The organism is Akkermansia sp. RCC_12PD (assembly GCF_036417355.1).
Taxonomy (GTDB): Bacteria; Verrucomicrobiota; Verrucomicrobiia; order Verrucomicrobiales; family Akkermansiaceae; genus Akkermansia.
Window position 1 is genome coordinate 1095757 of sequence record NZ_CP143889.1, and the last position, 55812, is coordinate 1151568.

The 55812-nt window shown below is 54.0% G+C and carries 59 protein-coding genes and 1 tRNA gene (2 of these 60 cut by a window edge); 29 read left to right on the forward strand and 31 right to left on the reverse strand.

Going from position 1 to position 55812, the window contains the following annotated elements:
- From guaB to V3C20_RS04525, 6 genes are all read left to right on the forward strand, one after another.
- Window positions 1–471, forward strand: the 3' end of a protein-coding gene (gene guaB / locus V3C20_RS04500) for an IMP dehydrogenase (RefSeq protein WP_130084132.1). The gene continues 981 nt to the left of window position 1, outside the view; the window shows 471 of its 1452 coding nt (coding positions 982–1452); its start codon lies beyond the left edge, outside the window; it ends in the stop codon at window positions 469–471.
- Between the two features lie 10 nt (window positions 472–481).
- A complete protein-coding gene (gene guaA, locus V3C20_RS04505) occupies window positions 482–2005 on the forward strand; it encodes a glutamine-hydrolyzing GMP synthase (protein ID WP_130084131.1) in 1524 nt (507 codons plus the stop codon).
- 75 nt (window positions 2006–2080) lie between these two features.
- The gene (locus tag V3C20_RS04510; RefSeq protein ID WP_130084130.1) at window positions 2081–2686 is read left to right on the forward strand and encodes a sugar O-acetyltransferase; all 606 of its coding nucleotides are present in this window, start codon (window positions 2081–2083) and stop codon (window positions 2684–2686) included.
- Entirely contained in the window at window positions 2683–3312 is a 630-nt protein-coding gene (locus V3C20_RS04515) for an HAD hydrolase-like protein (protein WP_130084129.1), read from the forward strand. Before V3C20_RS04510 ends, V3C20_RS04515 begins: the two co-directional genes overlap by 4 nt.
- A gap of 73 nt (window positions 3313–3385) precedes the next feature.
- Entirely contained in the window at window positions 3386–4372 is a 987-nt protein-coding gene (locus tag V3C20_RS04520; RefSeq protein ID WP_130084128.1) for an AEC family transporter, read from the forward strand.
- A gap of 257 nt (window positions 4373–4629) precedes the next feature.
- Window positions 4630–5112, forward strand: coding sequence for a hypothetical protein (locus V3C20_RS04525; protein ID WP_130084127.1), 483 nt, complete (start codon window positions 4630–4632; stop codon window positions 5110–5112).
- Between the two features lie 134 nt (window positions 5113–5246).
- On the opposite strand, the gene V3C20_RS04530 is transcribed toward V3C20_RS04525, so the two are convergent.
- From V3C20_RS04530 to V3C20_RS04565, 8 genes are all read right to left on the reverse strand, one after another.
- Entirely contained in the window at window positions 5247–6314 is a 1068-nt protein-coding gene (locus tag V3C20_RS04530) for a 3-deoxy-7-phosphoheptulonate synthase (protein ID WP_067569344.1), read from the reverse strand.
- Window positions 6315–6472: 158 nt separating this feature from the next.
- Entirely contained in the window at window positions 6473–7114 is a 642-nt protein-coding gene (locus tag V3C20_RS04535; RefSeq protein ID WP_130084126.1) for a prepilin-type N-terminal cleavage/methylation domain-containing protein, read from the reverse strand.
- A 168-nt stretch (window positions 7115–7282) separates the two neighbouring features.
- The gene (gene secG / locus V3C20_RS04540) at window positions 7283–7759 is read right to left on the reverse strand and encodes a preprotein translocase subunit SecG (RefSeq protein WP_130084125.1); all 477 of its coding nucleotides are present in this window, start codon (window positions 7757–7759) and stop codon (window positions 7283–7285) included.
- Window positions 7760–7800: 41 nt separating this feature from the next.
- Window positions 7801–8139, reverse strand: coding sequence for an aspartate 1-decarboxylase (locus V3C20_RS04545; protein ID WP_067569353.1), 339 nt, complete (start codon window positions 8137–8139; stop codon window positions 7801–7803).
- A 73-nt stretch (window positions 8140–8212) separates the two neighbouring features.
- Window positions 8213–9148 carry a riboflavin biosynthesis protein RibF gene (gene ribF, locus V3C20_RS04550; RefSeq protein ID WP_130084124.1) on the reverse strand — a complete coding sequence of 312 codons (936 nt, stop codon included), beginning with the start codon at window positions 9146–9148 and terminating at the stop codon, window positions 8213–8215.
- Between the two features lie 4 nt (window positions 9149–9152).
- Window positions 9153–9887: a tRNA pseudouridine(55) synthase TruB gene (gene truB / locus V3C20_RS04555; RefSeq protein WP_130084123.1), complete on the reverse strand. Its 735-nt coding sequence runs from the start codon at window positions 9885–9887 to the stop codon at window positions 9153–9155.
- Complete coding sequence (locus tag V3C20_RS04560) at window positions 9884–10897, reverse strand: DHH family phosphoesterase (protein ID WP_130084122.1); 1014 nt, start codon at window positions 10895–10897, stop codon at window positions 9884–9886. The genes truB and V3C20_RS04560 overlap by 4 nt, the downstream gene beginning before the upstream one ends.
- Window positions 10898–10983: 86 nt before the next feature.
- Window positions 10984–11151, reverse strand: coding sequence for a hypothetical protein (locus tag V3C20_RS04565; protein WP_153812568.1), 168 nt, complete (start codon window positions 11149–11151; stop codon window positions 10984–10986).
- A gap of 208 nt (window positions 11152–11359) precedes the next feature.
- Here V3C20_RS04565 and V3C20_RS04570 point away from each other — a divergent pair, with 208 nt between their 5' ends.
- Window positions 11360–12211, forward strand: coding sequence for a metallophosphoesterase (locus V3C20_RS04570; protein WP_161981360.1), 852 nt, complete (start codon window positions 11360–11362; stop codon window positions 12209–12211).
- Window positions 12212–12563: 352 nt separating this feature from the next.
- Window positions 12564–13349 carry an SIR2 family protein gene (locus tag V3C20_RS04575; RefSeq protein ID WP_161981359.1) on the forward strand — a complete coding sequence of 262 codons (786 nt, stop codon included), beginning with the start codon at window positions 12564–12566 and terminating at the stop codon, window positions 13347–13349.
- 7 nt (window positions 13350–13356) lie between these two features.
- On the opposite strand, the gene V3C20_RS04580 is transcribed toward V3C20_RS04575, so the two are convergent.
- Genes V3C20_RS04580 through rfaD form a run of 4 tightly spaced genes read right to left on the reverse strand, consistent with a single transcriptional unit; the run spans window position 13357 to window position 17331 of the window.
- Window positions 13357–14334 carry a glycosyltransferase family 8 protein gene (locus tag V3C20_RS04580; RefSeq protein WP_130084119.1) on the reverse strand — a complete coding sequence of 326 codons (978 nt, stop codon included), beginning with the start codon at window positions 14332–14334 and terminating at the stop codon, window positions 13357–13359.
- 18 nt (window positions 14335–14352) lie between these two features.
- On the reverse strand, window positions 14353–15378 hold the full coding sequence (locus V3C20_RS04585) for a glycosyltransferase family 2 protein (RefSeq protein WP_161981358.1): 1026 nt from the start codon (window positions 15376–15378) through the stop codon (window positions 14353–14355).
- Entirely contained in the window at window positions 15362–16324 is a 963-nt protein-coding gene (locus tag V3C20_RS04590) for a glycosyltransferase family 9 protein (protein WP_130084117.1), read from the reverse strand. The genes V3C20_RS04585 and V3C20_RS04590 overlap by 17 nt, the downstream gene beginning before the upstream one ends.
- Before the next feature lie 20 nt (window positions 16325–16344).
- Window positions 16345–17331 (reverse strand): ADP-glyceromanno-heptose 6-epimerase, encoded by a 987-nt coding sequence (gene rfaD / locus V3C20_RS04595; protein WP_130084116.1) that lies wholly within the window; start codon window positions 17329–17331, stop codon window positions 16345–16347.
- Between the two features lie 302 nt (window positions 17332–17633).
- Between rfaD and V3C20_RS04600 the strand changes: the two genes are divergently transcribed.
- Both V3C20_RS04600 and V3C20_RS04605 read left to right on the forward strand, forming a co-directional pair.
- The gene (locus V3C20_RS04600) at window positions 17634–18764 is read left to right on the forward strand and encodes a glycosyltransferase (RefSeq protein ID WP_130084115.1); all 1131 of its coding nucleotides are present in this window, start codon (window positions 17634–17636) and stop codon (window positions 18762–18764) included.
- A gap of 48 nt (window positions 18765–18812) precedes the next feature.
- Window positions 18813–19595 carry a hypothetical protein gene (locus V3C20_RS04605; protein ID WP_149873350.1) on the forward strand — a complete coding sequence of 261 codons (783 nt, stop codon included), beginning with the start codon at window positions 18813–18815 and terminating at the stop codon, window positions 19593–19595.
- Here V3C20_RS04605 and V3C20_RS04610 read toward each other — a convergent pair.
- Complete coding sequence (locus V3C20_RS04610; protein ID WP_290511791.1) at window positions 19592–20689, reverse strand: glycosyltransferase; 1098 nt, start codon at window positions 20687–20689, stop codon at window positions 19592–19594. The two genes, V3C20_RS04605 and V3C20_RS04610, sit on opposite strands and share 4 nt — an antisense overlap.
- A 323-nt stretch (window positions 20690–21012) precedes the next feature.
- Here V3C20_RS04610 and V3C20_RS04615 point away from each other — a divergent pair, with 323 nt between their 5' ends.
- The 5 genes from V3C20_RS04615 to V3C20_RS04635 all read left to right on the forward strand — a co-directional run bounded on the left by V3C20_RS04615 (window position 21013) and on the right by V3C20_RS04635 (window position 27062).
- Entirely contained in the window at window positions 21013–21528 is a 516-nt protein-coding gene (locus tag V3C20_RS04615) for a hypothetical protein (protein ID WP_238623826.1), read from the forward strand.
- A gap of 60 nt (window positions 21529–21588) precedes the next feature.
- Complete coding sequence (locus V3C20_RS04620; RefSeq protein WP_238623825.1) at window positions 21589–22035, forward strand: hypothetical protein; 447 nt, start codon at window positions 21589–21591, stop codon at window positions 22033–22035.
- Between the two features lie 680 nt (window positions 22036–22715).
- The gene (locus tag V3C20_RS04625; protein ID WP_130084111.1) at window positions 22716–23714 is read left to right on the forward strand and encodes a glycosyltransferase family 10; all 999 of its coding nucleotides are present in this window, start codon (window positions 22716–22718) and stop codon (window positions 23712–23714) included.
- 89 nt (window positions 23715–23803) lie between these two features.
- A complete protein-coding gene (locus tag V3C20_RS04630; RefSeq protein WP_130084110.1) occupies window positions 23804–25879 on the forward strand; it encodes an acyltransferase family protein in 2076 nt (691 codons plus the stop codon).
- A gap of 97 nt (window positions 25880–25976) precedes the next feature.
- The gene (locus V3C20_RS04635) at window positions 25977–27062 is read left to right on the forward strand and encodes a glycosyltransferase family 10 (protein WP_130084109.1); all 1086 of its coding nucleotides are present in this window, start codon (window positions 25977–25979) and stop codon (window positions 27060–27062) included.
- A gap of 42 nt (window positions 27063–27104) precedes the next feature.
- Here V3C20_RS04635 and V3C20_RS04640 read toward each other — a convergent pair whose 3' ends face one another.
- From V3C20_RS04640 to V3C20_RS04650, 3 genes are all read right to left on the reverse strand, one after another.
- Window positions 27105–27617: a hypothetical protein gene (locus tag V3C20_RS04640; protein WP_130084108.1), complete on the reverse strand. Its 513-nt coding sequence runs from the start codon at window positions 27615–27617 to the stop codon at window positions 27105–27107.
- 87 nt (window positions 27618–27704) lie between these two features.
- Window positions 27705–27944, reverse strand: a complete 240-nt coding sequence (locus V3C20_RS04645; RefSeq protein ID WP_130084107.1) for a hypothetical protein — start codon at window positions 27942–27944, stop codon at window positions 27705–27707.
- A gap of 116 nt (window positions 27945–28060) precedes the next feature.
- Complete coding sequence (locus V3C20_RS04650; RefSeq protein ID WP_130084106.1) at window positions 28061–29926, reverse strand: SLC13 family permease; 1866 nt, start codon at window positions 29924–29926, stop codon at window positions 28061–28063.
- Window positions 29927–30075: 149 nt separating this feature from the next.
- On the opposite strand from V3C20_RS04650, the gene V3C20_RS04655 reads away from it, so the two are divergent.
- Window positions 30076–30444, forward strand: coding sequence for a hypothetical protein (locus V3C20_RS04655; RefSeq protein ID WP_130084105.1), 369 nt, complete (start codon window positions 30076–30078; stop codon window positions 30442–30444).
- A gap of 12 nt (window positions 30445–30456) precedes the next feature.
- Here the strand turns inward: V3C20_RS04655 and V3C20_RS04660 are convergent.
- The 5 genes from V3C20_RS04660 to V3C20_RS04680 all read right to left on the reverse strand — a co-directional run bounded on the left by V3C20_RS04660 (window position 30457) and on the right by V3C20_RS04680 (window position 34909).
- Window positions 30457–30542 (reverse strand) — tRNA-Tyr (locus V3C20_RS04660).
- A gap of 100 nt (window positions 30543–30642) precedes the next feature.
- Window positions 30643–31128 carry a bifunctional nuclease domain-containing protein gene (locus V3C20_RS04665; RefSeq protein WP_130084104.1) on the reverse strand — a complete coding sequence of 162 codons (486 nt, stop codon included), beginning with the start codon at window positions 31126–31128 and terminating at the stop codon, window positions 30643–30645.
- A 20-nt stretch (window positions 31129–31148) separates the two neighbouring features.
- Window positions 31149–31676, reverse strand: coding sequence for a gamma carbonic anhydrase family protein (locus V3C20_RS04670; RefSeq protein ID WP_231863845.1), 528 nt, complete (start codon window positions 31674–31676; stop codon window positions 31149–31151).
- Window positions 31677–31824: 148 nt separating this feature from the next.
- Window positions 31825–33459 carry a transglutaminase domain-containing protein gene (locus V3C20_RS04675; RefSeq protein WP_161981355.1) on the reverse strand — a complete coding sequence of 545 codons (1635 nt, stop codon included), beginning with the start codon at window positions 33457–33459 and terminating at the stop codon, window positions 31825–31827.
- 7 nt (window positions 33460–33466) lie between these two features.
- Window positions 33467–34909 carry a beta-galactosidase gene (locus V3C20_RS04680; RefSeq protein ID WP_130084102.1) on the reverse strand — a complete coding sequence of 481 codons (1443 nt, stop codon included), beginning with the start codon at window positions 34907–34909 and terminating at the stop codon, window positions 33467–33469.
- Window positions 34910–35050: 141 nt separating this feature from the next.
- Here V3C20_RS04680 and gpmA point away from each other — a divergent pair, with 141 nt between their 5' ends.
- From gpmA to V3C20_RS04700, 4 genes are all read left to right on the forward strand, one after another.
- Window positions 35051–35815 (forward strand): 2,3-diphosphoglycerate-dependent phosphoglycerate mutase, encoded by a 765-nt coding sequence (gene gpmA / locus V3C20_RS04685; RefSeq protein WP_130084101.1) that lies wholly within the window; start codon window positions 35051–35053, stop codon window positions 35813–35815.
- Window positions 35816–35827: 12 nt separating this feature from the next.
- Entirely contained in the window at window positions 35828–36847 is a 1020-nt protein-coding gene (locus V3C20_RS04690) for a 2-hydroxyacid dehydrogenase (protein WP_130084100.1), read from the forward strand.
- A gap of 114 nt (window positions 36848–36961) precedes the next feature.
- The gene (locus V3C20_RS04695) at window positions 36962–37894 is read left to right on the forward strand and encodes a hypothetical protein (RefSeq protein WP_130084099.1); all 933 of its coding nucleotides are present in this window, start codon (window positions 36962–36964) and stop codon (window positions 37892–37894) included.
- A gap of 162 nt (window positions 37895–38056) precedes the next feature.
- Window positions 38057–39466: a DHA2 family efflux MFS transporter permease subunit gene (locus V3C20_RS04700; protein ID WP_130084098.1), complete on the forward strand. Its 1410-nt coding sequence runs from the start codon at window positions 38057–38059 to the stop codon at window positions 39464–39466.
- Window positions 39467–39491: 25 nt separating this feature from the next.
- Here V3C20_RS04700 and V3C20_RS04705 read toward each other — a convergent pair whose 3' ends face one another.
- Entirely contained in the window at window positions 39492–39962 is a 471-nt protein-coding gene (locus tag V3C20_RS04705) for an acyl-CoA thioesterase (protein ID WP_130084097.1), read from the reverse strand.
- A 309-nt stretch (window positions 39963–40271) separates the two neighbouring features.
- Between V3C20_RS04705 and V3C20_RS04710 the strand changes: the two genes are divergently transcribed.
- The 5 genes from V3C20_RS04710 (at window position 40272) to V3C20_RS04730 (ending at window position 44955) form a co-directional block, all read left to right on the forward strand.
- Window positions 40272–40463 carry a hypothetical protein gene (locus V3C20_RS04710; RefSeq protein WP_330935428.1) on the forward strand — a complete coding sequence of 64 codons (192 nt, stop codon included), beginning with the start codon at window positions 40272–40274 and terminating at the stop codon, window positions 40461–40463.
- Between the two features lie 527 nt (window positions 40464–40990).
- The gene (locus V3C20_RS04715; RefSeq protein WP_130084095.1) at window positions 40991–41560 is read left to right on the forward strand and encodes a chromate transporter; all 570 of its coding nucleotides are present in this window, start codon (window positions 40991–40993) and stop codon (window positions 41558–41560) included.
- On the forward strand, window positions 41560–42123 hold the full coding sequence (locus tag V3C20_RS04720) for a chromate transporter (protein WP_130084094.1): 564 nt from the start codon (window positions 41560–41562) through the stop codon (window positions 42121–42123). Before V3C20_RS04715 ends, V3C20_RS04720 begins: the two co-directional genes overlap by 1 nt.
- Window positions 42124–42490: 367 nt before the next feature.
- Window positions 42491–43390, forward strand: a complete 900-nt coding sequence (locus V3C20_RS04725) for an SDR family oxidoreductase (protein ID WP_130084093.1) — start codon at window positions 42491–42493, stop codon at window positions 43388–43390.
- A 413-nt stretch (window positions 43391–43803) separates the two neighbouring features.
- The gene (locus tag V3C20_RS04730) at window positions 43804–44955 is read left to right on the forward strand and encodes an acyltransferase (RefSeq protein ID WP_130084092.1); all 1152 of its coding nucleotides are present in this window, start codon (window positions 43804–43806) and stop codon (window positions 44953–44955) included.
- A gap of 90 nt (window positions 44956–45045) precedes the next feature.
- On the opposite strand, the gene V3C20_RS04735 is transcribed toward V3C20_RS04730, so the two are convergent.
- Entirely contained in the window at window positions 45046–46020 is a 975-nt protein-coding gene (locus V3C20_RS04735) for a hypothetical protein (protein WP_130084091.1), read from the reverse strand.
- Window positions 46021–46427: 407 nt separating this feature from the next.
- On the opposite strand from V3C20_RS04735, the gene V3C20_RS04740 reads away from it, so the two are divergent.
- On the forward strand, window positions 46428–47714 hold the full coding sequence (locus tag V3C20_RS04740) for a tyrosine-type recombinase/integrase (protein WP_161981354.1): 1287 nt from the start codon (window positions 46428–46430) through the stop codon (window positions 47712–47714).
- Between the two features lie 27 nt (window positions 47715–47741).
- Here V3C20_RS04740 and V3C20_RS04745 read toward each other — a convergent pair whose 3' ends face one another.
- Window positions 47742–48611: a hypothetical protein gene (locus V3C20_RS04745; protein ID WP_130084089.1), complete on the reverse strand. Its 870-nt coding sequence runs from the start codon at window positions 48609–48611 to the stop codon at window positions 47742–47744.
- A gap of 537 nt (window positions 48612–49148) precedes the next feature.
- On the opposite strand from V3C20_RS04745, the gene V3C20_RS04750 reads away from it, so the two are divergent.
- The 3 genes from V3C20_RS04750 to V3C20_RS04760 all read left to right on the forward strand — a co-directional run bounded on the left by V3C20_RS04750 (window position 49149) and on the right by V3C20_RS04760 (window position 52038).
- Window positions 49149–49346, forward strand: a complete 198-nt coding sequence (locus tag V3C20_RS04750; RefSeq protein WP_130084088.1) for a hypothetical protein — start codon at window positions 49149–49151, stop codon at window positions 49344–49346.
- Window positions 49347–49447: 101 nt separating this feature from the next.
- Complete coding sequence (locus V3C20_RS04755; protein ID WP_130084087.1) at window positions 49448–50569, forward strand: toprim domain-containing protein; 1122 nt, start codon at window positions 49448–49450, stop codon at window positions 50567–50569.
- A gap of 2 nt (window positions 50570–50571) precedes the next feature.
- Window positions 50572–52038, forward strand: coding sequence for a DUF3987 domain-containing protein (locus tag V3C20_RS04760; protein ID WP_130084086.1), 1467 nt, complete (start codon window positions 50572–50574; stop codon window positions 52036–52038).
- A gap of 238 nt (window positions 52039–52276) precedes the next feature.
- Here the strand turns inward: V3C20_RS04760 and V3C20_RS04765 are convergent, their stop codons facing one another.
- The 7 genes from V3C20_RS04765 to V3C20_RS04795 form a co-directional block, all read right to left on the reverse strand.
- Window positions 52277–53053 (reverse strand): type IV toxin-antitoxin system AbiEi family antitoxin domain-containing protein, encoded by a 777-nt coding sequence (locus tag V3C20_RS04765; protein WP_130084085.1) that lies wholly within the window; start codon window positions 53051–53053, stop codon window positions 52277–52279.
- Window positions 53053–53976 carry a hypothetical protein gene (locus tag V3C20_RS04770; RefSeq protein WP_130084084.1) on the reverse strand — a complete coding sequence of 308 codons (924 nt, stop codon included), beginning with the start codon at window positions 53974–53976 and terminating at the stop codon, window positions 53053–53055. Before V3C20_RS04770 ends, V3C20_RS04765 begins: the two co-directional genes overlap by 1 nt.
- A 131-nt stretch (window positions 53977–54107) precedes the next feature.
- Window positions 54108–54239: a hypothetical protein gene (locus V3C20_RS04775; protein ID WP_256151000.1), complete on the reverse strand. Its 132-nt coding sequence runs from the start codon at window positions 54237–54239 to the stop codon at window positions 54108–54110.
- On the reverse strand, window positions 54226–54711 hold the full coding sequence (locus V3C20_RS04780; RefSeq protein ID WP_130084083.1) for a hypothetical protein: 486 nt from the start codon (window positions 54709–54711) through the stop codon (window positions 54226–54228). The genes V3C20_RS04775 and V3C20_RS04780 overlap by 14 nt, the downstream gene beginning before the upstream one ends.
- A 28-nt stretch (window positions 54712–54739) precedes the next feature.
- Window positions 54740–54898, reverse strand: a complete 159-nt coding sequence (locus V3C20_RS04785; protein ID WP_153812558.1) for a hypothetical protein — start codon at window positions 54896–54898, stop codon at window positions 54740–54742.
- A 9-nt stretch (window positions 54899–54907) separates the two neighbouring features.
- A complete protein-coding gene (locus V3C20_RS04790; protein ID WP_130084082.1) occupies window positions 54908–55207 on the reverse strand; it encodes a hypothetical protein in 300 nt (99 codons plus the stop codon).
- 45 nt (window positions 55208–55252) lie between these two features.
- Window positions 55253–55812: the 3' portion of a DUF932 domain-containing protein gene (locus tag V3C20_RS04795; protein WP_161981352.1), read on the reverse strand. The gene runs 292 nt beyond the window's last position; only the last 560 of its 852 coding nucleotides appear in the window; its start codon lies off the right edge, out of view; its stop codon occupies window positions 55253–55255.

Consider the following 55812-nt stretch of genomic DNA (forward strand, 5'->3'; position numbering starts at 1 on the left):
CGCCCCGCAGGCGTAACCGTCATTGCGGACGGCGGCATCCGCTATTCCGGAGACATCGTGAAGGCCCTGGCGGCCGGCGCCGACCTGGTGATGCTGGGCGGCCTGCTGGCAGGCACGGAGGAAAGCCCCGGCAAGGTAGTCCATTACCAGGGCCGCCACTTCAAGCAATACCGCGGCATGGGGTCCCTCGGAGCCATGCGCCGCGGCTCCGGCGACCGGTACGGGCAGAACAGCTCCGGCAAGCTCGTTGCGGAAGGTGTGGAAGCCCGCGTCCCGTACAAGGGCATGCTGGCGGACGTCGTCTTCCAGCTCATGGGCGGCCTGCGTTCCGGCATGGGCTACCTGGGCGCCCGCAACCTGCAGGAGCTCCGGGAAAAGGCCCGGTTCGTCCAAATCACTTCCGGCGGCCTGAAGGAAAGCCATCCCCACGACATCACCATCACGGAAGAACCCATCAACTATTCCTGCTAAAATCTCTCTCATGGACGACAAACATCTCGTAGCCGTCATCGACTTCGGCTCTCAATACACCCAGCTCATCGTGCGCCGCGTGCGCGAACTGGGCTACATGGCCAAACTGTACGCTCTGGAAGACCTGGACCAGATCCACGAACCCGGAGCCGTCATCCTTTCCGGCGGCCCCAAAAGCACGACGGACGCAGACGCGCCGGATATCGACTTCAACTGGCTCCAGGGCCTGAACGTTCCCGTTCTGGGCGTATGCTACGGCATGCAGCTTCTCAACATCAAGCATGGCGGGAGCGTCAAGGCCAGCAACAAGCGGGAATACGGCCCCGCCGCCCTCATTCCGGAATCCCTCACAGGGCTGTATCAAGACATGTCCCCTTCCTCCCAGGTATGGATGAGCCATTCGGACACGGTGGACCATCTGGCGGAAGGCTGCCGGATCATCGCCCGCAATGCGGAAGGAATTCCCGTCTCCCTGCAATGGGGGGAAACCACCTTCGGCATCCAGTTCCACCCGGAAGTGACCCACTCCCATGAAGGGCGGACCATTCTGCGCAATTTCCTCTCCTGCGCCGCCAATCTGAAAAAATTCGACATCGGCGACTTCAAGAGGGAACTCATCCGTGAAATCCGCGAACGCGTGGGCGACAAGCAGGTCGTCTGCGGCGTTTCCGGCGGCGTGGACAGCACCGTGCTGGCCGTTCTGCTGCATGAAGCCGGGGTAAACATGCGCGCCATCTTCGTGGACAATGGCCTTCTGCGGAAAAACGAGGCGGATGAAGTCCGCGCCAACTTCGCACGCATGGGTGTCAAGATTGAAACGGTGGACGCCTCCGAACGCTTCCTGACGGCCCTGGCCGGAGAGGGAGATCCGGAAAAGAAGCGCCGCATCATCGGCGGCCTGTTCATTGACGTATTCTGGGATGCCGTGGGCAATGCGGAAATGCTTGCCCAGGGGACCCTGTATCCGGACGTGATTGAAAGCGCCTCCAACGCCAAATCCAAGGCTTCCGTCATCAAAACGCACCACAACCGCGTGGAACGCGTTCTGGAGCTTCAGGCGCAGGGGAAGGTACTGGAACCCCTGGCGGAACTGTTCAAGGACGAGGTACGCGAACTGGGAGCCTCCATGGGCATCCCCCACGACATTCTGTGGCGCCACCCCTTCCCCGGTCCCGGCCTGGCCGTGCGCTGCCCCGGCGTGGTCACCAGGGACCGGCTGGACATCATCCGGGAATGCGACGCCATCTTCATCGGCAACCTGAAAAAATACGGCTGGTATGAAAAAGTCTGGCAGGCCTATGCCGGCCTCATTCCCGTCAAGACGGTGGGCGTCAAGGGGGATGAACGTTCCTACGAATGGGCCACCAATCTGCGCGCCATTGTGTCGGAAGACGCCATGACGGCGGACTGGGTGGAACTGCCTGCCGCCCTGCTGCGTGAAACCAGCAACCGCATCCTCAATGAAGTAAAGGGCATCAACCGCGTCCTTTATGATATTTCTACGAAGCCTCCGGCCTCCATCGAGTGGGAATAAAGGCTCTACTGCCCTGCCGCCGCCCGTGCGGCAGGGTGCAGCCCCTCTCTTCAACCAGACAATCATGAAACTGACATGAAGACCGAATTGGAAAAATGCATGGCGGGTGAATGGTATGATTGCCATGACAAGGTGTTTCTCGAATTCAAGAGCAAAACCCACCGCCTGTTGATGAAGTACAATTCCCTGCCTTATGACCGGAAGGAGGAAAAATACGAGGTGCTGAAGGAAATGTTCGGCAGCATCGGAACCAAAGTCTCCATCGGCCACTCGTTCATCTGCGACTACGGCTGCAACATCCACATCGGGAACAATGTCACGGTCAATACGGGATGCACCTTCGTGGACTGCAACAAAATCACCATCGGGAACAATGTCCTGATAGCCCCGAACGTCCAAATATATACGGCTACGCATCCCGTTGATCTGAATGAACGCCTCGCCCCTGTTGAAACGGATGACGGCGTTGACTACATACGCCGTACATTCGCCCTCCCGGTGATGATAGAAGACGGCTGCTGGATCGGGGGCGGTGTCATTATTCTGCCCGGAATCACGATTGGAAAAGGCAGCGTCATCGGCGCCGGCAGCGTGGTCACCAAAAACATTCCGCCCGACAGCCTGGCCGCCGGGAATCCCTGCAAAGTTATCCGTAAAATCAACGGGAACCCCGGACAATGATTAAATTGATAGCATTTGATCTGGACGGCACGATAGGGGAAACAATCCCCATGTGCATCAAGGCGTTCAAGCAGGCGGTTTCACCATACGCGGGCCATGTGCTGAGCGAACGGGAAATTGTGCAGACCTTCGGCTTGAATGAAGAGGGAATGATCAAAATGGTTGCCGGGGAAAAATGGCAGGAGGCGCTTCATGACTTTTATCCGATTTATGAAAGGATGCATGAGGAATGCCCCAAACCCTATGAGGACATTTGTGAATTGATAAAAACGCTGCGGGCCGCTGGAATACTGGTTGCCCTGATCACAGGCAAGGGAGAAAAAAGCTGCATGATCACGCTTGAAAAATTCGGCATGCAGAACCTGTTCTGTTCCATCAAGACAGGATCGGAAGACAAGCCGAACAAGGCGGAAGCCATCACGGAACTGCTGCACTTTTACCAACTCAACGAAGAGGAATTCTGTTATGTGGGAGACACGGTCTCCGATGTCGCCGCATGCAGAACCGCGGGCGTAACCTGCCTGTCCGCCGCCTGGAGCGCAGGCGCAGACGTTACCGCCTTGAAAGAGGCCAACCCTTCCAAGGTATTTTCCAGTGTCCAAGACCTGTTGCGTTTTTTGTGTTGAATGCCGGATGATGTGTCGTTAAACCATCCCCCGACGCCAGTTTCCGTCCATTTCCCCCACAAAAATCCCCGCCATGGACACCAGCTCCATCATCGTCGCCTCCTTTCTCTCCACTATTCCCGTTTACCTCTTCTTTGCCACGGGGTTTTACCTGCGGCACAAGCAGGTTATTCAGGCGGACCACGACGCCCCCATCATGCGGCTGGCCATGGACGTAGCCTATCCGTGCCTGGTCTTTCACAGCATCATGAAATACATGGTGCTCTCCGGCAATGAAACGCTCAGCAGCGTCGCCTTCTCCCTCCAGGCCATAGGCGCTGGCGCTTTGGAGCTCCTGCTCGGCATTGCGGCGGCATGGCTGGTAGCCAAAATGCTCCGCATGCGCATCGGCACCGGTCTGCGCACCTTCACCCTGACGGCAGGGGTGCAGAACTACGCTTTCTTCGTCATCCCCATCATCCAGATGCTGTTCACGGCCAGCAATGACCCCACGCTGGGCGTTCTCTTCGTCCACAACGTGGGGTGTGAACTGGTGGTTTGGAGCATTGGCGTCATCATCATTGCCGGAGGTCCCGGCAACCTGAACATGGGCGTCTTCTTCCGCGGTCCCCTGCTGGCTGTCATCGTAGGCCTGACACTCGCATGGTCCGGCCTAGGAGCCTACGTCGCCCAAGCGCCCCTGATGAAAGCCCTGGAAATGATCGGCAACTGCGCCACCCCCCTCTGCCTCATCCTGTTTGGCTGTTCCATGCGGGACCTGTGGCACAACATGAAATGGGAGCCCAAGCCTATCGTCTGCGGCCTTCTGACGCGCCTGGGACTGGCCCCGGCCCTGCTCCTGCTCATGGCGTACTTCCTTCCGGTTGACGACTACATCAAGCGGGTAATCGTCATCCAGGCGGCCATTCCCTCCGCTGTCATTCCGGTCATTCTGGCCAAACGGTTCGGCGGCCATCCGGACCTGGGCACGCAAATCCTGCTGACCACCACCGTAGCCTCCTTCCTGACACTGCCCTGCTGGCTCACCCTGGGGTCCATGCTGGTGGTTCCCTTATATTGATCCTGCCGGGGGTGGACGGTACTCACCATTCCCGTGCCGCCATCCTGGATATTGTTCGCCTTTCAACCTTCATTCCCCGCCCGGCTCTGTAAACCGCCTCCAGTCCGGCGCCACTGACCGCCTGTCACGTTCGGAACGGCAGCGGCACCCGGCGGAAGGGAAAAACCGCCCCAATTCCCTCTATCCGCAAACCATGGCCCGGAGGGAGCCCTACCTTTGTGTTGACTCTCCAGGCGGATATGTATTGAATGTGCTTCATGAGATTTCCTGCCACCTTTTCCATCGCGGCCATGGTTCCGCTTCTGTTTTCCTGTGCAGGGAAAATCACCAGGATTGAACACGTGAGGGAAGTGCCTTTGAAAACCACGTCACTCCCGTCGGAGGACGTAGGCATGCACCGTTCCCAGGCTACTTTCCTGCTGTACGGGGCTGTCTCGAACAAGGAACGCGTCCAGCGCCAGGGCCAGTACTACTTCGTCACCTGGTATGATGCGGATCCGGACCAGGCGGTCACGCTGATCATGATGTACCGCCAGGGAAAAACGGGATCCAGAATCCTGACCAAATCCATTTCCTACCCTGCCGGGCGGAAAGGCGGCACGCAATCCCCCGTCTTTGAATTCATTGGGGACGATGCCAAGGAAAACGGCCAGATACTGGCGTGGAAACTGCTTCTGAAGGATCAAAACGGCAAAACCCTGTCGGAACGCCATTCCTACCTTTGGAACGACAAAGTTTAACCCTCCGGCTTCTCGCCGAAGGGTTAATAATAAAACTGGAATCGGAACGGCCTCTCCGTCAAAAGACGAAAAACTGCCGGCTCTCTCCGGCTTTTGCCGTTCATCCGCCTCTTTTCATCCCCCCGCGGGAGGCATCAGGCTTCCTGACGCTTCGCGCGGCGCGTACGGACGGCGGCGGCGAGGTTTTCCAATACTTCTACCGTCGTGTCCCATCCGATGCACTGGTCCGTGATACTCTTGCCGTACACCAGATCGGAACTCAAAGGCTGCGCTCCTTCCACGAGATTGCTTTCAATCATCACGGCCGCTACCTGGTCGGAACCTTCGGCAATCTGCTTGGCGATGGCGGCGGCAACGCCCGGCTGGTTGCGGTAATCCTTGCAGCTGTTCCCGTGGGAGCAGTCAACCATGATGCGGTTGTTGATGCCGGCCTTCTGCAAAGCTTCCCCGGCATCCTTCACATGCATCTCATCGAAATTCGGGCCCAGAGAAGAACCGCGCAAAATAAGGTGGCAGGACTTGTTGCCCGTCGTGGAGACAATGGCGGAAACACCCTGCTTGGTCACGGAAAGGAAGCAATGCGGGCAGGAGGAGGAAATGATGGCGTCCACCGCAATTTGAAGGCTCCCGCTGGTGCCGTTCTTGAACCCCACGGGCATGGACAGGCCGGAGGCCAGCTCACGGTGCACCTGGCTTTCCGTCGTGCGTGCGCCGATGGCGCCCCACGTAATGAGGTCTGCAATGTACTGGGGCGTGATGGTGTCCAGGAACTCCGTCGCGGCAGGCACGCCCATGTCTCCCAGGCGGAGCAGAAGGCCGCGCGCCATGTGCAATCCACGGTTGATGTCGAACGTGTGGTTCATGAACGGATCATTAATCAGCCCCTTCCAGCCTACCGTAGTACGGGGCTTTTCAAAATACACGCGCATGATGATCACCAGATCCTTCTCAAAGCGCACCATCTGCTCCTTGAGACGGGCGGCATAATCCACCGCTGCCTGGGGATCGTGGATGGAGCACGGCCCCACCACCACCAGCAGGCGGTCGTCATGGCCGGAAATGATGTTCTCCGCATTCTTGCGTGTCGTAGCCACCATCTTCGCGATCTCCGTGGTCGCCGGATAATCCTTGATCAGGATGGCGGGGGAAATCAGGGGCTCGATGTCTTGAATGCGTACGTCGTCTGTTTTGAACCAGTTCATGTCTGGGACTTATTGAGGGGTTTTTGATAGGGGTTGAAAAGAAAAAAATACGGTTTGGAGCCAGTATGCCTGAATAATCGCAGGGCCTTCCGGCGGCATGCCGGAAAGCCCTTTTAAAAAGAATGAACCCATTCGGAAACGAACGGATCACGAATGCGTTACCAGGACGTTACATTGTCATCCGTAAATTCCTGATTGTTGATATGTCCGTCTTCCGTGCTGCCCTGCTTGTCCTTGCCCACGCTGTAAACGGCCACGTTCTTGGTAACCATGCGGGAACCCACCTGGACGCGGGGGGAACGGTCGTCCGGATTGGCATTCAGAACAATGTGGTAGGGAGATTCCCATGGGTCTATCAGGCTCACGCGTCCGCGGCTCTCAAAAAACAGGCCGGGAGCGCCTTCCACGTCCGTGGTGGTGGTGTTGAAGTAGGCAGTCTTCTTGGGATTGAGCTTCCTGTCTTCATCTCCACGGTCCATGTGATTCGTCAGAATGCTCATGATGCGGCTGTCGTCGTCCAGAGCGGTGGTCAGGTAATACTGGCCGTCCTTGCGGGCCTTCCTGCTCATTTCCCGACCGGTCCAGGCTACGGGGGGCCGGCCGTTGTCCATCATGTAATTTTCTATGGCTGTCTGCAATCCGTTGCAGTCGCTCCGCGCCGTGGTAACGCGGGATTTTTCCATCACGCCGTTCACCACGATCATGGAGATGCCGGCCAGCGTCAGGATAATGGCAATCACCACGAGCAATTCAATCAGCGTGAATCCCTTGGATTTACGGTTCAGAAAAGGTGCTTTCATACTTTGCCAAGAGTACCGCAATTACGATTGAGGGCAAGCGGAAAACTTGCCGGGCGCCCAATTTCAAAAGGCGCTTCCCGGCTATCCGGAAACACACGCCGTTGCCTTATGCAAAAACATCCCCGGCAGACAAAAAATCATGCCGGGGATATTTGGAAAAGCAAACTTCTATTGCTGAGGCGCCGGAGGCGTTTCGGGAGCCGGAGCCCCGGGAGTATCGGAAACGGGCGTTTCACTGGCGGCGGCCGCTTCAGCCTCTGCGGCGCGCCTGCGCAATTCCTCCTGCTGAAGCTCTTCAGGAGTCTTGACGGGGACGGAAGCTTCCTGTTTGGCGGCGGCTTCCTGCATTTCCGGACTCAGCAAACTTTCGGAACTCTTGACATGCTGGCGGTTGATCAGCATGGCCAGCACCAGGCAAAGAAGCATGAATGCGGAACCAAAATAAACCGTAGCCTTTTTCAGCACGTCCGTCGTGCGGGCCCCAAAAGCCTGGTCCGTAATGGCCGCGCCGAAGGCCGCGCCCAGCCCCTCCTGCTTGGGTCTTTGCATAAGTACCACGCCCAGAAGAAGAAGGGAGACAACAACCAAAACGGCAAAAAGCAACTGAATGCTGATATTGAGTGAATCTGCTAGAAAAAGGTTCATGAGCGCGGGGAGTATGTGTGAATTCGAATGGTTTGTAAAGTCTAGGAAATGATTTCGTTATGCTCGTTGCAGACGATTTTCTTAGGGACAATGGGCTTGTCGGACAGGGCAAAGCTCATAATCACCACGCGTTCCCCCGTCTTGATCAGGTGGGCGGCGCCTCCGTTCATGATAATATTCCCCGTTCCCGCCGGGCCCTGCAAGGCATATGTTTCCAAACGATTGCCGGACGTGACGGAGGCCACGAGCACTTTCTCCCCGGGCCACAAATCCACCGCCGCCATCAGATCGGCAGGAATCTCGATGCTGCCTTCATACTGAACATCGCCGCGGGTAATCATGGCACGATGGATTTTTGATTTTAACTGCTCAACCAACATGACGTGCGAACACAAAACCCCCGATCGCCCCCGCGGTCAAGCCGACATCCTTCATTTTACAGTTTTTTGTGTCTTACTCTGCCCGTTCCAGCACTTCCGCGGCCTGCCGGGCATCCAGCGCAAGCTGGCTTTTCAGGGCGTCCAGAGAAGGGAATTTGGCTTCCGGCCTCAGAAACCGTACGGGCGTCACCTCCATCTGCGCTCCGTAAATATTCCCCGGCTGGCCGAACAGATGGGTTTCCAGCAGAAGCTCACCCGCTTCTCCTTCCACGGTGGGGCGTATTCCCAGATTGGCCACGCCGCCGTAACCCATCCCGTTCACGCAGGCGCGGACGGCGTAAACTCCCTGGGGGGGCAGCAACTCGGTACCGGGCCTCATGTTGGCCGTGGGGTAATCCAGCAAACGCCCCAGCTGGCGGCCATGAATCACCGTTCCCTGCCAGCGGAAGGGACGCCCCAGCAGCCGCATTGCCAGAGGAAAGTCTCCGAGCCGCACGGCCTCCCGGATGCGGGTACTGCTGACCCGCTCCCCATCGCGCAAAATGGCGGGAATGGCCGTCACCTTGAACCCGTAATGTTCTCCCAGGCTGCGCAAAGTTCCCACATCGCCCGCACGGTCGCGTCCAAAATGCCAGTCCTCGCCCACGACAACCTCGGCCACCCGGCAGGACGAACACAATTCCCCGATGAACTCTTCCGGGCTCATGGACGCCAGCGCCGCGGAAAACTCCAGGCTCAACACCATCTCCACGCCCATTTCTTCCAACAGGGCGAACTTTTCACGGTCCGCGGCCATAATGGCTGCCGGCGCCTCCTCCGGCCGGACGTGTGCCAGCGGATGACGGCGAAACGTCAGCACAGCGGGAATTCCGCCGTTCCTGCGGGCGCCTTCCACCGCGGCGCCAATCACCGCCGCATGGCCGACATGCAGCCCGTCAAACATCCCCATGGCCCAGTGCACGGGGGAGGACACGTCCTTCAATTGCTTGAACTCCTGGTAAACAAACATGCTTTTACTTGGCAATCAGGATGGCCGCCAGTTCCGCCAGGGAAAGCATTGTCCGGAACAACTCCTCCCTGGGCGCGGTTTTCAGGGTTTCCACCGTAATGGCCCGGTCCAGCGTAAAGCGGCCGGACTGCGTGCGCCGCAAGGCGCTCAAATGGGCTCCGCAGCCCAGCGCCTTTCCTATATCATAGGCATAGGAACGCACGTAAAAACCCTTGGAGCACTGAACGGTGAAATCCACTTCCGGAATGGCCATGCGGGTAATCCGGTGGCCGAAAACCTCCACGGGCCGCGGTTCACGGACAACTTCCTGCCCTTTGCGCGCCAGCTTGTACAGCGGCACGCCGTCCTTCTTGATGGCGGACACCATGGGAGGAATCTGCTCAAACTGCCCGTCAAACCGGTCAAAGGCATCCCTCACCGCCTCATCGGTAACACCTTCCACGGAATACTCCGCCACCACTTCCCCCATGGCATCCTGGGAGGAAGTCTCCACGCCCAGCGTCAGCGTGCCGGCGTATTCCTTGTGTTCGCACATCAGCTTGTCCTGAAGCTTGGTGGCCTTTCCCACCACCAGCATCAGCAGCCCCGTAGCCATGGGGTCCAGCGTACCGCAGTGGCCGATCTTCTTGATCCCCAGGGACCGGCGCGCAATCGCCACAACATCGTGGGAAGTCATGTCCTGCGCCTTGTCGATCAACAGTACGCCTGACGGAGTTTGTATGGAATCGGAATTATTCATGAAATCTGCTGTTGGAGCACGCGTTCCACTTCCGCCTGCATGGCCTCCAGAATAACGAGGCGCACTTCCTCAACCGGTCCCCTGATGCGCACTCCGGCAGCCATCGCATGGCCGCCGCCTCCAAAGCGGGAAGCCAACTCGGCCACGGAAATTTCCGTTACCTTGGACCTCAGGGAAATGCGGATGCGCGGATCGTCCTCGGACTCCTCCAAATAAGCGGCCAGCCAGACGCCCTGAACGGAACGCAGCAAATCAATCAATCCTTCCGTATCTTCCGGGCGGCAGCCTATCCGGGCCTTGGCCTCATTCGTCAGGCAAAAAGTGCAAATCCTGCCGTCCGGCGTCAACTGCATGCCATTGAGCACTTCACGGAACAACTGCATCTTCACCCACGGTTTCTCCTGATAGAGCTGGCGGTTGATATCCTGCACATTGACTCCCATCCGGATCAGGTCCGCCGCCAATTCCATCACGGCGGCCGTCGTCATCTGGTACTGGAAAGACCCCGTGTCCGTGCTGACGGCCACATAAAGGGCATCGCGCATCACCGGAGTAAAGGGAATGCCCAGATACTTGAAAAAATAATAAAGCACCGCCCCCGTGGCGCATTCATCCGGCAGAACGCACTGCACGTCCCCAAACCTCTCATTGGTCTGGTGGTGGTCGATGTTCGCCCACACCTTGGCTCCGGCCAGGGCACGCAGGCTCCGTTCCCCCAGGCGTTTCAAGGCGCCGTTATCCACGGAAATGGCCACTTCCACATCCACCGGTTCGTCAGGCGTGGAAATAATGTCCTCCACGCCGGGAAGAAAGGCCAGGCTGGCAGGAACGCCGTCCTCATTCATCATGACCACGTGCTTGCCCATGTTCTTCAGGGCATCCCCCAGAGCCAGCGTGGAGCCGATGGCGTCCCCGTCCGGATGGATATGCGCCACTACCGCAAAGCTGTCATAATTGCGGATCAAGTCCGCCAAAGGCGCAAATTCGGGACAATGTTTCCAATCTTCCATATGGTCTGCCCCGTTTGTATAGAAAAAGCCGCACCTGGACAATCACCAAGTGCGGCTTGAAAAGTCGTGTCAATCCCTGAAGAGGATTACTTCTTGGACTTCATGACCACGGGGGCAATATCGGCGCCCGGCTGGTTCAGGTCGTTGAACTTGGGAAGGGGAGTCAGGGGCGGAGCGCCCTGATCCTGGCAGCAGCAGGAAGCCATGATGCTTGCCGCGAAAGCGGAAAGAGCCAGAATGGTAATCTTCTTCATATGCGTGGTTAAATGATGGGTGATAAAGGATATGGAAATATCTTGGAGCATAAAAGCACACCATCCGGGCGGCCGTCAATCAAATTTGATAAAATCTGTTCCCGGAATGCCTTCCGGCCGGAGACGGACGGTTCTGCAAGGGGCAAGACGCATAAATCGCTGGCCTCACGGCATGGGAAGGTATAATGTCCGCAAAGCTGTTTTTGCTATGCCTTTCTCCGTTAGAATCCTCCGGTTTTTCGGCATCCTGCTGCTGGGTGTTTGCGCGCTGGGGGTAGCCGCCATAAGCTGGGCTTATCTGATTGAGCCCAACCTGCTGTTCGTCCGGCAGGTGGACTACCGCATTCCCCAGTGGAATGGGCGGGGCAGCCCCCTGAAAGTCGTTGTCGCCGGAGACCTCCATCTCATGCCCACCGCATTTGACGAAGTGAGAGTCCTACGCTACGTTCAGAGGATCATGCAGCTCAAGCCGGACCTGATCCTTCTGGTGGGGGATTATGCCCGCGGCTCCAGTAAAAACGCCAGCATGAACCCGCAAAAGGCGGCACAGCTCCTCCAAGGGCTGGAAGCACCCTGCGGGGTATTCGCGATTCAGGGCAACCATGATTTCACATTCGGCTGGAACAACTGGAAGAAGGAACTGACCCATGCGGGCATCAGGATTCTTGCCGACAAAAGCGTTCTCATCACGCTTAACGACGGGCGCAGGCTCCAGCTTTCCGGGCTTCTGGATTCCTTCCGCCACTCAAAAAAACAATTCCCGGAACGGCAGTCCCCAAACATCCCTCACATCGTATTGTGCCACCGTCCGGAAATCGACCACATTCTTTCAGAAGGGGACGCGGACTTCATCATCAGCGGCCATACGCACGGCGGCCAAATCCGCCTCCCCTTCAATCTGCTATGGTTTGAAGCCAGCCCGGAGCATACCCAGCCCTATACCTACCCCTGGCATATTTCCGCCGGAAACAAATATCTGATTACCAAAGGCCTGGGCACCAGCACGCTCCCCCTGCGCTTCAACTGCCCGCCGGAAATCTACCTGCTAACCTTGCACTGATGGCGGCAATCTGTTTCCGCATGGCAACAAACAGCCGCAGGTCTGTTTTTCACTGCTTGATTTTCTTCGGGCATATGCCAGCATGGAAAGTTCACCTGCCTCTCCATTCATGCCTGTTTCCGCCAATAAAACACCCGCAATAAAAAATGCCATCCTGTTCGGCAACGGACTGATGCGCACTTTGGGAAGCCCCAGCAGCCCGGACCTCCTCAAAGAAACCATCTGCAGCCGGCCCTGCGGAGAATGTGCGGGATCCTATTGCCCCTTCACCGAGGAAAAAAATTGCCTCCCTTTTCCTCTGATCTATGAATACCTGATCTTGAAGGAGCAAAAACAACATCCGGAAAAGAACATGCGCAGCCTCTCTGCCATGATGCGTGAAAAGCTCAAAAAACAGTTGGAACAGTTCACCCCGCAGAACCATCCGGAATCCATTCTGCACGCCCTCGCGGACCTCCGGGCGGATGATTACCTGACCACCAACTATGATACCTTCCTGCGCCGGATTCTGGAATTGCGGGGTTATGAACAAAAATCCAGCCAGCATTCGGAAACCAAATACAGCATCCGGCGCCATGCCTGCATGGAAAACAAGGAACATTCACATTCATGCCGCATCTGGAACATCCACGGCACCTACAACGACAAGCCGGATTCCTTCACTATCCAATATGGATACGAGCATTATTGCGGATGCATCGGCAAGATCGACAATTATTTAAAAGGCACATACACCTATCAGTTGCACAAAAAGGAAGTCTCCGTTCCGCGTATGTATAAAAAATTACAGGATTACAAGCTTCGGAAAGGAGAATCATGGATTGATGCCTTCTTTTTCTCCAATATTCATATCCTGGGCCTGAACCTTTCTCCGGAAGAAATAGACCTATTGTATATCTTGAATCTCAGGTCACGATGGCTGCGTGACCCAAAAATCAAAAACCGCATTCGGAATCGCATCGTCTTTTACGGACAGCCGACCAATGCTGTAAAAGCCCTGCTGGAACAATTCAGCGTGGAAGTCCGTTCCTCTTCTCCCGAACCACCTTGCGAAAACGCGAAGAATGAGGCATATGAAGATTATTACAAACGTGTTCTAAAAGACATCAAATCCGAAATGGGGCAATCTGGGAATTGACTCTTCCTTATCCCCTGTCTTCTTCATCAAATCGTTCCCGCAGCCTCAGAATTTTATTTCCGGTCATTCTATAAACCGGCTTGTAAAGGTACTTTTTCAGCACGGCCAGCGGAGTCCTGCCGGGAAGAGGACCGCGCAGAAGTCCGGCGTCTCGCATGGCCCGTTCGTAACGCTTCCCTTCATAGCGCCAATTATACCTCCAAGGCTTGTGAACACCCTGATAATGGAGAATTCCGGGCTCCAGGGCCGCTTCCACCGCCTGCCGGGGCGTCACGCCGCGCCAGAACTTCTCTCCGGGATTATTTTTCAAAATGCGCCGCGTCAGCCCGTCATGCCAATTCCAGCGGGGATGCAGAGGAACCGTCAATTCGCACAAGGCGCCGTTCAGAGCGTCCTGGTCCGGGCAGGTAAGCCTGTCCCTGTGGCTGACGGCATAATCCAGCACGGCGCGCACCAGCCCCTTCTCCCGGAAAACGTCCACATTCATCAGCAGCACTCCGGAGTTGAAATACCCCGTGCAGTTCAGCGGCATGTCCAGCCGTTCGTTAAAATGGGAACCGGGCTTTGAAAAATTCTCAAACACCACTCCCACCGCCTTTCCGGTCAGGTCCGTGCGGAAAAGCTCCGTCAAATCCCGGCAAACCAGCACATCAATATCCAGATAAAGAATATTGCCCTTTTCCTCCTTCAGCAGCTCCGGAATAAACACGCGCCCCCAGGCGGGTACGGGCCACTGTTCGGTATGGGGGAAATCGTGCTCCTCCAGGATATTAGAAATCTCAATAAACTCCAGCCGGCAATCGAACGGAGCCGCCAGCTCTTCCAGCTTGCGGCGGTTGCCGGCATCAATGTCGTCGGAAAGCACGTAAACCTTGTAAAAAGTGTCCGGCCCCGCCGTGTTCAGCAAAGAAAAAACCGTGACGCTCAAGGGCAGTATTCCCCGGTTGTCACTGGCGAGGACGACGGCGAATTCATTCTTTTTCATGGGAGGAAACGGGTAGGGTCAATGGCGGAACAGTTGAGGCACTCTCTTGCGCATCTTCTTCCAATAATAGGAAAAGCCCAGGCCGGACTTCCCGGCCAGCCAGGATTTCAGCAATTTGGCTTCCGTGGCGGTCAGGCAGCTGTCATCTTCTTCCGGACGGTACAGGCCTTCTTCACGGAGTACGCGGCACACTGTCCGGGTAACATCTTCCTGCTCGGAATGAGGCGCATACTTGCGTACATTGCGCACGCACATCACCAACAACCTTAGAAAAGCCGTCCGGTACTCCTCCAGCAAACCTTTCTCTTTCCATTCCTTTAAAACTAATAACGCCACTTTCACATAATCCAAGGACTTCACGGAACAACCAGAAGCAAATTCGTCCGTAATGGAACCACTCCGCTTGCGATAGACGTACAACGGCTTGCGCACGACACAGGCACGTTTGCAGAATGGAAACGTGAGGTAATGAAAATAAATATCCTCACATAAAAATCCTTCCGGAAACTGTGTTCCGTATTGTTCCACAACGGAACGCCGCACCATCATGCCATTGGCGCCATGGTGAACCTTTCCAATGGTGGACGGAGTACAGGGGATCCAGCTCGCGTCCGGTTCCGCTACGTCTTTTGGCAAATAGAAATCTTTCTTCTCCGGCTCATCCTCATAAAAATAGCGGTAACCGCACACCACCCGGTCCGCAGAACAGGCGCACGCCGTTTCGTACATCTCTCTTAAAGCGTCCGGTTCCATCCAGTCGTCGGAATCCACCAGGAGAAGGAACTCACCCTCCGCATGCTTCATCGCCAAGTTGCGCGTACGGGAAAGCCCTCCGTTAGAAGGAGCGCTGACTACCTTGACGCGAGGGTCCCGTTCCTTCCATTCCTCAAGAATGGACAGGGACGCGTCCGTGGAAGCGTCATCCACACAGATAATTTCCAAATCCGTGAAAGACTGGCTGCAAAGACTCTGCAAACACGCAGACACATAGGAAGCCACATTGTAAACGGGCACGATAACGGAAATTTTAACAGGATGCGTCATGGCCATTCTTTCCGGAAAGATTCAGGGACAAATAGGGTACCAGCGTGGACCACACTTGGTCCACCGTGATTTCCTCAATGCTTCCCGGGGAAATCAGGTTCGTGATACGGCAGGCCGTGATGGCGGACTTGCGCGTCCGGTGGCAGAAAATGGCCGTTACGGGTACTCCGGAATAGGCGCACATATGCGTAGGGCCCGTATCATTGCCCACACAGGCCAGGGAGCGCAACGCCATCTGAGGAATATCCATCAGAGAGGACTTGCCCAGAAAACTGACAGCCAGTGGAGAACTGGAGGCGATGGCCTCCACTTCCTCGGCTTCCGCCCTGGTGCCAATCACTACGGACGCTATGCCCCGCTCCGCCAGACGCCGCGCCAGGGAGCAGAAATTCTCCACGGGCCAGCGTTTGTAGGGATGTGAGGGGGAACACCCCGGAATCATCAGCACATACCGTTCCGGAAGTTCGTCAAAATGCCGGCCCTCCCCGTGCATGAAGGATAAATCCGTCAGGACGCGCTCCAGCCGATATGGCTCCCTTTCCACCTTCCCCAGACGAAACCCTCCGTTTTTCAACAATCTGCGGCGTTCTCCGGAATTGCAGGCCACCCAATCCATATCGCGGTTGAGCAGAAAGCGGATGGCCGGATAATAGCGTTTCCTGGTTCGGGAGGATTCCTGGAGGTCATATACCACGTCAAAATTTCCCTTAACGATGGAACGGATGGCCGCCCAGGTGGCACCCAGCTTCCAGTACGGAACCCGGTCATCCACGATGAAATCGTCAAACACGCCCAGCTGCTTCGCCATCGGGACGAACATTCCCATCGTCATCAGGGTGATGCGGGCCTCCGGATGAAGCTCCCGGAGACGTTTCATCGTCCCCATGGCCAGCACCACGTCGCCCAGGGCCCCGTGCTTGATGATCAAAATGCGTTGCGCAGGCATGAATGAAAAACAATCCGGGGTTAAACGTAGCTGTCCTCCCGGTCCAGATACTTCTGCACGTACTGCCGCACGCCGTCTTCCAGAGAAGTCATGGGAGCCGAATATCCGGCGGTGCGCAGCCGGGAAAGGTCAGCCTGCGTGTAATACTGGTATTTGCCCTTGAGTTCCTCAGGCATTTCCCGGTAGCCGATTTTTTCCTGAAGGCCCAGGGCATTGAACACCGCCTTGGCCAGATCGTAAAACGAACGTGCCTCCCCGGAGCCCACATTGAACAGGCCGCTCACTTCCGGATGGTCCAGCAGCCAGAGAACCACATCCACGCAGTCCCCCACCCACACGAAGTCCCGGAGCTGCCAGCCGTCCCTGTAGTCGGGATGATAGGACTTGAACAGCTTGACCGTCTCATTTACTTTTACTTGGGGGAAAATGTGGGCCACCACACTCTTCTGGCCGCCCTTGTGGTACTCATTGGGACCGTACACGTTGAAAAACTTGAGGCCGGCATACTGGAGAGGGACCGTGCGCCCTTCCCGCACTTCCCTGGCCACCTTCCGGTCAAACAGGGCCTTGCTCCATCCGTAGGCGTTCAACGGCCGCAGCGCATTGACATGCTCCAAGGACGGATTGTCGTCAAACCCCATGGAGCCGTCCCCGTAAGTGGCCGCGGAGGAGGCGTAAATGAACTGCTTCCCGTACAGGGTGCAGAATTCCCACAAGTACCAGCTCAATGTAAAATTCGTCCGGATAATCAGATCCGCATCCGTTTCCGTCGTCGCGGAAATCGCGCCCATGTGAATGACGGCCTCAATTTCTTCCGCGTGCGTTTCCATGTAATCGAACATGTCTTCCGGGGGCACCACCGCGCACAACTCCCGTTTGGCTATGTTCTTCCATTTGTCGGAGGAGCCCAGCGTATCCACCACGACAATATCTTTTTTGCCGGCCTTCTCCAGGGCTGCGACAATATTTGAACCGATGAATCCGGCTCCGCCTGTGACAATAATCATAACAGAAAAATAGATAAAGAAGTTGTACCGCCTTCTTTTACCACAGCCTCCCTGTGCTAGGCAACTGCCATTTGAAATGTCCCAGAACGCGACTTTTCAACAAATTTACGGTTCGGGTACTCCAACTCCTATCCGGACAAGATGGAAATCCATGGGAATGAAACCGCCTCAGCATACTTATCATACTTTTGTCCCGGCCCCCGGACACGCTCCTCCTCGTTGGGAAATTCTTCAATGACCTGCTTTTCCAAAATTACCATTGACCACGGACTATAAATCCGTTACCCATAAGAAGCCTCTTTATGCCTCCTGACGTCTCCATTATCGTTCCCTGCTATAATGTAGCCGCTTACATAGATGTCTGCCTGGAAAGCCTGACCCGGCAAACTCTTCGCAGCATAGAAATTATCTGCATTAATGACGGTTCCACGGACAACACATGGAACTGCCTGCTCCGGTGGCAGGCGAAGGATGACAGAATCATCCTTCTGAACCAATCCAATGCAGGCGTTTCCACCGCACGGAATGCGGGGCTGGATGCGGCGCGGGGACTGTACGTAGGTTTTGCGGACCCGGACGACTATGCGGACCCTGAAATGTATGGGCGCCTTCTTTCCGGAGCGCTGGAACATGATGCCGACGTGGTGGAATGCGGAAATCATGTTTTTTCCGATACCACGGCTGAGCTGATCGTCTCCAGAAGAAGATCGCCCGCATGGAACTTTGAATCGGATGCGTCTCCCGCCAACTTCTTCCGGGATTCCGTCTGGGGAAAGATGGATATCTGCGTATGGAGCAAGTTGTTCCGGAGAAGCATGCTGGAAACGCACAGCCTCCGGTTCCACGCCGATCTGAAATGTGGAGGAGAAGATGAAACATTCCGCCTGACAGTCCTTCCCCATGCTTCACGCCTTCTGTTCATTCCGGACTGCCTGTATTATTACCGCCTGATGCGCCGGGACTCCCTTTCCAGACACTGCGACGACATTCCCCACTCCCAATGCGTCCAGGAATTCCGAAGGCTGCTGTACATCGTGGACTATTGGAAGGCACGCGGCTGGTTAAACGCCGGCCTGTTTGCCTACGGCGTGCGGAAACTCAAGCCCTTTTTCATCTCCAAGCATCCGCTCTTCAACCGCATGACTCCTCCGCAGAAGCGGATCATTCTGGCATGGTGGCATGAATTCTACCGGCAGGCCGGAGGCGATCTCTTTTTCTCCACCCTTTCCGGACGAGACAGGCAACTGGCCGATCTGCTCAATTCAGTACCTCCTCCTTCCAACGGCTTCAGCCGCATTTTGCTGCTGGCCGGGTCCTGCCTGCCGGGACAGAAGGGCAGGTATTATTCCTGCAAACGGGTCCTTTCCACCTACCTCTCTGATACCCGCTCCTTCTCCGGACTCCCGACAGCCTCTCCGCAAAGGCCTGATTGACACTGCTCCACCTTCCCTATATAACACAGCACATCAACTTCCCGCTTGATGAACCATTTTATTTCATTCGCAGACTCCCGCATGACGGACTCCCTGAACCGTCTGTGCCGGCAGGCGGAGGCCCTGGAGTTTTTCGATGAAACCACGTCGTTCACGGAACACGACCTTCTCCCGGAATTCACCAGCCGCATGGGCAAATACCTGACTCCCTCCTGCAAGGGATTCGGCTACTGGTCCTGGAAACCGTGGATCATCAGCCACGCCCTGCAGAAAATGAAGGATGGGGACCGTCTCCTGTATCTGGATGCCGGCTGCCACATCAATCCGGCAGGCATGAAACGCTTCCGGGAATATGTGGACATTCTGGACCGGGACAACAATGGCATGCTGGCATTTTACAATGGACAGCCTGAATACAAATGGACCAAGGGGGACATCTTCCGCCATTTCTCCATCTCTCCGGAAAATACCCGCATCACGCATAGCCAACAAATCGCGGCCGGACATGTCTTCATCAAAAAAAGCCCCAGGGCGGTAGAATTGATCCGGGACTGGCTCCATATCTTTTACAACCATCTGAATCTGGTGGACAACTCCCCCTCTGTCTCTCCCAATCTGGAGGAATTCGTAGAAAACCGGTACGACCAAAGCATTTTTTCCATTCTGTGCAAACTGCGCGGCGTTACTGCCCTTCCCTGTTCGGAGACTTATGCGGAAGACTGGGACCGACTGGCCTTGTTTCCATTCCAGGATAGGCGCGACATCAGCGTTTCCCCAACACAAAAAACCTGCGGGAACCTGTGGAGACGCCTCTTCCGCAAAACAGGTTAACGGATGTTTCCGGAACAGCCGGTCGCCAGTATCTCCCTATACAGACTCGCATAACGGGACGCAATCACAGGATAGGAAAACTCTCTCTCCGCATACTCCCTTCCGGCATGGCCCAGGCGTTTCAACAACTGGTTGTCGTTATATAAAAGCAGGCAATGGGCAGCCATCCGGTCAATATCAAACTGGTCTGCAATCAATCCGGTTTTCCCATCCAAACAGACCTCAGGCACTCCTCCCGTCCGGAAACTGACGGAAGGGACCCCGCAACTCATGGCTTCCAGACTCACGTAAGAAAGGCTGTCCTGCTTGGTTGGATTCAAAAACATATCAGCACCCTGATAAACCTGGGCCAGCTTTCCCATGTCCGCGAGAAATCCCATCCTTGTACATGGATAAGGCCATTCTGTACTGGAATCGTCATTTCCAAAAATCAATAAGTGAATATGGCGTGCCCCCTGCCTGTATAATTCCCGTAAAATCGGCATCACATACTCTCCGCCCTTGAAAGGGTCTTGCAGGTTGACAGCTCCAAAGGCAATGACAAAAGAATTTTCCGGCACGTCCAGACGCTTCTTCGCTTCCGCCTTATTCACGGGCGGAATAAAGACGGACGTATCCACCGGGTTAAAAATATGCACCAAGCGCCTGCCCTCAAACATTCGGCTCTCCCTGGCCATATCCAACAACCACTTGGATGGCGTGACAATGGTTAAATCAGGTATCCTGGCAAAATATTCCTTCTTCTTGCGGAATAACCACCCCGGCCAGCTCCCACAGCCTAAAATATGCCCGAGGCGAGGGCAATCTCCCCTGCAGCTATTCCGGTAAAGGAGGCATCCCATTTCCCCATGGCAGCCGCCTGTAACAGGCATGGTGTCGTGAAGCGTATACACGAGGGGCCTGCCAATCAAATGAAGACGGCTGAAATCCAGAGTGCGTCCGGCTATCCAATGAAGATTAACGATGTCAGCCTCCTCCATTTGATCTACACTGAACCCCATGCCCAAAACACTGTAAAAAGGAGTATTGCGATCGTAAGGCACTGTCAAGCGGCACATGCCGCGGGCTACCCACCGCTTGGCGGAATCCTGCATCCTCCGGTAGCAGGATCTTCTTATTTCCTTTCCAATCCCATTCCCCGCTCTCCGGAGGAGAAGATGGGAATCCGTTCCCTCTGCGTGCCGGTTCAAAGCGTCGTTCAACCGATATGGCATCGAACTTTCCGAAACATTATGGGAAATCTGTGCCACCTTGAAGGGAAATTCCATGACGCGTATCCTATGTCCTGATTTCAATAATACCGCAACTCATGTTTTTGCGCCAAATACTCCAGCATGTTTAAATAATCCCTCCACAGGGTTATTCTCTGCTTCCGCTTGGTCCGGACATGGCCCAAGGAACACCACATTTTCCACTGATGACTGCGCAGTTTTTTCCGAGTGGCTTCCAGAGACTGGCAAAACACCCTTCTGAAATGCAGCTGGAAAACCGGCATGTCAAAAGCTTCCTCCCACCACACGGCTCCATGCACAACGTGGGCAGCCACTCTGGAATGCACATCCCAAGGCTTACTCTCAATCAAATGAAGGATTTTCCAGGACCTTTCTTCATGGATGCGGAAAATATCGGCAAATTCCGTCCCCCTCCACGAGGCTTCATCCGGATCCCCCTTCAAATAAGGCTCAAACTGGAAATTCCATTCCACTGGCAAATGTTTGCAGGAACCATAAAAAGCAATGTTCAGGATATCCTGGTCGTGATTGAAGAACGTTTCACGGTTGAACAGCTCCATCAACACGGCTTCCTTCCCTTGTTCCCTGATTCCCTTCAAATCCAGGACCAGTACTCCGCTATTAAAATACCGCCTGATATCCCGAATGCCCAGCTCCTCAAGAAGCTGCCTGTTGGGATTCAAAGCAGTTTCCCCCGATGATAGAAATTTCAAAACGGAAATATCCGTTACCGCGCCGATGAGGCAACCGTTAAGATCCGTATGGTACAATTCCGCAATGTCCGCATTCAACAACACATCTACATCCAAGTAGATCATCCTGTCATATTCGGGAAACAAAGTAGCCAGCCACAACCTGTAATAAATGGAACATGCCACCCCATGCAAATTCCTGGCATTCATCTTTTCTTCCCTGATTTTAACCATGGATTTAAAATTCAAAGTTATATGAGAAAAAGAATCTACAAGGGAAGACAGGCATTCCATCTTCTCTCTGCTCATTCCGTCATGCATGATCCACAAATCATAGGAATACCCCGGATCGCTTCTGCGGCACAGGGAATGGATGGCTACGCCGACATAAGGAGCCCAACCTTCATTCACAGAAAAAATAACGGCTATATGATCTTTTCTACTGATGGTCATCCCGAGGGCAAAATCTACGGAACTACGAATTCGGTGTCAATTTTAATTTTTGAAAATAAATGATTTAACAAAAATAAAAATAGTATAATTTATGATAGCAAAATCAATAATCATCCATTTATTCTAAAAATTTTAGAATCCCGCCTAGTTAAGAGTCGGAGAATCGCATCTAATCAAATATTTTTACCGTTCCCGCTTTTCAGAGAAGAAGTTTAGAGGCGCATTCGTTTGTTCTCGCTTGATAGGAATGCTTTAAAAACAACACCTTTGACAATCTTAAACTGAAAAACCGTCAATCATGCATTGATACTTTTGCGCGAAAGGTTCTCTGAGATCTGTGAAAGTAAAGCTCATTTTGATCAAGAAAGTGTTAAGAGTGATGAAAGCTATTTTGCCGCCAGAAGAACGTGAGGCGCCCAGTGCCGCCAACTGGCATGCGGCGTTGAATTCCTGTTGCCTGGCAGGAGAAGGGCTCTTCCTTTCTCACTGAATGTCCTGAACATGCAAGGTAATCCGGGCGTTCGTCATCACCCGCGGCACTACCGGATTCGTAGTCCGACAAAAGAGGCCTTCATTCCTTCCGTTATGGAGGAACTGGATCGCTGCGGCCATAGGGACATTCACCTGCAGCTGTCCAGCAGCTGGCCAACCGCTACGAACGGTTGCTCCGGAGAAAAACGGCCCTTTGGCATTGACACGGAAGACATGCCGCCTACACTGGTCGGAGCCTGCCCTTCCCATTCATGAAAACGCTTAAAATCTCCTTTTTGCAATCCACACCGGACTTCGGGAAGGAAGGCATCCGGCACCTTCTGGAAGACAGATACCATATAGAGGAAAGCGATTCCGACTTTGATTACCTGATTGCCACACCGTGGTTTTACGTCAATCGTGAAGCGTTTTACGACTTCCTGGAGCGCTCGCCCGGCCATCTCACCATCATGTACGGCTGTCATGAAGCCATTGCTCCGGACTTCATGCTGTTTGACTATTACATAGGGGTGGACGCCATCCCCGCCAGCGAACGCACCGTAAAACTCCCCAGCCTGCGGCACCACCTTCAGGAAGTGCACGGGGCCAAGAAAGGACTGAATGCGGAAAACCTTCTCGCCGCCAAAACCGGCTTCTGCAATTTCATTTACGCCAACCGGAAATCCCACCCCAACCGGGACGCCATGTTCCACAAGCTTTCCAGCTATAAATTCGTCAATTCCCTGGGAAGCCATCTCAACAACACGCCGGGCGACGGCCTCCGGACGGGAGACTGGTACGCCTCATCCATCCGGATGAAAAAACCGTACAAATTCTCCATTGCCTTTGAAAATGCCTGGTACCCCGGCTATACCAGCGAAAAACTCGTCACCAGCATGCTTGCCGGCACCATCCCCATTTACTGGGGCAATCCTGACATTGGCAGGGAATTCAACTCCTCCTCCTTCATCAACTGCCATGACTTTCCCACGCTGGACGACGCAGTGGCCTATGTAAAAAAGGTGGATGAGGACAACGGCCTCTGGTGTGAAATCATGTCCCGCCCCTGGAAAACACCGGAACAGGAAATCCTGTTTCTGGAAGAAACGGCACGGGAAACGGAAAAGCTCTACAGGATTTTCGACCAGGCGCCGGAAGAAGCGCACCGCAAGGGTGACGGTACATGGATCTCCTATTATCAGCGTTTTCTGAAACGCGGCCACAAAGGGCGCCTGGCCTGGCACAGCCTGAAATCCCGCCTCCATCAATAACGAAGAGCCATACACGACGCGGACTCTCTGCAAACAGCCTTTTCATTCCTTCCTGCTATCCCTCCTGATTTTACGCGCCTTTCACCCTTATGAACAAATGCATCTCTGAAAACTTTTGTTCACCTTCTTCCCGGCAGGGCGGAAACTTCATTCACGGAACATACTTTCCCCACATCGACGGCCTGCGGACATTCGCCGTACTCTCCGTCGTCCTGTACCACTTGCAGGAATGGCTGTGCCCGGGCGGCTACACTGGGGTGGACATCTTTTTTGTCATTTCCGGCTATTTGATCGGCGGGGGCCTTGTTCGCAGTCTGAAAGAAAACTCCTTTTCCCTGACTTCCTTTTACTGCCGCAGAATCAAGCGCATCATGCCTGCCTACTTCTGCCTCATTGCGGTGGTGCTGGCCTTCGGCTGCTTTGTCCTGGACTGCGACGACCTGCGTTCCCTGGGCCGAACAGTTAGATCAAGCACGCTCTTCATCACCAACATTTATTTCAACAGAACCACAGGAGATTATTTCAGCCCGGCCACGGAGGAAAACCCCCTGCTGAATCTGTGGTCGCTGAGCGTGGAAGAACAATTCTACCTCGTCATCCCGCTGGCCCTCCTGTTCATGTGGAAAACCCGGCGTTCCGCCCTAATGGCCGCCGTCTGCGGAACCATGCTTCTTTCCCTGTGCGTAGCTACCTACCAAATGGACATGGTAGAGCAAAGCAAGGCCTTTTACCTGCTTCCCGGCCGTGCCTGGGAGCTTCTGGCCGGCTGCCTGCTCGCCCTGGCTCCCGCCGTGGCGGACAAAACGCGGGGAAAAGGGCTGCTGGCCCTGGCAGGATGGACCGGAATCCTCGCCCCCTTTGCCTGTTATACCTCCTCCACCCTCTTTCCCGGCTATACCGCACTGCCTTCCGTTGCCGGGGCCGTACTCCTGATACGCTACGGCAGTGACGGCTGGTCCGGGCGCATTCTGAAACATCCCGTCTGCACGGGTATCGGTAAAATCTCCTATTCCCTGTATTTGTGGCACTGGCCTGTCATCGTTTACTGGACCTACTGCCGTTTCAACGAGTGCGGCGTATGGGATTATGCGGGAATGTTTCTCGCCTCCTTCGCCCTGGCCTACCTCTCTTGGAAATTCGTTGAAATGCCCTTCAGGACGGCACCCGCGTTCTGGACGCGCAAAAACGCTTTCGTCTTCACTATGGTCGGCTGCTGCATGCTTGGTTTTGCCGGGGAATGGCTCAAATGGACGGACGGCGCCCGCAACTACTGGCATGTGGCGATCAACAACATGCCGTTTCCGGAATACTGGCGCGGACAGGCCTTCCCCCCCTCGTTCGGCATCACGCCGCCGGACAAGGCCGTGGTGGAAAAGGGAAACCTGATCCAGTCCCATCACCCGGAGCTCGGCGACGTAACCGGATATCCCCTTGTCAGTCTCGGCAGGGAGGACCTCGCACCGGCTTTTCTTTTGATCGGAGACAGCCATGCCATGGCCAGTTCTCCGGGGTTCGACTCCGCCGCCAGGCTTCTGCACAAATCCGGCCTCTTTTTCCGTGCCCGTCTATGCCCTTTGAGCGGCATTTCCAACTCTTCAGAAAGCGGTGCACTGGCCCAGCTGCGGCTCATGTACCCGCATTGGGAACACAACATGAACCTGATCCTGGACTGGCTGGAACACACTCCCCATATTCGCACCGTGTTTATCCATAACCGCTGGATCGAGCTTGTCAACGACCAGCGGGATGAACAGATGAAGCAGCTCGTCTTCCAGGGCCTGTACAATACCTGCAAACGCATCCGCCAGTCGGGCAGGCAGGTCGTGCTGCTGGGTCCCGTGCCGGAATGGACATTCGGGCCATGCAAACTCATGCGCCGCAACGCGTTGCTGAATTCCAACCGGTCAGACCGCCTGCTGGGCGGAGACTTCAATACCCGCCAGCGTCCCGTCTTCACGATGCTTGAACACATGGCTGAAACCGGACTGTGCCGGGTAGTCCTGCTCCATGAAGCCTTTCATAAAAACGGACAATGGATGGAGCAGGAAGGAGGCCACCTGCTGTACTGTGACGACAACCATCTCTCGCCCTACGGCTCCAGGAAAATGGTCGCCAGCGTCATTGACCGTCTTTTCCCGGAATGGGAGAACACGGCATCCAACTAACCTGCCGCCATTCGTGGAAAAAGGGCAGGCCCTTTGGCATTGACAAGGCAGGTGCTCCCCCTACACTACGGGCACGGTAGCGCTCCACGCCTCCTCCGTGTTCCGGAAATCCGGCGGCCTTCCCGGCCGTCTTCTTCAACACCAGCTCCATATGCAGGATTCCAGCAGCCCCATACGCATCAAGGTCATCAGAAAATCCACCAAGGCCTCTCCCGATGAAACCGACTCCCTGCTGTGGGACGGCTGCCTATTCTGCACGGATGCCGCCATGACGGACTACGACTGGGTGCTGGTGTACGACGAATTTCCAAGACATGACATCGGCACCATCAGGAATGAAACGGAACCCCTGCTCTGTCCGCCGGACCAAACCATTCTGATCACGGTGGAACCGCCATCCATCAAGATATACAGCCGTGCATACACTCGCCAGTTCGGCACCGTCCTGACCACGCATTCCCCAACAGACCTTCCCCACCCCAACCACACGCTGGGCCGGGGTTGCCTGGAATGGCTTTATATCAAACCCATGCAGGAAATCCTGGATCAAAAGGAATTCCCCAAGACCAAAATGCTTTCCACCATCTGTTCCGCCAAGCAGCACACGCACACGATGCACAAAATGCGCTATGACCTTACGCGCTACCTGGCGGACAGACTGCCTGAGCTGGACTGGTTCGGGCACGGCATTCGGGAAATAGACAACAAGACCGTCGCCATGGACGACTACAAGTACCACCTGTGCGTGGAAAACCATCTGGAGCCCCATCACTGGACGGAAAAGCTTTCGGACGCCTTTGTTGCCATGACCCTCCCCTTCTATGCCGGAGATCCGCGTGCCACGGAATGCTTCCCGCCGGAAAGTTTCATCCCAGTACCCATCAACGACCCCGGAAAAGCCTTTGAAATCATCCGCAAAGCCATGGACGACGGCGAATATGAAAAACGCCTCCCCGCCATCCGGGAAGCACGCTGCCTGGTTCTGGAAAAATACAACATGTTCGCCCAGACAGCCACAGTCATCCATAACCATCGCGGAACAGGGATCGTCCGGCCCGGAGCCGTCCTGAAGGGGCGCCACGTCCTGCGGAAAAACCCGGTCAATGCCGTCCGGGAATTGATCGACACACTGGCTTACAAAATCCGGTCCCGCAAAAAACGTAAAATCAGTCCCCCGGCATAACCCGGATCCCGGCTGTAATTTTTTACAAAAAGCCGTGTTTCTTTACCAATAAACGGAGCTGCTGGCAGGCATTCGGGAAATTGCCTTGCGGCAGGCGGAGCGCGCCGCCTCAGAACGGTGGTAGGACTCCCCGGGCGAACTTTCCCCCTGGTATTCCGCCAGCTTTCTGCCATTCAAATCATGCACGGTGACCGTGACCTTTGTCTTGTATCCCGGCCGCGTATCAGGCCCCGCAGTAGGGAAAAAGTAAAGGCCCTTGCGAATCAGGGTATGTTCTTCCGCCGTCTTGTCGACGGTAACGATGGCCCCGTAATTCCCCTCTCCGGGATAGATGACCCGGAAACCCTTGGCAGACAGGCCGGCCATAGCCGTATCCCTCATGTCCCAATCAGAGCACTGGACGCTGATATTGTGGTAGGTGGCGCGGCGTTCGGCAGCGGCGCGCTGGTTTTCCTCCATTTCCTTGGAAAACTGCGCCCATTCCTCCGCCGTACAGGCGGTCAGCAAAACCAGCATGCCGCCGGCACACCATCTGTTCCATTTGCCGTATTTCATCGTCCTAAAAAGCCCGGTTCCCCTCCGGCCTGAACATATTTCAGGCCGTTCACATACGGAATCCTGTGAATGAAAGAAGAAAAGACATCAGTCGGACTTGCGGGAGCCGTGCTTCCTGGCTTCCCGCTCCTCTTCCTTCTGCTTCTTCAGGTCTTCCTTCATCTTGGCCTTCTCTTCCGCATCCAGCTTGCCGTCCTTGTTGGTATCATATTTTTCCAGCATGGCGGCTTTCTTCTCTGCGGAGGTCATTTTTTTTGGGGCGTCTTCAGCAGCCATGGACGGCAGGGCAAACATGGCGGCAGCGGCAATAAACAAATACTTCTTCATAATAAAATGAAAGGCTTTTATAACTACTCCTGTTTTACTCCCGGACCGCGGCCTTGTCTCTCTTTTTCTCGCAAAAAACGGAAAATCCCTGCCATACTTCTCCGTTCATGAACACCCTACGCCTTGCCGAACGGGAAAAACAGGGGAATTACGACGATCATCACCAGTCCCATGATCACCTGAAGCGGCACGCCAACCTTTACGTAATCCATGAACGTGTACTTTCCCACCGGCATCACCAGGGCATTGGGAGGCGTGGAAAAGGGAGATGCGAAACACATGCTGGTACCCACGGAAACCGCCAGCAGCAGCGGATAAGGGCTGATTCCCATGCTCACGGCGGACTGCACGGCAATGGGCGCCAGAAGCACCGCCGTAGCCGTATTGCTAATGAACATGGTCAGCAGGGACGCCGTGAAATAAATGCCGGCCAGCAGGGCCAGGGAACCAAACCCTCCCAGCCCCGCCACGAGACCATGGGAAATGGCTTCCGACGCCCCCGTTTTTTCCAGTGCCAGGGACATGGGCAGCATGGCAGCAATGAGCACGATGCTTTCCCAATTGATCGTCTTGTACGCTTCCTGCACGTTGCGCAGGCAGCCGCACAACACCATGAGGACGGCGGCAATTAGAACGGCGGCCACGGCCGGAACCCAATTGAATACCATGGCAACGATCATCAGGATCATGATTCCCGCGGCCAGGGGCGCCTTGTGCGTCAGCGTCACCTTGGAAGCCTCCGCCAGGGGCTGGCCCACCACCACCCATTCAAACGTTTTCTCGCTTAGACGCGCGATATCCGTCCACGTTCCCTGAATGAGAAGCGTATCCCCATATTGGAGCTTTACGTCCTTCAAATTGTGGAAAAGGTAATGATTATCCCGCTGGATGGCCAGAATGTTGACGCCGTACTTGGCACGGAGCCCGGAAGACTTGACCGGAGTATTGATCAAGTCGGAATTGCGCATCAGCAACATCTCCGCAATGCCGATTTCATCAAACTTCAACTTGCTCCTGAGTACGGAATCCGTATCTTCCGGCGTCTTCCGGTTGATCATCACGGCTCCGAAATCCCGGGCAAAACGGTCCACATCCTCAAACTCCCCCATCACGTAAATCACGTCCGCCTTCCTCACCCGCGTATCGGACCCCGCCATGGTCTGGCTGACCGTCTGCAGGAAGGAATGGCGGGCGGAGTGCCTGCGGCGCACCTCCACAATGTTCACATGGTAGCGGTCCGGAATATGCAGGTCGTGCAGGGGATGCTCCGTTAACTCGGAATCTTCCAGCACGCGCAGCCGGTACAGGTTGCCGATGATCTGGTATTCGTCTATCAACTGGCTCAGGGATTTTCCTTTGGCCTCGTATTGCGGTTCCTCGCCGCGTTCTCCCAAAAACTTCCTGCTCAGGGGAATCAGAACCAGAACGCCCGTGACGATGCACACGATGCCGATGGGAGTGAAAGAAAAAAAGCCCAGCCCTTCCAGCCCGGCTTCCTGAAGCTGGTTGTTCACCACGAGGTTGGGAGGCGTGCCGATCAGTGTCAGCATGCCCCCCATGCTGCTGGCGAATGCCATGGGCATCAGAAGGCGGCGGGTTTGAATCCCTCCGTCTGCCGCCAGACTCACAAGAATGGGCAGCATCAGCGCCACCGTGCCCGTATTACTGACAAACGCGCCTATCCCCGCCGTCACGAGCATTGTCAGCACCAGCAGGCGCAGTTCGCTTTTCCCGGCCATCTTCACAATCCTGCCGCCTATCATTTTGGCAAGTCCCGTCCTGAAAATGGCGCCGCCCACCACAAAAAGTCCCACCATCATCACGACGATGGAGTTGGAAAATCCGGAAAGCGCCTGCTCAGGGCCCAGGATTCCGAACACCATCAGGCACAACAGGGAGCACAAGGCGACAATATCCGAACGAATTCTCCCTTGGACAAACAGAATGGCCGAGACTCCCAGAATAATCAGTGTGGTCAACATATTAAATCAGTGCAGCAGTTGGAAAAGGGAGCCCTTTCTAACATATCCGTTCCCTCCTTGTCGACCAGCCCAGAAGTCATCCATGCGGCATACTCCTGGGCCTTCCGCCGGAATCGCAGCGGTTTTGCTGAAAAATCCGGCATTCCGGAATGTTTCACGGAGCAGCATTGCCAAACTTTTCCCTTTTAAAAGTAGCTGATTGTAAAATCACTAAGGACAATCGACATATCGGCGGATTCATGGCGGACGGCTTTAATGAGGTCGCTGCGATGAAAGCTTCGAATGCAGGGATCTCCGTGGATACCGCTGTGAACATCGCCAGGGAATCGGCAGATGTCATCCTGCTGGAAAAACCTGATGGTTTTGGAAAACGGCAACATTTGCCGCGGAAATCCTTGCTTCTGCCAGGGGGTATCTTCAAGAAGCCTCTTGAAGCCATCACCGCCGTGAAAGACGGGAAAAGAAGGAGAAGGAAGAAAAGGAAAGACCCTGCATTGTTACATTCATGCAAGGCTTGAAAAAAGAAAAAGTGGTGGGTAGAGAAGGATTCGAACCTTCGAAAGCGAATGCTAACAGATTTACAGTCTGCCCCCTTTGACCGCTCGGGAATCTACCCACTTGAAGTGATGTGGGCCGAATGTATAGACTTCCTCCGCGCTTGGCAAGTTTTTTTTCAGTTAAGCCGATTCCGGATGGAACAAAAACTCATGGCCTTCCTACAAATCAGCCACATATACCGGAGCACGGCTGTCCAGGGAGTCCGTCTCCAGTTGTTCAAGCTGAGGGAAAATATTTTCCATGCTCTCCCACACCGCGGGAATGATCTTGATTCCGGTCCCAAAGCGGGCGGCAATCATCAGGGCATCGGACGGACGGGAGTCCAGTTCCACCAGCTTCTCCATAACTTCATTGACGGCTTCCACCGCTACCCGGGCATAAAAGACTTCATCCTTGCGCCCGTTAATCAACACCAGCCTGACCCGGCACTCCATGGCGGAGAGCAGGTGCGCCAGCAGGGAGGAAGTGTCCGGCCTCGCCGGGCGTTCCCCCTTCAGCGCCTGTTCCAGGGCCATGCCGTCCGGCAGCTCCATGAAAATGACGCCTACCTTGCCGGTAAGCGGATCACGCAGGCATACCCCCGCGCCTGCCCGTGTATAGAGCAGCGCATAAGGTTCCACGGTAATCAGCTTTTCTTCCGGCATGGCAGGCAAAAGTTCGGAAATTAAAAACCGGGATTGATGACCCGCTCCGTATAGCGGGTAGCCACCTTTACGTATTTTTCCGCCCACTTGCGGTTGTTAGCCTGGGATTCCGGTCCCAAGTCCTTGACCACCTTGGCGGGAGAACCCAGCACCAGGGAATTGGGAGGAATAATCGTACCTTTGGTCACCAGGGAATTGGCGCCGACCACGGACCCGCGGCCGATGACCGCACCGTCCAGAATGGTGGACCCCATGCCGATGAGGCATTCGTCCTCCACCGTGCAGGCATGCAGAATCACTCCGTGGCCCACGGTCACGTAATTGCCCACATAGCAGCCGTAATCGTCCGCCAAGTGGATGCAGCTATTGTCCTGAATGTTGGAATAGTCTCCAATGACGATCTTGTTGATGTCTGCACGCAGGGTGGTATGGTACCAGATGCTGGCATGCTCTCCAATGGTGACATCGCCGATCAGGTCGGCGCTGTTCGCCACAAAAGCGGTATCCGCCACTTTGGGCCAGAAGTTCGCGTAAGGTTCTCTTGCCATATGGGACATGTATTAGTTGAAGATAAGACAGCATTCCAGCTTAAAAACGTTCATTCCCCGGATATGCCGCAACCTGGGGCAAGAGAGGACGGCCCTCCGTTCCCGGCGGAAACGGAAGGTGCCTTTCCCACTCCGGCAGCCATCCGGGTCAATGTTCCTCCCTGATGCCTTTCTTGCTGTTTTTCTCCCGCTTTTCAGCGTCCTTCCGCAGCAAGGCGGCCTTCTTTTCATTGCCGCCCTTCTCGTAATATCCGGCAATCTTTTTCTGGATGGAAACTTCCTTTTTCACCTTGAAATAGTCGTCGGACTTTGTCCGGATGTACCTGTTGTAGGAGGATTCCGCCTCCTTGGCCAGCTGGAGTACGGCAGCCTGGTCCTCCGAGACATAGCGGTAATACTGCCCCATCAGGGCTTCAAATACTTCCGCACGGACGGCATAGTCCTTCATGGACTTCCGGTAAAGGGCCGCCACAGCCGCCTTGTCCCCTTTTTTGATCAGGATATCCGCCTGCCGCTTGATAGCGGCGGAGGTCAGGTCGCTGCGGCCTTCATCCGTTTCCTTTTCCAGTTTCTTCAGATCGCGGGCCACATTGCGCTTGTTGGTGGCGGCATCGCGCTGGGGGAAAATGTACTCGTCCTCCACGCGCGCAGCCATGGCCAGATAATCCGGACGAGAGCGGAACTTCCGCTTGATCAGGGTGACCAGCCTGTCCCATTCCTCCAGCTTTGTCCCGCTTTCAGGCCGCGCCATTACTTCAATCAGCCGTTCCCAGCCCAGGGGGCTGCCCGGCGTGTTTTCCGTAGCGGCTTCCAGCATGACTCTGACGCAATCCGGTTTCTGCATTTCTTCAAACAGGTCCGCCAGGGAAAGGTAATCCAGCGTGGCGTCCAGCCTGGCACCGTTCACTTTCCTGTCCATTCCCTGCAGAAGAGTGGATTCATGTTTGGACTTGCGGTTGTGCGGATGGGAGAAATGGCCCGTATTGTATCCGTAGCCTCCGTAGGACTGCCAGGTATCGTCCGCCGTCAGCAGGTTCACCCAGGCATGCGGTCCGCGGTTGCCGTCGCCCGTAACATATGCGGAAGGGATGCCGTTGCATTTGGCCGTGTTAACAGCAAAATAAGCCTGGTCCATGCAGATGCCGCCTTCATCCAGGATTTCCTGGAAGGAGTAGGTATTGTACGGGTCTTTGCCAAGCGCGGCGCGGTCCATGCGGTAGCGGATCATGGAATAGGCGCCTCCCCATCCCTTGCGCGTCAGGCGCACCTTTTTGCGTGCCCAGTCCATTTCCGACCGCGGAAGGCGGACATCCACGATGAACAGCAACTCGGACGGACTCAGCTTGGTGATGTCCGTCAGCAGTTCATGCTTCTCGTCCATTTCCATGAAATATTCAAATACCTGTTCCAGCGTCAGGGGCGTCGTGGAAATATTGCCGGAAGAGGATGCCCGCAATTTGGACGGACTGGAGGCAATACCGGGATGCAGCATGGCGCATGCCAATGCCAGGGAGGAATATTTGCTGCGGGGCATGGCGGATGTTTTCATCCAGAATTCGGCCCATTTCCTCAGGATGCCGGCCCACTGTTCCTTGGGGGTCTGCTCCCGCGCCACCGTACGCAGAAAGAGCTTTACGGGATTGGATTTATCCGAAAAAAGCCATGGATAAAAATACCTGGGGGTGCTTTCCATGGTATGCTCCCGGATGGTGTCCGGCCCCACCTTGCTGATGAGCTGGTACAGCTCGTTGGCGCGCATGAGCATGGGGCTTTGCTGGTACATGGTTTCATCAAATTTGCCAGGAGGAAGGCATGTGGGTGCTTTTCTGCCCCAGCCGGCGGTCCAGCGTGCCGATGAGTTCTCCATTCAGGTAAACCTGCGCGTAATCGTTGGCATTGGACAATTTCAGCGCTTCGGAAGGCCCCGCCGGAACGGCGGTGCTGTAAATGGCCATGCCCTGATTCTGGTTCCACTGTTCAAAGTAGGGCGGCTGCGGGAATTTGGAACGGAACGGCCTGGGCAGGTTCTCCCACAATCCGGCATGCACCTGCGGAGTGAACTCCGGTATCTCCATGGAAGGAATGTCCGCGGGAGGCTCCGGAACGGCCGCCTCCGCCGGCAGCTTGGCCAGAATGATCTCCCTCATCCGGGTATAATATTCGTTCATGCGGCCGTGTTCATCCACAGGGGAGCCGTAATCGTAGCTGGTGAGGTCCGGCTGGTATTGCCCCGGCCCCCCGTTATTGGCTCCCGCCGTGAAGCCGAAGTTGGTGCCCCCGTGAAAAACGAAGAGGCTGAAAGAACGCCCCTTGTCCATGAACCAGCGCACGTGGTCGACAATTTCGGGAGTCGGATTCCAGTTGCCTTCCCCCCAGTGCCTCAGCCAGCCAGGATACGTTTCCGAGGAGAAGACGGGGACGCCCGGATTGCACTTGTTGGCAATCTTCCAATGCCCGTCGTTCAATCCGGGGTCCAGCCCCACGGCCACGCCGGGAAGCGTGACTCCCTTCAAGTAATGTTCCCCGGCGCCGTCGGACGTGTAAAACGGTCCAAATCCCTTCCGGGTCCAGAACGTCTTCAGCCATTCCATGTACTTGGGGTCCTTGCGCTGATAACTGCCGTATTCGTTCTCCAGCTGAGTCATCAGGATGGGGCCGCCATTTTTGGCCAGAAACGGCTCCGCCACCCTGGCCACAGCTTCCAGATACCGGGCCTGGGCCTTCATGAATTTGGCGTCTTCCGTTGTCCTCAGTTTGGCCTTGGGGTCTTTCAGCAGGTAATGAGGCAGTCCTCCCAGGTCCCATTCCCCGCAGACGTACGGCCCCGGGCGGAAAAGCACCCACATGCCTTCCTCCTGGCAAAGTTTGAGAAACGCGGCCAAATCCCGGTTGCCGGTCTTGAAATCAAAGCTGCCGTCCGGCTGCTCATGGTCATTCCAGAACACATAAAAGGCGATTGTGTTCAGACCCATGGCCTTGGCAGTCCGGATGCGGTGCCTCCAGTATTCCCTGGGGATCCGCTGGGGATGCATTTCCGCGCCGCGTATCTGGAACGGCTTGCCGTTCAGCATGAATTCCTGGTTATCCTCTCCGCCGAACTTGAAAACGGCAGGGGTTCCCCGCGTGGGAGCGGGTTTCCCCACATTCAGAACGGCTTCAGGACCTCCCCACGCCAGGGCGGCCATTCCGGCTATCAGAGCGACGGCTCCCATGCATCCATGTTGCTTCATCATTCCGGTTTGTTACCTTTTTTGAAGGCGGTTGCCAATTACATTTTCCCTTCCCGTACCGCTGGAGCAAACAAGTTCCGGAATAATGTCATACATTCTGTTTTTTGCACAAAAACCGGAAAAAGTTTGTCTAAACTAATCGAGATGAAAACAATTGTTCTTCTGCGCCATGGGGAAAGCACATGGAACCGGGAAAACAGGTTCACAGGATGGACGGATGTGGACCTGACGGAAAAAGGGGTGCAGGAAGCGTATTATGCGGGCGACCTGCTGAAAGACAAGGGAATGGCTTTTGACCAGGCCTATACGTCCTACCTCAAGCGCGCCGTCAAGACGCTGAACTGCGTTCTGGACCGCCTGAACCAGGACTGGCTGCCGGTTGCCAAAAGCTGGCGGCTGAATGAAAAGCATTACGGCATGCTCCAAGGCCTGAACAAAAGTGAAACGGCTAAAAAATACGGCGACGAACAAGTTCTGGTCTGGCGCCGCAGTTATGACGTGGCGCCTCCTCCCGTGGCGGAAGACGACATGAACAACCCCCGCTGGGACCCGCGCTACAGGGAAGTGCCGGACGACGAACTGCCGCGCACGGAATCCCTGAAATCCACCATTGAGCGCCTGATGCCCTATTGGGAAGGGACCATTTTGAACTCCCTGAAAACATTGGACAACATCCTCGTCGTAGCCCACGGCAATACGCTGCGCGGCATCATCAAGTACCTGAAGCATATTCCCGACGAAAAGCTCCTTTCCCTGAACCTGCCCACGGCCATTCCGTACGTATTCGAATTTGACGACTCGCTGAACCTGCAGAAAGACTATTTCCTGGGAGATCCGGATGAAGTCCGCAGGCGCATGGAAGCCGTCGCCAGCCAGGGGCAGGCGTCCGGAAATACCCCCGCCACCTAACCCATTCCCGACATGACCGACCATCCCTGCCGCATAGCATTCTTCGACGCCAAGTCCTATGACCGGGACTCCTTCAACCCGATCAACGAACGCGAATACCATTACGATATCCGTTATTTCAAGGGGCATCTGAATACGGACAGTGTGCCGCTCACCCGCGGGATGGATGTGGCCTGCATCTTCGTGAACGACACGGCGGGAGAGGAAGTCATCCGTGCATTGAAGGAAAACGGCGTCCGGCTGCTGGCCCTGCGCTGCGCCGGGTTCAACAACGTGGACCTGGAAGCGGCGGAGCGCTACGGACTGCCCGTCGTGCGCGTGCCGCGGTACTCGCCTTACGCCGTGGCGGAACACGCCGTGGCCCTGATGCTGGCGCTGAACCGCAAAATCCACCGCGCCTACTGGCGCACGAGAGATGGGAACTTTTCCCTGCACGGCCTGATGGGATTTGACATGCATGGAAAGACGGCGGGCATCATCGGCACGGGCCAGATCGCCAAAATACTTATCCGCATCCTCAAGGGATTTGGCATGAATATTCTGGCTTATGATCCGTACCCGGACAAACGCTTTGCCGAGGAAACCGGCATCACCTACACCACGCTGGACAACCTGTACACGCGGTCGGACATCATCTCCCTGCACTGTCCGCTCACGCCGGAGACGGAATACCTGATTAATGCCGACTCCATCGGGAAAATGAAGGACGGCGTCATGATCATCAATACGGGGCGCGGCAAGCTGATCCACACTGATATGCTCATAGACGGCCTGAAATCCAAAAAGGTGGGATCCGCCGGGCTGGACGTGTATGAGGAGGAAGGGGAATATTTTTACGAGGATAAATCCGACAAGATCATTGACGACGACACCCTTGCCCGCCTGCTCTCCTTCAACAACGTCATCCTGACCTCCCACCAGGGTTTTTTCACAAAGGAAGCCCTGCACAACATTGCGGAAGTCACCCTCCATAACATCCGGGAATTTCTGGAAGGGAAAACGCTGGAAAATCAGGTGATTCTCAGCCAGTAGCATAAAATTCCCCCCTCTGTCTGGATGTTTTCCGGCCGCTTGCGCGTTTCCGGCTCTTCCTCACGGGGGATTTTACGATTTAGTTAGGCATGGACTATTTCCCATTGACAACTAATGGCATTTAAAGGAGAAAAGGGATACTCCCCCCTACACGATGAAACTGTTTTTTATTCTAACCTCATCCCTTTTTCTCTGCCTCTGGGCGTCCAGGCTAAATTCCCGGTGGAAGGACTGATCAAGACGGCCAGTAGCGGAGCCATTCAGGGCAAAGCCATTCTGATGAAGGCGGAAAACGCGGAACTGGCCGGCAGCAAGCTGGAAAGAATAAACTCCAATAAATTCATTGCCGGCATGGCCAAAAAGGATTCCGGCGCCAGTTGGAAAATCAATGTCCCCAACGATGGGGAATACATTCTTGAAATCTGGTACGTTTTTCCTTGGACGGCAAGCGCTTCCGCACAATATGAACTGCAATGCGGTTCCTCCCCCTCCTTCGTGTGGAAAGTACCGACCAACGGCGGAGGCATCAATGACGGAAGCATTTACCATCCGGGGAGCATGAAGCTCACCAAGGGGAAACAAACCTTTACCATCAGGAAAAAAGGAAGGGACGGCATCTATGTCCGCTACATCCGCCTGATTCCGACAGACATTTTTCCGGTGGTGCAGCCGACGGCGGGAGGAAAAATCATCCTCACTCCGGAGAACTGCTTCATCTCCCACGCACAGGCCAAGGACCTCGGAAAATTCAATGTTTTGTCTCACTTCAGTTCCGTCAGCTGGGACATTGAGACGAAAAAGGGAGGCACGTACACGGTAACGACGGATTACGCCATAGCCGCGCCTGCCTCCACCCTTCTCAAGATAGGTTATTCCGTAAACGGCAACCTGGAGGAATTCACCTTCCCGGGAACGGGCGGCTGGACCAAATTTGCCAAATACTCTCCCGGCGCCATCACCCTGCTGCCGGGGAAATGCACGCTGACCGTGAAGGGAATAACGAGCGGCGCCGAAACAAAATCCATCTTGCTCGTTCCAGAAACCTGAACCAAGATTCCATTCCCCGGCCCATGAGACAAGGGCGCCGGCGTTCTGGGGAGACATGAACACCGCCTAACCCGGGGATGGCAAGGAAGTGTTCCGAAAAAGCCGGACAGACATCGGCCTTGCTCCCACCGGGAAGACGCCGGATACTGGCGGCCAGCATTCATGGAAAAACTGCCGACATCCTCCCGGTCCCTGCGCTACCTGCCTTTTCTGGTGGCATCGGCGTTCTTCATGCAGATGCTGGATGCCACCATCCTGAATACGGCCATTCCTACGATTGCGCGCAGCTTCCACACCCATCCGCTGCAGCTCCATTCCCTGGTCACCGCCTACATGCTGACGGTGTGCGTGCTGATACCGGCCTCCGGATGGGTCTCCGACAAATTGGGGTCGCGCCGCACCTTCCTCTTCGCCATCTCCCTGTTCACGTTCGGCTCCCTGCTCTGCGCCCTTTCCACCTCCGTCGCCATGATGACGGCCTGCCGTGTCGTCCAGGGCATCGGCGGGGCGTTCCTGATGCCTGTGGGGCGTCTGGTCATCCTGCGCTCCTACCCGCGCTCCATGTTCGTCAACGTCCTGAACATCGTGACCATCCCGGCGCTGCTGGGGCCCCTGCTCGGTCCCGTGCTGGGCGGCATCATCGTGCAGTACATCTCCTGGCACTGGATATTCCTGATCAACATTCCCGTGGGACTGGTGGGCCTGTGGGCCACGCGGAAGCTGATGCCGGACCTGAAGGCCGTCAAGGAACAGAAGTTCGACTGGCCGGGATTTCTGTTTTTCTCTGCTTCCGCTCTACTGATCACAATGAGCCTTTCCACGGAGGGAGGGTCCCCGGACAAGACCCGGATGGGGATTCTCCTGACGGCAGGGATTCTTTTCCAGACCGTGTACTGGGTGCTGGCGTTCCGGTCGGAAACGCCGCTTTTTAGCCCCTCCCTGTTCCGTATCCGAAACTTTGCCATCGGCATAGCCGGAAACATCGTCTGCCGCCTGGGCGGGAGCTGCCTGCCTTACCTGATCCCCCTCTTCTTCCAGGTGGTGCTGGGGTATTCCGCCCTTAAATCCGGCATGTCCCTGATTCCTTTGGCCGTGAGCAACCTTCTGGCAAAGACGGTGGCCCCGCGGCTGCTTGGAAAATTCGGCTATCGGAACATCATGGTCATCAATACTTTCACGATCGGGAGCCTGCTGGCGGCTTTCTATTTCATCGGTCCCGGCACTCGTGAATTCACCCTGCTGGCCATGCTCGCCCTGCTGGGAGCAGCCAACTCCATCCAGTTCACCTGCATGAATACCCTGACACTGATTGATCTGCCGAACGCGGACGCCAGCAGCGGGAATTCCCTGCTTTCCATGATCATGCAGTTGTCCATTGCCGTCAGCATCGCAGCGGCTTCCTTGCTGCTGGACTGTTTCGGCGGCCATGCCGCCACTTCCGGGCCTGCCGTGGAATCGGCCTTTCACGCCACGTTCGTCACCATCGGAACGATTGCGGCGGCAAGTTCCTTCATCTTCGCCCTGGTGGACAAGGACAAGGGCAAAACCCGCAAAAAGCGGAAAACCGCATGACGGTGAGCGGAACTTTTCCTTCCGTTCAGGAACAGGAAACCTCCCCGCCCGTTTCAAGGGAACAACACTGGGCAAACTGCGCGCGCGACTCTTCCAGGTCAATCGGCTTCTTGTCCGGTCCCAGGGCCACGTAAACGAGTTCGGCTTCCGTGATCTTGGCCACGTTGTTGCACAGCTTGGTCAGACGCTCCGCATACACCACCACCCTCACCGTCAGGGATGTACGCCCAACCCTGATGATGTCCGTGTAAAAGGAGACCACATCCCCCACCATCACGGGGGCTTCAAAAGTCAGGCTGCTGACGGCCCGCGTCACAATATAGCGGCTCAGCGCATAGCGCATGGCCGTGCTGGCGCCCGCAAGGTCCACCTGGCTCATTACCCAGCCTCCGAACACGTCGCCGTGCTGGTTGGTATCCGCCGGCATGGGTTCCACGCGCAGGGCGGGCATGCGCCCTTCCGGGAGTCTGTTCTCCTCGTATATGGTGTCTTTCATTTTAGGAATTATTATAATTAACAGAAAAATGCTCGTATATTCCCCTCCGGGTGTAAAGAGAAAAAGGAGAAAGCGGGCTTTCCCCCGCAAAAGATCGTTTTCGTAGAATAGGTTCGTCCGGTATTCACAGTCTTTTGGCCGCCATGGGAGATGTGACCGTATTGGTTTGCCGCGTGAAGTATTGCGTCTTATCGGGCTTTTTCCTGCAATGATCTTCTTCCGGAACTTGTCTCACCCTCATGCAACAGGACCACCAGCCCAAGACAAAGGAAGTGGACGGCAAGGAATACCCCGCTTCCGAATTCGCCTATGTGCCTGATCCGGAAAAAACCTTCCACTTGGAAGCTCCCGATTTTTGACGCCCACCATGTAGGGGGCGCCCTGGCCGCCATGACGAGCGACTACCGCGGCAATCCGGTGGAAATCCCGGAACGCGACCGGAAGGCCGTCATGGAAAAGATCATGGCGCGCAGGGACCAACTGGAAAAAGGCCGCCGTTGAAATCCGCGAAATGCGGGGACGGCGGATTTATCAGGAACGGTATCCGGTCCTGAAAAAACAGGGCCCGCCATGAATCGCGCCCGTCAGCACGGCGACGTCTGTTCTGCATATCGGAAATACAAGGGATTCGACCCGCCGCCATAGGCGACACACGCAGACACATATCCGTCACCAGGGGTCGGAATCCCGGAAATGCCGCCGGTTAGTGGGTGATTACGGCCATTCCGCTGCCCGTCAAACATGAAGTATTCCGGAACAGTCTGCTGGATGCCGGTAAAAGCAGGCAATTCCGGCGGTGGTTTTCCGGACCTCTCCATTTTATCTGCGGAGGCGGGCAATTCCCTCATTTTTTCTGTGAAATCGCATGCATTTTTCTTTCGGATGTGGTAACATGCCGTTACCATTGCACGGCGTATCGCAGAAACGGGCTTTCCGGTGTAAAGACATTTCCGGCAGCAGGAAAAAATGGAGGAAAACACCTCTTATGTATATCCCCGGCGGTACCCTGCACATTCCATTCAGGCAGCATGTCCGGAGAAAAAATAAAAATATGCCTCTGGCTCTTCTGGACCAATCTGTTCATCGGTGCGTTCACCTTTGGGGGCGGCTACATTGTGGTCCCGATGATCAGCAAATATTACGTCCGGAAAAAACATTTGTTCTCCAAGGAGGAATTGTTGTCCATGGCCGCCATCGCACAATCCACGCCCGGAGCGATCGCCGTCAATCTCTCCGCCCTGGCAGGCCACCGCACCGCAGGGCTTCCGGGCGTGCTTGCCAGTTGTCTGGGCGCCGTCATTCCCTCTCTGGTCATCCTGTCCGCCGTGGCGTCCTGGTATGAGGCATTCAGCTCCAGCACTGCGGTGGAAGCCGTCCTGCGGGGGATGCAGGCGGGCGTGGCAGCCCTCATCGTGGACATTGTGGTGGACATGTGGCGGATGATTCTCCGCAAAAAATCGGCCCTGCTGAACGCCATGGTACCGGGGGCCTTTGTAGCAAGCTTCGTCTTTCACCTCCATATAGCCGTTATTCTGGCCGTATGCTGCATCCTGAGCCTGTGGCACGTCCGAATAAAACAGGAAAGGAGATCCGGATAATGCAGATGCTCTGGCAGCTCTTCAGCGCTTTCCTTCAAATCGGAGCGTTCAGCATCGGCGGCGGGTATGCCGTTATCCCCATGATCCGTGACCAGGTGGTCATTCATCACGGCTGGATCACACAGAAGGTGTTTACCGACATCATCACGATCTCCCAGATGACGCCCGGCCCGCTGGCCATCAACACATCTACCTTCGTGGGATTGCAGATAGCGGGCATTCCCGGTGCCATGACGGCTACACTGGGCTGCGTCCTTCCCGGCGTGGCGGCGGCGCTGCTGCTGCACCTTTTTTTCCAAAGGCATCGGCGTTCCCTTTACATCTCCGGCATTCTGGAAGGGTTGAAAGCGGCTTCCGTAGGCCTGATCATGTCCGCGGGCGGAACCATCCTGATGCTGACCTTCTGCGGCACCTTTGACTGGCAATCCGTGGAAAGGGTGGACATTCCCAGCTTCATCCTGTTTGGAGCCGCTCTGTTTGCCCTGAGAAAATGGCGCGTTAACCCCATCCTGCTGATGACTCTGACGGGAGCGGCCGGATACCTTGTTTACGGGCTGCGCTGAATCTCCGTCAATCCGCTCCTTTCTCCAAGGAAAAGGCATGGCGGCGGAAAAAACAGGCGGCCTTCTTCCCGGCCTCCATAGCTGAAAATCTGCCCGGCGAATTTGTGCAGATCACGGAAAAGGTACGGTTGAGCCTGTAATCCCAACCAAGGCACAATATTGTTCAACTTGGCAAAATCCTTGAAATATCAATGACATGGAACGCTTAAACAGCGTTTTCAATTGAACGATCGTCCGTCTTTCAGGCCTCCACGCCTATGGGAATGCATGCAGGCGCAGCAAGCCCTGCGCAAGGTCCGGCATCAAATTTGCCTAGACCTTCCCCGGCCCGCGGTATTCCCTTCTGAACATCACGATTAATGGAAAAATGAGCAGCAAAGACATTCACGACATGCAGGACCCCCGTCATCAATTCTATGACGGGAAATATGAAAAACAACAGCAGGAAGCGCCCGGCCTGCAATCTGACATGACCCCCGTTCCCGATTCCGGTGAAAAGAGCTATAAAGGATGCAACCGGCTGGCCGGCAGGAAGGCGCTGGTAACCGGAGGAGATTCCGGCATCGGTCGGGCGGCCGCCATCGCCTACGCCCGGGAAGGTGCGGACATTGCCCTGAACTATCTGCCGGAAGAGCAGAGCGACGCGGAGGAAGTGGCCCGGCTGGTGGAAGCGGAAGGCCGCAATATCGTCCTTCTTCCGGGCGACCTCAGCGACGAGGAATTCTGCAAAAATCTTATTCACGATGCCCTGGAAAAGCTCGGCGGCCTGGACATCCTGGCCCTGGTGGCTGGCAAGCAGGTAGCGACCGAGGACATTCAGGACATCACCACGGAGCAGCTTGTCAAAACATTTGAAGTCAACGTTTTCTCGTTATTCTGGATTGCCAAGGCGGTCCTCCCCCACCTCAAGCCGGGAGCCAGCATCATCACCTGTTCTTCCATTCAGGCCTACCAGCCGGGCAAAAACCTGATTGACTACGCCTCCACCAAGGCGGCCATCATTGCCTTCAGCCGCGCCCTGGCCAAACAGGTGGCCTCCAAAGGCATCCGAGTCAACGTCGTGGCTCCCGGCCCCGTCTGGACACCCTTGCAGGTAACGGGAGGCCAGTTGCAGGAACACCTGCCGGAATTCGGCCAAAAGACGCCTCTGGAACGGGCGGGACAGCCCGTGGAATTGTCCGGCCTCTATGTCTTCCTGGCCTCCCAGGAATCAAGCTTCATCACGGCTGAAGTCTTCGGCGTCACCGGCGGCATGCATTTGGCCTGATGCGGATTCCTTGTCCGCAAAAAAATGCGGACTGCCGGATTTCCGTCGGCGCTGGGTATTTCCAGTATCCACGGATCATAAATCTCTACCGGTTTCCCTCTCCCAACAGGGGGAAGGGAAGCCTTTACTTCTTCAAAAACGGCGCAGGGAGGATAATGAAGCGTGCTTTCTTTCCCATTTCAAACGGCACGTTTCCCGAAGCTCCCGGACAGAAAGTATTCGTCGGCCCTGGAAGAACTTTCCCTGTCCATCCTCCGGAAAAGAAACCGTACAAAATCATCGCTTTTCTTTCTTTACTCTGGGGTATCAAAAAATATGATTGTGCCTTCGTACGTTTCCCCCGCCGACTCTCTCGCGGCGGCGGCAAGCCTTCTCCCTGTAAGAAAACAACCCCTGTTCACGTACTTCCGACCATGAGCACCTCTCTCTCCAACGACGCCTCCCTGCTGGCGCCCAAGCCCCATTACGCCATTCTTGACGGCCTCCGGGGAGTGGCGGCCGTCATGGTCGTGCTGTTCCACCTTTTTGAAGGAAGCCTGAGCGACCGGGAATTCCATACCGACCAAATCATCAACCACGGCTATCTTTGCGTGGACTTCTTCTTCATGCTTTCCGGCTTCGTCATCGGCTACGCCTACGATGACCGCTGGGGCAAAATGAGCCTGTGGGACTTCTGCAAGCGGCGCCTGGTCCGTTTGCAGCCCATGGTGGTGATGGGGATGCTCATCGGCGGCATCTTCTTCTACTTCCAGGACTCAGAAATCTATCCGGCCATGGCCTCCACGCCCATGTGGGAAATGCTGCTCGTGATGACCATCGGCTTTACGCTTCTTCCCGTTCCCACCTCCATGGACGTTCGCGGCTGGGCGGAAATGCATCCGCTGAACGGCCCGGCGTGGTCGCTCTTCTTTGAATACATTGCCAACATCCTGTACGCCACCGTCGTCAGAAGGTTTTCCAACACCTGGCTCTCCATCCTGGTCTTTCTGGCGGGCTGCGCCCTGATCCACCAATGCTTCAGCCAGGGCAACAACATCGGCGGCTGGACACTGGACCTGGAACAACTCCAAATCGGCGCGACAAGGCTGATCTTCCCGTTCTTCGGCGGCCTGCTCCTGTTCCGCCTGGGGAAACTCGCCAGCATCCGGAACGCCTTCTGGTGGTGCAGCCTGATGCTCGTCGCAGCCATCTCCATGCCCCATGTGGGAGGCGCGGAATACTTCCGCCTGAACGGCCTTTACGATGCCTTCTGCATCATCGTCATCTTTCCCCTGATCATCTTCATGGCCGCCAGCGGACACACGAAAGACCGCTTCTCCTCAAAAGCCTGCAAATTCCTGGGCGATATTTCCTACCCCCTCTACATCACCCACTATCCCATCGTTTACCTTTACACGGCGTGGCTCTACAACAACAAGGTCCCCCTCTCCCAGGCGCTTCCCGTCATCGCCGGCACGCTCATTATCTGCATAGCCCTGGCCTATGCCTGCCTGAAACTGTACGATGAACCCGTCCGCGACTGGCTGAAAAAACGCGTGCTGATGCGTACCTCCAACCAGAAGTGAAGAAAAAGGAGGAAGCTTTTTTGGTCATCATCAACCAAGAATCGGCACAAAAATATTATGTTGGTACAAGCTATCTGATATTTCCACGGATTAACAAAATACCTGCGAAAGTTTTTTGGCTTTCAGTAACTGATCTATAGCGGTATACCGAGGCGCTTGAAGTGCTAACCTTTTATTATTCGCATCCAGCGGTATAGGTTTTATTTTTTTCAAATTTTTCACATACAGCAAGTATTTATTTGTATCCTGATATTTTTCCATAGATACGATTTCAGCATAGCAGGTGATTGCTGATACAGGAGAAACCTGGTAAATAGCTATATATTTTAACCGATCTATCATGGATGCACTAATACGTATTGCATACCAACGATTATTGCCAAGAAATTCTTTTTCAAATCCTTCTTCTCTTGCAGGTACGACCACGGTATTCAATGTCTCAGGCTTAAGGATTTTACCTTTTTCTATGACGTCCCTCACCTCTGCATTAAATGGAGTAAATTGATGAATGTAATCATTTCTATATTTAAATGTTTTAAATTCAACAATATCCGTATTAAGAGTCAATTGGCCAAGAACATTTTCCAATTCTGGAGAAGAGTGATCAATAACAACGACAGCGTTCAACGGTTTTTCAAAAATAAGACTTTCAAGAAAAGCATCTATATTCCTGTATCCTGCACGAAGAAAACCTGCCTCAACACGTTCTCTCATGCTTTCGTCTTTCATTAAAGCATCAAGCAGAAATTCTTTTATTTTTCTGCCACTGGCCTTATATGAAATAGCAAACTTTAAAAGCTGAGAACCGATGTGTTTATAAGGATCATGGCTGGATAATTCATTTTCAATAATGTGTAGCCTGGGTTCAACCTCAAGAGAAAAATCTATCAAGTATCCATCCGGAATTGTGATGATGCTTTCGCCGATTTGTTTCTTAATATCAATATAGATACTGTTCTCTCCAAAAATATGAGGCGCTTGTTCAATGACAGCCGATTCAAAATCTTTTTCCAGCAGATACTCGTGACAAACGTATAACTTGTTATTGTACAAAAGTTTTTCCATATTTTATAGTATTCTGGCGATTTTACTTTATAGGGAGCTCCCGGAATTTGCCAGTATAATCATTGGAGCACTATATTATCAAACTCTTAACAATTACTTCCCCATATGGGAAAATAGCCTTAAAAAGGGTTCCTGCCTATTCTTCCAGAATAGCTAGAAATTCCTGATAATCTCTGTAAATGTAAAACCATTCCGGCATCAGATTTTCTATTCCTGCCAAAAGAAAAGCCCTGCAAGCTTTTGGCTTGCAGGGCTTATTAATGGCTCCCCCGGTTGGGCTCGAACCAACGACCTAGTGATTAACAGTCATTCCGAATCGCTTATTCCATAAGAATTTATTGCCAATGGTCAGAAAAAAGTCAGAAAAAGAGATTCCTCTATGATCCGTTTTTAGTACTGTAATGAGCATGGGAAAGGTCTCGTCATACAAAACAGGTGACATTGCACAGGATATCTATGAGCGAGTAAAAATCCAGATTCCGGGCATTTACATCCTCCATCAACCCAAAAGGAAGAGCCCATGGTATATCCAGATCAAACGGGATTTTCCTGCCGGGGTGAAGAAGAATCATTTTTATCGTACTGTGGATGAAGCCATTGAAGCATATAATCGATTCGCAGATATCGTCGTCAGGCAAGAAGCAGAATTTTTGCTGACTCCAACAGAGAGACAAGCAATTCGCCTTTGGCGCAGACACCGGGAGAAGCGCATGCAGGAAGGTAAGAAATCACAAACGCTGGAGGAGGCTATTCGATACGCTATGGATGCGGAACATAAACAGGATATAGCCCGACGAACGATTGAAGACCTGTTCCACGAATATAGCCTTTATAAAGAAAAAGAAGCTGAAACCAAAAAGGGCGATACCGCCGTCAAGCAATGTCGGCGCAACCTGGCCGATACGAAAAGGATGTTGGATTTATCCGATGCTATTTACATTGATGAACTTGGTTCCGTAGAGGTTCTTGAAGAAGTCGAATCTCTCCTGCGTGATACTGTGGTTGGCAGAGATGGAGGCCTCCCGTCTCAAACAACCATCAAACATTACAGAACGGCCCTGAATACATTTCTGAATTGGTGCGAAAAGCGGGCCTATATCACGAGGAATCCGATAGCCTTGCTTCCCCCTATTCAGGCTGAAGAGCCTACCCGGGAATCCTATGCCCCACAAGAACTCTTATCCTTGCTTCACACAGCCATCGGTGTATGTCCCAAAGCTATTCCCTGGTTGATAACGGCAGCATTTATGGGAGTTCGCCCTAGAGAGTTGACTCGTTTGACATGGAGAGAAATAGGGCAAGCCCTTGGAAACGGTTTCCTGAAAATAGAGCATGTTAAATCAAAGACCGGCCAAGACCGGCTTATCCCCGTTGATGAAGCATTCCGTGCCTGGATGACATGGTGGCTTCAGAAAAAAGGCAAACAATCGGGCTACCTGCTGGCGGGGGATACGAGAGAGCAACGGGAATGGAATCAAGGCCGGGATATCATGGCGTTAAAAGAAGCAGGCATTGAATGGAAAAAAGATGGGCTACGGCATTCTTACGGGACCTACATGTGTGCCATTGAACCGAATACTTCAGTTGTTGCCAAAGCCATGGGCAACAGCGTGGAGATTTTGCTTAAGCACTATGTCCAAGCGAGAACAGACAAGGAGGGAGAAGGCTATTTTGCTATCCGACCCAACCTGTAATTTGCCTGAAATGAGTCAGATGATATATTAGTTTTTTCTACTAGACTTCTTTTTATGTCTTTTATCTCGTCTCAAGGAATATTTGTCTTTTTTTGAATACTTAGAATCAGATTCCAACCAGTCCAATCCCCATCTATGAAGTAAATCTCGGACTTTATGGCTTCTTTTTTCTGGAAAAAGAGTCCAAAAAGCACTGTGCTTTTCAACAATAGTTCTTACATGACTTATTTCATTTGCGGGAGTCGAATAGGGTTGATTGGATCTTGCATACGGATATCGCTTAAGCCATAACTCAACGAACATTTTCTTCGTTAGACGTTTAGTGCCTGCTAATATTTCCTGAAAGTGCGTATACAATAGTTCTGTAAGAACACATCTTATTGCATGCCATTCCGCCTGATACCGTTCTTTGTTAGAAGGATTCTCAGAATCTTTAAGTGGCAATAAAGCCAATTTGTAAGTTGCTTGGTCTGGACAACCAACTTCTATTGGAATCTCATCATTATAGTCAGAATCGTCAAGGTTAGAACAAGCCCAAAGTCTCAGTTGCTTAATCTTATTCTGCGGTATTTTGGCCAAAGAATTACATTTGTTTTGTAAATCAGCAAGAAAATCTACTTGTTCTTGAATATCAGAAGTATCATTCCAACTGCCAGTTGAAACAAATCGCCTTGCTGCATCTTTTTTCTGTATGTCTGGCATATCTAATAATGACTTGCCTATAGATAAAAGTAGCCCACATTGCTCAGCGACCTGACAGAAATTCCCTTTTTTAAGATCCTCTGCAAACGAGGAATAGGCAAGGCTTTGTTTGTCTAATAACAAAGAATCGACAGGAAGATCTTCCTCTTGCGATAAAAGATTTTCGTAGTTGGTTATACCCTCTAAATAAGTCATGAGTAGAAGTTCCCTAACGATAGGGAAAATTTGTCCATTCTTATCAAATAATGCCTCTGTATCGTTCCCCTTATTTCGGTCTACTAGTTGCCTAGAAATATAGAATTCTCGAATCTTGGCAGGTGGCGGGCTAAAAAAAACAGATAAAAGTTGTACCTCCCCATCTTCAGGGGGAGGAGGCTGGTGGTAGGAACATAAAATCCTAGTTCCGCCCGTTCCGCCCAGCTCACATCTCCTGTTAGGCCATGGAATGAAGCACCTCCTGCTATCAGAGTTCATGGATATCACTTTCATCTATGATCAGCAGATGGGCAATATTTTTTATCACTATTTCCATGTTAACGCAAGTTGTTCATTATTAAATTACTATGGAATACATCATTCTACGTGCTCCTCCAACACTTAATACAGGTTTCCGGATAACCGAGAAACCGGTAAACCATCCTTGTCCCCCGCAGGAAATAACCGGGAAGACAATATCAACAATCAACTCCGACAAAGAAGATGAGGAATGAAGAAGGAAACAAACATCGAGATATGGACGGCATTGCCCATATCATGGATAGGGCCGAACTGGCTCAACACTTGAAGATCTCGACCAAGAAGGTAGACGAACTCGTAAAATGCGGACTTCCCTACTTTTTGGTCCAGAACAACCGCCGTGGTGGAATCAAAAGGTTCCGCCTTTTGGATGTCCACGCATGGCTTGACCGCCAAACCGAATTGGCAAAATAAGAAACCCCGCCCGCGCATGCTGCAATCAGGCGGAGTTCCAAGGATGGGTATCCTCGAATATCCTACCAGATCACAGCTGCCGGGCAACCACAAAGAACACAATGTTTATTGACTATCAAAACATCAAGAAAGACCTGACAGCATTCAACGCTACCTTGGCTCGCATCTATAAAGAAAGAGGGCGTAGTCTGTACCTCAACGAACTCTATAGTAATCACCCAGGGCATCAGCAGACCGTTTGTTGTCCCATTCATAACGATCATAATCCATCCTGCTCTTTCAGCGTCATGGAGGACGGAACTATTCTGTTCAACTGCTTTGCTTGCGATGCAGCAGGAACAATTTTCGACCTGGTGTGCGCGCACAAGCAATGGACGATGCAGGAAAATTATTCCGACATTATCCGTTTCATCAAGGAAAGTATGCAGTCGGATAACGATTTCTCCGCAATTCCTGAGTTACAACCCGCAGTTAAGGCTGTCATATCCAAGGAAACACAGCCTCTAACCAATATTGAGGAAATGGGATGTGAAAGCCTTCGTATGGCTATTTTCCTAGAACACCTCAAGGTCCAGCGAATGGCGCTTATTCTTGGTTTCGCTGAAGAAACCCTGATGTACATGGCCGCCAGGCCATGGTATGCATTAGGCTTAAGCCCGGAAGGAGGGCTTTGCTTCCTCTATACAGACGAGAATGGAAAGTATATCGGAGTCAAAGCTCGCTTGAAAGAACCCTGGGCTACGCACTTTGGATTCAGTATGAATGGGAATCCTTACACCATTCCCGGTCCTACTGACAGCCCTTTCATGAAAGTTTGCGGGACAGTAACCATGTGGGGCATTCATGCCATCCCTGGGTCTACCCACTGCATTATTACGGAGGGAGAAACCGATGCCATCGCTGCCATGGATGCTATTCTTCACTCGGGCATGCCTGAAAAAGAGTTCCCTGCTATCGTCTCCATTAACGGTGTGAAGAGTTTTAATCCTGAACGGGCGGAATATTTTCGAGGTAAGCATGTCCTTTTGGCCTTTGATGCAGACGAGGCAGGAGAAGAAGGGAAAGCCAAGGCGACGAGTCTCCTGGCAGGTATTGCCGCTTCTGTTCACGCTTTAATATTGCCCAACGGTAAAAAGGATGTTCGAGAGGCCAATATAAGCCACCAGAACTATTTGATCGGGGAGATTCTTTCTTTCACGGCGATCGGAAAGGAGGTTATCTGATCATGCAACAGCTCATTCCGCCCAGTGAACCACAGCGCCCCGATATTTCGTTCCCAACGGAACTATTGCCGGAAGTTTTGAAAAGAACCGTCCAAAATATTGTCGATGCTTTTCGCGTACCGGAAAACATTGTAGGCGTCCAAGTTCTTGGCCTGCTCTCGGGATGTCTCGGGAAAGTCTATTCCCTGCAATTCAATGGAAACAGGGTCCGATCCAATCTGTTTTTCCTGATTGTTGAAGGCTCTGGAGTAGGAAAATCGCGTCCTATGGATTACCTGAGAAAAGTCATCACAGAAATAGAAACAGCCAGGGAGTATTCCCTGGCGACACAAAAATCTCTGTGGAAACGGGAAAAAAAGAGGCTCGATGAACAATACCGCAAACTGGAGGACTCAATGCCACGACCATCTCCGGATTTACAGGAAGAGGCAATGCAAGAAAGAGCCGACCTGTTACTCAAAATTCATTCTCTGGAGCGGCGGCTTGCCTGCCATGGTGATATTACCATTGAAGACATTACCCCGGAGGCTTTAGTCCAAAAATTATCCGATTCACCAGACCAATCCTTATTGTCAGCTTCATCCGAAGCTCGTGAACAAGTCAAGAAAGTCATGGTGGGGTATGGCGGTAACAATCTGTCAGGAGAAAAACCATATCTGGCCGGCTTCAGCGGCGATGAGATCAAAACAGACCGTATCGGGCGATCGGGAGACCGGGTCAACAGTCCATGTCTTGCCCTGGTATGGGCAACCCAATATGACTCCATGGAACAAGTCCTGGGGGATGAAGGAATGCTTCAATCCGGATTCATGGCCCGTTGCCTGGTCTCCTCAAGCTTTCGAGATCTGGAACGGGGACAAATCGTTACCTATGAGCCAAACAAAAATCCGGACCCCGACCTTAACGGATGGAACGCCCTGATCAAAAATATTTTAGCCCGTCGACCCGTAATGGTTGATGAATCGGATACGATTTCTTTTGTAGAAGCTAAAGTAGATAACCCAGAACTGGTACTAAATGCAATTTGTGATCTGAAAGCCCTGTGTGTGACGTATCATGCTGAAGTAGAACATGAGGCACGAATCATGGAAATAGCTTACCGCTTGTTACTCGTACTGGCTGTGGCAGACCAGCCGGATAAGCCTGTCGTAACAATCGACCATGCCCGTTGTGTTCGCGAACTTGTCAGACATTTCCTCTCATGCAGAAATCGTTTGACGGGCGACTCCTTCCATGACCGACTTCGTACATTACTGGGATACATTTACAAGGAGGCTCAGAAGAAAAACTGGCCCTTGAATGGAAAGGCTCCCATACGCAGCGGACAGATTACGCGGTCAGGCAAGGTTAAACTCGACGACATCAAGGAAATGGCCCGCTTGTTCCCAGGTGACTTGCGCATCGAAGAAACGGATCGTTGCGATTCCTTTCTGGTGTACCTCCTCCAGAAGGAACTCCGGGGTTGTTGAAACGGAAAAATATGACATAACAAGCTATGAATGAATAACTACAATACTCCGTTTACTACAAGGGAGATACCATCTATTATATTATTTCATATACTAAATATGAATTTATCCAGGTTCCCCCCCTTCGTAGTTCAGGGAGTTCTGTAGTTGTTCATTATCAATAATCAAGAAAGACAGCAATATTTCTGAAGGTTGGACGGTGTTTCTTAAAAAACGCCGTCCAACTTTCCATTTACATTCAGGAAAGCCCGAAAGGCATATAACGGGGGAACTCCCGTTCCAGCTCTTCCGGCACCGTGATCTTGAAATCGGGGACGTACATTCCCGGTGTGTGCAGAGAATATATGCTATTCGACAGAACTTTCCGGACAACCGAGTCCCGGGTACAAGCCCATGCCCAATCCCGCGACACCTTGGAGGCAAGGTAGAAGAACCAGCGCTTGACCTTTTCCCTCTGGCAGCATTCCAGAACCTCCCCCAGATCATCCATGTCCATTTCCTTCAGTTGCTCCATGGCCCGGATGATGATACGGCAATCATCAAGATTCCCGATCATGTCAATGCTCTCAAGCAATGCCCGGGCAGGAGTAGACCAGTACAGTCCGTCACGTTCGATGATACCGCAACATTCATCAAAAAAGTATTCGTCGTTGAATATTCTGCATGGAACTGTCTGAATCCGCCCCGAATAATTAAAAGCATTCGGATACTTTCCTGCTTCCCGGTGATCAAACAATTGTATTCGCTCCGGTTCGGGAGCTCCGAGCAGAAGGTGCAAAATGGTTCGCCCACCTATGTGGCAACTCTGCGATTCTTTCTGGAATGTTTTCAGCGCTTCATACAGACAGAGAGGAACGTGACGAGCCCAGACTCCGTACCCGTAATGGACAAGAACACCTTCTTTCCCGGCACGGGTCAGATCCTGGTTGGTAAAGCCTCGCTGCCTGAGTTCCTTCGTCGTCATCACGGCATGGACAGGCAGCTGGTTCATTTTCTGCATTTTCGTCATCTTCATTATTGTTCCTGGTTGGAGGTGAGGGGAATCGGTTCCCGGGGGATGTCGTTCATGTTGCGGTTCAGAGCTTCCGCTTTGTTCCGGGCAAGTTGTTCCAGCTCCTGCTTCATCGTATCCCCGAGGCTGATCAGTTGACCAAATCCATCGGGCTTGACCTGATGCGCTGCATTGACGGCGACCTGTCTGATGACAGGACCCAGGGGATGCCGGGAGCTGTTGGCTATGCCCATTCCGGTTGCCATGGCGGCCCGCTCCAGCATGTCCCGGCAGATCTTGTCCGTTTTCTCGGCATTGTTTCCCTGGGCATAGGGGCTGGTCATTTGCAGCCCGGCAAGGAAGGCCGTCTGCCTGACGGTACTGTTGAATCCAGTCCGGAGAAGCAATTCCCTGTTGCCCGCCGCGTCGAAATAATCGGGACGCAGTTCGTCGATTCTTCCATTGGGGTAGACAATACCGGAGAGGTAGGTTTGTTCATCCCGGCGATCCCTGACATTGAAGAAGAGTTCTTCGTGAGCACGGATAATCTCCCGGGAGATACCGCTGATGCGACTGATTTCATCGTAATCGCATCCGTCATTCAGGAGGAGGGCGTGAATAAGATTGCGTGCCCCTGCTGCCATCTCGCCTGAAAGAGCGATGGCTTCCATCAGGACGGCATTGTTTTCTTTACCCATGAGGAGTTTGATTGTTCTGCGTATTGTCTGTTCCTTGAACCAGGCTGGCGGCATGATTTCTTCCCGGGCATATGACCTGGCGATGATCCAGCCGGCATCGGGACGTCCCAGCAAAGTCTGAATCCTCCTGATTCTATTCGCCATCTCCAACGGGATGACCTGGAGAACGGGATCATCATGATCCGGGGAAAGCCATGTATCGGGATGAGGGACCAGTGGGGCGATTCTTTCTATGATTGCGCGTTTCACGAAGGAATTTTAATACTGCACTAACAAAAAGCAACACATTGATATTCAGCTTGAAAACAAAGTATTTTCCATGCCTGACAGCTAAAAAACAGCTCTCCTTCATGATGAAGAAGAGCTGCTGAATGTCGGCCTTATCCGTCCCTGGCTTCCAGCGTCCTGACGATTGCTTCGGCTCCACGCTTGTACACGGTCACGGCCAACAGCTCTCCGTCGCGGAAGACGGCCCAGAAGCGGGTGCCCTTGTACTTCTCAATCGTCAGCATCAGGCAACACCTCCTTTCCGGGATGATGGCGGGAATCGAGCAGATGTCTCAGTACGGCCCCGATATTGGCTTCGTACATGTCACGTGTGTGTTTGTTGCAGGCTATGGCATACAGGCAACGGGCATCAAGGATGTCGATGCCTTCACCGCAGAGCCGGATGCAGTTTTCAAGGGTAGTAGCCAGCTCCGTCTCCGGAATCGGCGAATCCAGCAGGATGCTTTCGTCTTCGTCCAGAGACTTCTGCTGTTCTTCCGTCAATTCCGGGAGATTCACCAGAGCCGTCATGGACGGGCCGTGAATCGTCAGCTTGCTCAACCCCAGCGAAGGATCGTTCTGATGTCTGCTGCAAAGCGACACCGCCTTCTCGATCCGGGCCAGTAGCTCCTCGTCCAGTTCCAGATACACATACGGAGCGTCCGTATCGTATCCGCTCGTGGAGCGCAGTTGCGCGATGATGGGCATCGTCTTCATGTTTCGTTCTCTTCCTTTCCTGTCAGAGTTACTTGCGGAAGAAGGCGATGACGCCCAGGATCAACAGCACGGCGAGCAGGTACGGAGCTACGGCCACCAGAGCCGACAGGATGCCGACGACGACAGGCCCCAACAGACACAGCAGTACGAGCACTACCAGGGCGATCATGATGACTTTCATGTTCATGGCCGTGCCTCATGCGGGAACTCTTGTCCGGGATGATCGACGAACCGGAGCGGCAGCGGACACCCATTGCCTGAGCGCCTGCCGTCCGGCATAGGTAATCAGCCAGCAGTCGGGACGAAGCAGGAATTCCTCTTCCTTCGTACGGATGATGAATTCCCGCCCTGCCAGACCACGGACGGCATGCCTGACGCTCTCTTGTTCGATGCCACGGCATTCCGCCATGATCTCCTCGTCACTGCGTTCGAAGTCGCCGTGAAGGTACAGCAGAATGGACAGCTCCAGCCCGGTCAGGGACGAAGTCCGTCTCATACGCTTCACCCGCAGATGATGTTTTCTTCTCATGGGCATCTCAGGTCAGTTGTTCAAGGTATAGCTGTCGGCCAGATCCCAGAGCTCCCGGTTCAGGCGCGTATTGCCGTCAATACCGTTGAGAGCCCGCAGGGAACGGCGGCGATAAGCACCTTCCTTCTGGGGCTTCAAGGGAACGCCTCCCCGGATCAGGTTTTCCTGAACCCGGTTGAAGCACTGCCAGACGGTAGCCGGTCCTCCCGCCGTAAAGCCGATGTCGTTCCAACGCCGGGGAGACAGAAGAGCTTCGGGACGTATCCTGTCTTCGTAGTCGTCTCCCAGGCGCAGCCGGGCCGCTTCATGAACGAAGTCCACCTGTCGCTTGTAGGGTAGTTCGACTCCCTGCATGCGATAGATGTCGTCCATGATACGGGGCGTTTCAGAGGCCAACTGAAGACTGGCGGCGATCACCTCGTCCCCGGCATGGCCCATGTGGCGGATGTTGATCGCGGCAATACGAGCCCCTACAATCAGACCGTTGGTACAGACCAGCCGGAAGATCCCGGCCATGAGCTGGTAGGAGCAGCTGCCGTTGTGACTGTTGATCATGACCACTTCGATACGCT

Bases quoted from the DNA above. Each gene is read 5' to 3' on its own strand.
- V3C20_RS04620 (WP_238623825.1), top strand. From the start codon at position 21,589: ATGGTACAATTCCGCAATGTCCGCATTCAACAACACATCTACATCCAA.
- V3C20_RS04605 (WP_149873350.1), top strand. From the start codon at position 18,813: ATGAACCATTTTATTTCATTCGCAGACTCCCGCATGACGGACTCCCTG.
- V3C20_RS04590 (WP_130084117.1), bottom strand. From the start codon at position 16,324: ATGCCTGCGCAACGCATTTTGATCATCAAGCACGGGGCCCTGGGCGAC.
- V3C20_RS04510 (WP_130084130.1), top strand. From the start codon at position 2,081: ATGAAGACCGAATTGGAAAAATGCATGGCGGGTGAATGGTATGATTGC.
- V3C20_RS04760 (WP_130084086.1), top strand. From the start codon at position 50,572: ATGCAACAGCTCATTCCGCCCAGTGAACCACAGCGCCCCGATATTTCG.
- V3C20_RS04645 (WP_130084107.1), bottom strand. From the start codon at position 27,944: ATGAAGAAGTATTTGTTTATTGCCGCTGCCGCCATGTTTGCCCTGCCG.
- V3C20_RS04655 (WP_130084105.1), top strand. From the start codon at position 30,076: ATGTTTCACGGAGCAGCATTGCCAAACTTTTCCCTTTTAAAAGTAGCT.
- V3C20_RS04530 (WP_067569344.1), bottom strand. From the start codon at position 6,314: ATGAACTGGTTCAAAACAGACGACGTACGCATTCAAGACATCGAGCCC.
- V3C20_RS04765 (WP_130084085.1), bottom strand. From the start codon at position 53,053: ATGAAGATGACGAAAATGCAGAAAATGAACCAGCTGCCTGTCCATGCC.
- V3C20_RS04515 (WP_130084129.1), top strand. From the start codon at position 2,683: ATGATTAAATTGATAGCATTTGATCTGGACGGCACGATAGGGGAAACA.
- V3C20_RS04565 (WP_153812568.1), bottom strand. From the start codon at position 11,151: ATGAAGAAGATTACCATTCTGGCTCTTTCCGCTTTCGCGGCAAGCATC.
- V3C20_RS04535 (WP_130084126.1), bottom strand. From the start codon at position 7,114: ATGAAAGCACCTTTTCTGAACCGTAAATCCAAGGGATTCACGCTGATT.
- V3C20_RS04670 (WP_231863845.1), bottom strand. From the start codon at position 31,676: ATGGCAAGAGAACCTTACGCGAACTTCTGGCCCAAAGTGGCGGATACC.
- V3C20_RS04740 (WP_161981354.1), top strand. From the start codon at position 46,428: ATGGGAAAGGTCTCGTCATACAAAACAGGTGACATTGCACAGGATATC.
- V3C20_RS04525 (WP_130084127.1), top strand. From the start codon at position 4,630: ATGAGATTTCCTGCCACCTTTTCCATCGCGGCCATGGTTCCGCTTCTG.
- V3C20_RS04785 (WP_153812558.1), bottom strand. From the start codon at position 54,898: ATGAACATGAAAGTCATCATGATCGCCCTGGTAGTGCTCGTACTGCTG.
- V3C20_RS04675 (WP_161981355.1), bottom strand. From the start codon at position 33,459: ATGTACCAGCAAAGCCCCATGCTCATGCGCGCCAACGAGCTGTACCAG.
- V3C20_RS04575 (WP_161981359.1), top strand. From the start codon at position 12,564: ATGCGCAGCCTCTCTGCCATGATGCGTGAAAAGCTCAAAAAACAGTTG.
- V3C20_RS04725 (WP_130084093.1), top strand. From the start codon at position 42,491: ATGAGCAGCAAAGACATTCACGACATGCAGGACCCCCGTCATCAATTC.
- V3C20_RS04585 (WP_161981358.1), bottom strand. From the start codon at position 15,378: ATGACGCATCCTGTTAAAATTTCCGTTATCGTGCCCGTTTACAATGTG.
- V3C20_RS04750 (WP_130084088.1), top strand. From the start codon at position 49,149: ATGGACGGCATTGCCCATATCATGGATAGGGCCGAACTGGCTCAACAC.
- V3C20_RS04560 (WP_130084122.1), bottom strand. From the start codon at position 10,897: ATGGAAGATTGGAAACATTGTCCCGAATTTGCGCCTTTGGCGGACTTG.
- V3C20_RS04610 (WP_290511791.1), bottom strand. From the start codon at position 20,689: ATGCAGGATTCCGCCAAGCGGTGGGTAGCCCGCGGCATGTGCCGCTTG.
- V3C20_RS04580 (WP_130084119.1), bottom strand. From the start codon at position 14,334: ATGAAAAAGAATGAATTCGCCGTCGTCCTCGCCAGTGACAACCGGGGA.
- ribF (WP_130084124.1), bottom strand. From the start codon at position 9,148: ATGTTTGTTTACCAGGAGTTCAAGCAATTGAAGGACGTGTCCTCCCCC.
- V3C20_RS04695 (WP_130084099.1), top strand. From the start codon at position 36,962: ATGGCATTTAAAGGAGAAAAGGGATACTCCCCCCTACACGATGAAACT.
- V3C20_RS04755 (WP_130084087.1), top strand. From the start codon at position 49,448: ATGTTTATTGACTATCAAAACATCAAGAAAGACCTGACAGCATTCAAC.
- guaA (WP_130084131.1), top strand. From the start codon at position 482: ATGGACGACAAACATCTCGTAGCCGTCATCGACTTCGGCTCTCAATAC.
- rfaD (WP_130084116.1), bottom strand. From the start codon at position 17,331: ATGATTATTGTCACAGGCGGAGCCGGATTCATCGGTTCAAATATTGTC.
- V3C20_RS04680 (WP_130084102.1), bottom strand. From the start codon at position 34,909: ATGATGAAGCAACATGGATGCATGGGAGCCGTCGCTCTGATAGCCGGA.
- gpmA (WP_130084101.1), top strand. From the start codon at position 35,051: ATGAAAACAATTGTTCTTCTGCGCCATGGGGAAAGCACATGGAACCGG.
- V3C20_RS04745 (WP_130084089.1), bottom strand. From the start codon at position 48,611: ATGACTTATTTAGAGGGTATAACCAACTACGAAAATCTTTTATCGCAA.
- V3C20_RS04780 (WP_130084083.1), bottom strand. From the start codon at position 54,711: ATGAAGACGATGCCCATCATCGCGCAACTGCGCTCCACGAGCGGATAC.
- V3C20_RS04700 (WP_130084098.1), top strand. From the start codon at position 38,057: ATGGAAAAACTGCCGACATCCTCCCGGTCCCTGCGCTACCTGCCTTTT.
- V3C20_RS04520 (WP_130084128.1), top strand. From the start codon at position 3,386: ATGGACACCAGCTCCATCATCGTCGCCTCCTTTCTCTCCACTATTCCC.
- V3C20_RS04665 (WP_130084104.1), bottom strand. From the start codon at position 31,128: ATGCCGGAAGAAAAGCTGATTACCGTGGAACCTTATGCGCTGCTCTAT.
- V3C20_RS04600 (WP_130084115.1), top strand. From the start codon at position 17,634: ATGCCTCCTGACGTCTCCATTATCGTTCCCTGCTATAATGTAGCCGCT.
- V3C20_RS04790 (WP_130084082.1), bottom strand. From the start codon at position 55,207: ATGAGACGGACTTCGTCCCTGACCGGGCTGGAGCTGTCCATTCTGCTG.
- V3C20_RS04640 (WP_130084108.1), bottom strand. From the start codon at position 27,617: ATGAAATACGGCAAATGGAACAGATGGTGTGCCGGCGGCATGCTGGTT.
- V3C20_RS04625 (WP_130084111.1), top strand. From the start codon at position 22,716: ATGAAAACGCTTAAAATCTCCTTTTTGCAATCCACACCGGACTTCGGG.
- V3C20_RS04775 (WP_256151000.1), bottom strand. From the start codon at position 54,239: ATGCTGACGATTGAGAAGTACAAGGGCACCCGCTTCTGGGCCGTCTTC.
- V3C20_RS04615 (WP_238623826.1), top strand. From the start codon at position 21,013: ATGACTGCGCAGTTTTTTCCGAGTGGCTTCCAGAGACTGGCAAAACAC.
- V3C20_RS04705 (WP_130084097.1), bottom strand. From the start codon at position 39,962: ATGAAAGACACCATATACGAGGAGAACAGACTCCCGGAAGGGCGCATG.
- secG (WP_130084125.1), bottom strand. From the start codon at position 7,759: ATGAACCTTTTTCTAGCAGATTCACTCAATATCAGCATTCAGTTGCTT.
- V3C20_RS04715 (WP_130084095.1), top strand. From the start codon at position 40,991: ATGTCCGGAGAAAAAATAAAAATATGCCTCTGGCTCTTCTGGACCAAT.
- V3C20_RS04545 (WP_067569353.1), bottom strand. From the start codon at position 8,139: ATGTTGGTTGAGCAGTTAAAATCAAAAATCCATCGTGCCATGATTACC.
- V3C20_RS04710 (WP_330935428.1), top strand. From the start codon at position 40,272: ATGTGCCTGATCCGGAAAAAACCTTCCACTTGGAAGCTCCCGATTTTT.
- V3C20_RS04720 (WP_130084094.1), top strand. From the start codon at position 41,560: ATGCAGATGCTCTGGCAGCTCTTCAGCGCTTTCCTTCAAATCGGAGCG.
- V3C20_RS04690 (WP_130084100.1), top strand. From the start codon at position 35,828: ATGACCGACCATCCCTGCCGCATAGCATTCTTCGACGCCAAGTCCTAT.
- V3C20_RS04570 (WP_161981360.1), top strand. From the start codon at position 11,360: ATGCCTTTCTCCGTTAGAATCCTCCGGTTTTTCGGCATCCTGCTGCTG.
- truB (WP_130084123.1), bottom strand. From the start codon at position 9,887: ATGAATAATTCCGATTCCATACAAACTCCGTCAGGCGTACTGTTGATC.
- V3C20_RS04735 (WP_130084091.1), bottom strand. From the start codon at position 46,020: ATGGAAAAACTTTTGTACAATAACAAGTTATACGTTTGTCACGAGTAT.
- V3C20_RS04730 (WP_130084092.1), top strand. From the start codon at position 43,804: ATGAGCACCTCTCTCTCCAACGACGCCTCCCTGCTGGCGCCCAAGCCC.
- V3C20_RS04630 (WP_130084110.1), top strand. From the start codon at position 23,804: ATGAACAAATGCATCTCTGAAAACTTTTGTTCACCTTCTTCCCGGCAG.
- V3C20_RS04650 (WP_130084106.1), bottom strand. From the start codon at position 29,926: ATGTTGACCACACTGATTATTCTGGGAGTCTCGGCCATTCTGTTTGTC.